53 protein-coding genes and 1 riboswitch (1 of these 54 running past the window's edge) are annotated in these 57671 nt (G+C 41.2%); of the genes, 8 read left to right on the top strand and 45 right to left on the bottom strand.

What is annotated here, in order from left to right:
* From AC1DM9_RS22790 to AC1DM9_RS22775, 4 genes are all read right to left on the bottom strand, one after another.
* A protein-coding gene (locus AC1DM9_RS22790) for an S-layer homology domain-containing protein (protein WP_477582537.1) crosses the window boundary here: on the bottom strand, positions 1–647 show its 5' portion. The gene continues 592 nt to the left of window position 1, outside the view; the window shows 647 of its 1239 coding nt (coding positions 1–647); the start codon lies at positions 645–647; the stop codon falls past the left edge of the window.
* Positions 648–759: 112 nt separating this feature from the next.
* Entirely contained in the window at positions 760–2178 is a 1419-nt protein-coding gene (locus AC1DM9_RS22785; RefSeq protein WP_477582377.1) for a DEAD/DEAH box helicase, read from the bottom strand.
* A 25-nt stretch (positions 2179–2203) separates the two neighbouring features.
* Positions 2204–2977: an SDR family NAD(P)-dependent oxidoreductase gene (locus AC1DM9_RS22780; RefSeq protein ID WP_076267828.1), complete on the bottom strand. Its 774-nt coding sequence runs from the start codon at positions 2975–2977 to the stop codon at positions 2204–2206.
* A 77-nt stretch (positions 2978–3054) separates the two neighbouring features.
* Positions 3055–3516, bottom strand: a complete 462-nt coding sequence (locus AC1DM9_RS22775; protein WP_054028542.1) for a chemotaxis protein CheX — start codon at positions 3514–3516, stop codon at positions 3055–3057.
* A 167-nt stretch (positions 3517–3683) separates the two neighbouring features.
* Between AC1DM9_RS22775 and AC1DM9_RS22770 the strand changes: the two genes are divergently transcribed.
* Entirely contained in the window at positions 3684–4694 is a 1011-nt protein-coding gene (locus AC1DM9_RS22770; RefSeq protein ID WP_477582375.1) for a zinc dependent phospholipase C family protein, read from the top strand.
* A gap of 43 nt (positions 4695–4737) precedes the next feature.
* Here AC1DM9_RS22770 and AC1DM9_RS22765 read toward each other — a convergent pair whose 3' ends face one another.
* Positions 4738–5736 carry an HRDC domain-containing protein gene (locus AC1DM9_RS22765; protein WP_477582373.1) on the bottom strand — a complete coding sequence of 333 codons (999 nt, stop codon included), beginning with the start codon at positions 5734–5736 and terminating at the stop codon, positions 4738–4740.
* Between the two features lie 371 nt (positions 5737–6107).
* On the opposite strand from AC1DM9_RS22765, the gene AC1DM9_RS22760 reads away from it, so the two are divergent.
* The gene (locus AC1DM9_RS22760) at positions 6108–7259 is read left to right on the top strand and encodes a family 8 glycosyl hydrolase (protein WP_477582371.1); all 1152 of its coding nucleotides are present in this window, start codon (positions 6108–6110) and stop codon (positions 7257–7259) included.
* A gap of 72 nt (positions 7260–7331) precedes the next feature.
* Here AC1DM9_RS22760 and AC1DM9_RS22755 read toward each other — a convergent pair whose 3' ends face one another.
* The 7 genes from AC1DM9_RS22755 to AC1DM9_RS22725 all read right to left on the bottom strand — a co-directional run bounded on the left by AC1DM9_RS22755 (position 7332) and on the right by AC1DM9_RS22725 (position 16687).
* On the bottom strand, positions 7332–8918 hold the full coding sequence (locus AC1DM9_RS22755; protein WP_477582369.1) for an extracellular solute-binding protein: 1587 nt from the start codon (positions 8916–8918) through the stop codon (positions 7332–7334).
* A gap of 123 nt (positions 8919–9041) precedes the next feature.
* On the bottom strand, positions 9042–9914 hold the full coding sequence (locus tag AC1DM9_RS22750; RefSeq protein ID WP_477511026.1) for a carbohydrate ABC transporter permease: 873 nt from the start codon (positions 9912–9914) through the stop codon (positions 9042–9044).
* 10 nt (positions 9915–9924) lie between these two features.
* The gene (locus AC1DM9_RS22745) at positions 9925–10872 is read right to left on the bottom strand and encodes an ABC transporter permease (RefSeq protein ID WP_477511027.1); all 948 of its coding nucleotides are present in this window, start codon (positions 10870–10872) and stop codon (positions 9925–9927) included.
* A 208-nt stretch (positions 10873–11080) separates the two neighbouring features.
* Complete coding sequence (locus AC1DM9_RS22740; RefSeq protein WP_477582535.1) at positions 11081–13297, bottom strand: helix-turn-helix domain-containing protein; 2217 nt, start codon at positions 13295–13297, stop codon at positions 11081–11083.
* Between the two features lie 137 nt (positions 13298–13434).
* Entirely contained in the window at positions 13435–14676 is a 1242-nt protein-coding gene (locus tag AC1DM9_RS22735; RefSeq protein ID WP_477582366.1) for a DUF6807 domain-containing protein, read from the bottom strand.
* 13 nt (positions 14677–14689) lie between these two features.
* Complete coding sequence (locus AC1DM9_RS22730) at positions 14690–15844, bottom strand: Gfo/Idh/MocA family protein (protein ID WP_441878924.1); 1155 nt, start codon at positions 15842–15844, stop codon at positions 14690–14692.
* A 156-nt stretch (positions 15845–16000) separates the two neighbouring features.
* Positions 16001–16687, bottom strand: a complete 687-nt coding sequence (locus AC1DM9_RS22725; RefSeq protein ID WP_441878926.1) for a GntR family transcriptional regulator — start codon at positions 16685–16687, stop codon at positions 16001–16003.
* 125 nt (positions 16688–16812) lie between these two features.
* Between AC1DM9_RS22725 and AC1DM9_RS22720 the strand changes: the two genes are divergently transcribed.
* Together AC1DM9_RS22720 and AC1DM9_RS22715 are read left to right on the top strand one after the other, a co-directional pair.
* Positions 16813–17109, top strand: a complete 297-nt coding sequence (locus AC1DM9_RS22720) for a DUF3055 domain-containing protein (protein ID WP_179089790.1) — start codon at positions 16813–16815, stop codon at positions 17107–17109.
* Positions 17110–17159: 50 nt separating this feature from the next.
* A complete protein-coding gene (locus AC1DM9_RS22715) occupies positions 17160–17438 on the top strand; it encodes a hypothetical protein (RefSeq protein ID WP_339207766.1) in 279 nt (92 codons plus the stop codon).
* A 171-nt stretch (positions 17439–17609) separates the two neighbouring features.
* On the opposite strand, the gene AC1DM9_RS22710 is transcribed toward AC1DM9_RS22715, so the two are convergent.
* Both AC1DM9_RS22710 and AC1DM9_RS22705 read right to left on the bottom strand, forming a co-directional pair.
* On the bottom strand, positions 17610–18965 hold the full coding sequence (locus AC1DM9_RS22710; protein WP_076267838.1) for a dicarboxylate/amino acid:cation symporter: 1356 nt from the start codon (positions 18963–18965) through the stop codon (positions 17610–17612).
* Positions 18966–19274: 309 nt separating this feature from the next.
* Entirely contained in the window at positions 19275–20051 is a 777-nt protein-coding gene (locus AC1DM9_RS22705) for a phytanoyl-CoA dioxygenase family protein (protein WP_441878929.1), read from the bottom strand.
* A gap of 125 nt (positions 20052–20176) precedes the next feature.
* Here AC1DM9_RS22705 and AC1DM9_RS22700 point away from each other — a divergent pair, with 125 nt between their 5' ends.
* Positions 20177–21064: a helix-turn-helix domain-containing protein gene (locus AC1DM9_RS22700; RefSeq protein ID WP_441878931.1), complete on the top strand. Its 888-nt coding sequence runs from the start codon at positions 20177–20179 to the stop codon at positions 21062–21064.
* 20 nt (positions 21065–21084) lie between these two features.
* On the opposite strand, the gene AC1DM9_RS22695 is transcribed toward AC1DM9_RS22700, so the two are convergent.
* The 7 genes from AC1DM9_RS22695 to AC1DM9_RS22665 all read right to left on the bottom strand — a co-directional run bounded on the left by AC1DM9_RS22695 (position 21085) and on the right by AC1DM9_RS22665 (position 27686).
* On the bottom strand, positions 21085–21849 hold the full coding sequence (locus AC1DM9_RS22695; RefSeq protein ID WP_477511030.1) for a metallophosphoesterase: 765 nt from the start codon (positions 21847–21849) through the stop codon (positions 21085–21087).
* Between the two features lie 109 nt (positions 21850–21958).
* Positions 21959–23764 carry an ABC transporter ATP-binding protein gene (locus tag AC1DM9_RS22690; RefSeq protein ID WP_477511031.1) on the bottom strand — a complete coding sequence of 602 codons (1806 nt, stop codon included), beginning with the start codon at positions 23762–23764 and terminating at the stop codon, positions 21959–21961.
* A gap of 20 nt (positions 23765–23784) precedes the next feature.
* Positions 23785–24243 carry a lasso peptide biosynthesis B2 protein gene (locus AC1DM9_RS22685; protein WP_477582362.1) on the bottom strand — a complete coding sequence of 153 codons (459 nt, stop codon included), beginning with the start codon at positions 24241–24243 and terminating at the stop codon, positions 23785–23787.
* A 15-nt stretch (positions 24244–24258) separates the two neighbouring features.
* Entirely contained in the window at positions 24259–24567 is a 309-nt protein-coding gene (locus AC1DM9_RS22680; RefSeq protein WP_477511033.1) for a lasso peptide biosynthesis PqqD family chaperone, read from the bottom strand.
* A 3-nt stretch (positions 24568–24570) separates the two neighbouring features.
* Positions 24571–25503 carry an aldolase gene (locus tag AC1DM9_RS22675; RefSeq protein ID WP_477528720.1) on the bottom strand — a complete coding sequence of 311 codons (933 nt, stop codon included), beginning with the start codon at positions 25501–25503 and terminating at the stop codon, positions 24571–24573.
* A gap of 84 nt (positions 25504–25587) precedes the next feature.
* On the bottom strand, positions 25588–25731 hold the full coding sequence (locus AC1DM9_RS22670; RefSeq protein ID WP_477511035.1) for a paeninodin family lasso peptide: 144 nt from the start codon (positions 25729–25731) through the stop codon (positions 25588–25590).
* Between the two features lie 14 nt (positions 25732–25745).
* Positions 25746–27686 (bottom strand): lasso peptide isopeptide bond-forming cyclase, encoded by a 1941-nt coding sequence (locus tag AC1DM9_RS22665; protein ID WP_477511036.1) that lies wholly within the window; start codon positions 27684–27686, stop codon positions 25746–25748.
* A 405-nt stretch (positions 27687–28091) separates the two neighbouring features.
* On the opposite strand from AC1DM9_RS22665, the gene AC1DM9_RS22660 reads away from it, so the two are divergent.
* Positions 28092–28424: a helix-turn-helix domain-containing protein gene (locus AC1DM9_RS22660; protein ID WP_477511037.1), complete on the top strand. Its 333-nt coding sequence runs from the start codon at positions 28092–28094 to the stop codon at positions 28422–28424.
* Positions 28425–28438: 14 nt separating this feature from the next.
* Here AC1DM9_RS22660 and AC1DM9_RS22655 read toward each other — a convergent pair whose 3' ends face one another.
* The 11 genes from AC1DM9_RS22655 to AC1DM9_RS22605 form a co-directional block, all read right to left on the bottom strand.
* A complete protein-coding gene (locus AC1DM9_RS22655; RefSeq protein ID WP_144376746.1) occupies positions 28439–28600 on the bottom strand; it encodes an anti-repressor SinI family protein in 162 nt (53 codons plus the stop codon).
* Between the two features lie 16 nt (positions 28601–28616).
* A riboswitch (cyclic di-GMP riboswitch) is annotated at positions 28617–28700 on the bottom strand.
* A gap of 193 nt (positions 28701–28893) precedes the next feature.
* Positions 28894–29943 carry a UDP-glucose 4-epimerase GalE gene (gene galE, locus AC1DM9_RS22650; RefSeq protein ID WP_477511038.1) on the bottom strand — a complete coding sequence of 350 codons (1050 nt, stop codon included), beginning with the start codon at positions 29941–29943 and terminating at the stop codon, positions 28894–28896.
* Between the two features lie 123 nt (positions 29944–30066).
* The gene (locus AC1DM9_RS22645; protein WP_477582358.1) at positions 30067–32376 is read right to left on the bottom strand and encodes a right-handed parallel beta-helix repeat-containing protein; all 2310 of its coding nucleotides are present in this window, start codon (positions 32374–32376) and stop codon (positions 30067–30069) included.
* Between the two features lie 49 nt (positions 32377–32425).
* The gene (locus tag AC1DM9_RS22640) at positions 32426–34006 is read right to left on the bottom strand and encodes a lipopolysaccharide biosynthesis protein (protein WP_477511040.1); all 1581 of its coding nucleotides are present in this window, start codon (positions 34004–34006) and stop codon (positions 32426–32428) included.
* A 53-nt stretch (positions 34007–34059) separates the two neighbouring features.
* Positions 34060–35238 carry a glycoside hydrolase family 88 protein gene (locus AC1DM9_RS22635; RefSeq protein WP_477511041.1) on the bottom strand — a complete coding sequence of 393 codons (1179 nt, stop codon included), beginning with the start codon at positions 35236–35238 and terminating at the stop codon, positions 34060–34062.
* Between the two features lie 23 nt (positions 35239–35261).
* On the bottom strand, positions 35262–36443 hold the full coding sequence (locus tag AC1DM9_RS22630) for a glycosyltransferase (RefSeq protein WP_477582355.1): 1182 nt from the start codon (positions 36441–36443) through the stop codon (positions 35262–35264).
* 11 nt (positions 36444–36454) lie between these two features.
* On the bottom strand, positions 36455–37648 hold the full coding sequence (locus AC1DM9_RS22625) for a glycosyltransferase (RefSeq protein WP_477511043.1): 1194 nt from the start codon (positions 37646–37648) through the stop codon (positions 36455–36457).
* 7 nt (positions 37649–37655) lie between these two features.
* Entirely contained in the window at positions 37656–38813 is a 1158-nt protein-coding gene (locus tag AC1DM9_RS22620) for a polysaccharide pyruvyl transferase family protein (RefSeq protein WP_477511044.1), read from the bottom strand.
* Complete coding sequence (locus tag AC1DM9_RS22615) at positions 38810–39862, bottom strand: glycosyltransferase (protein WP_477582352.1); 1053 nt, start codon at positions 39860–39862, stop codon at positions 38810–38812. Before AC1DM9_RS22615 ends, AC1DM9_RS22620 begins: the two co-directional genes overlap by 4 nt.
* The gene (locus AC1DM9_RS22610; RefSeq protein WP_477511046.1) at positions 39859–41079 is read right to left on the bottom strand and encodes a glycosyltransferase; all 1221 of its coding nucleotides are present in this window, start codon (positions 41077–41079) and stop codon (positions 39859–39861) included. The genes AC1DM9_RS22615 and AC1DM9_RS22610 overlap by 4 nt, the downstream gene beginning before the upstream one ends.
* Positions 41080–41108: 29 nt before the next feature.
* A complete protein-coding gene (locus tag AC1DM9_RS22605) occupies positions 41109–42299 on the bottom strand; it encodes a nucleotidyltransferase domain-containing protein (RefSeq protein ID WP_477582350.1) in 1191 nt (396 codons plus the stop codon).
* 208 nt (positions 42300–42507) lie between these two features.
* Between AC1DM9_RS22605 and AC1DM9_RS22600 the strand changes: the two genes are divergently transcribed.
* On the top strand, positions 42508–43164 hold the full coding sequence (locus AC1DM9_RS22600; protein WP_477511048.1) for an acetyltransferase: 657 nt from the start codon (positions 42508–42510) through the stop codon (positions 43162–43164).
* Positions 43165–43172: 8 nt separating this feature from the next.
* Here AC1DM9_RS22600 and AC1DM9_RS22595 read toward each other — a convergent pair whose 3' ends face one another.
* From AC1DM9_RS22595 to AC1DM9_RS22535, 13 genes are all read right to left on the bottom strand, one after another.
* Positions 43173–44309, bottom strand: coding sequence for an aminotransferase class I/II-fold pyridoxal phosphate-dependent enzyme (locus AC1DM9_RS22595; RefSeq protein ID WP_477582533.1), 1137 nt, complete (start codon positions 44307–44309; stop codon positions 43173–43175).
* A 119-nt stretch (positions 44310–44428) separates the two neighbouring features.
* A complete protein-coding gene (locus tag AC1DM9_RS22590) occupies positions 44429–45037 on the bottom strand; it encodes a sugar transferase (RefSeq protein WP_477511049.1) in 609 nt (202 codons plus the stop codon).
* A gap of 35 nt (positions 45038–45072) precedes the next feature.
* Positions 45073–45813 carry a glycosyltransferase family 32 protein gene (locus AC1DM9_RS22585; RefSeq protein ID WP_477511050.1) on the bottom strand — a complete coding sequence of 247 codons (741 nt, stop codon included), beginning with the start codon at positions 45811–45813 and terminating at the stop codon, positions 45073–45075.
* 11 nt (positions 45814–45824) lie between these two features.
* Entirely contained in the window at positions 45825–46898 is a 1074-nt protein-coding gene (locus tag AC1DM9_RS22580) for an EpsG family protein (protein ID WP_477582346.1), read from the bottom strand.
* A gap of 38 nt (positions 46899–46936) precedes the next feature.
* The gene (locus AC1DM9_RS22575) at positions 46937–47848 is read right to left on the bottom strand and encodes a glycosyltransferase family 2 protein (RefSeq protein ID WP_477509337.1); all 912 of its coding nucleotides are present in this window, start codon (positions 47846–47848) and stop codon (positions 46937–46939) included.
* Positions 47849–47864: 16 nt separating this feature from the next.
* Entirely contained in the window at positions 47865–48902 is a 1038-nt protein-coding gene (locus tag AC1DM9_RS22570) for a glycosyltransferase family 1 protein (RefSeq protein WP_477582344.1), read from the bottom strand.
* Positions 48877–50064, bottom strand: a complete 1188-nt coding sequence (locus AC1DM9_RS22565; protein WP_477509339.1) for a glycosyltransferase — start codon at positions 50062–50064, stop codon at positions 48877–48879. Before AC1DM9_RS22565 ends, AC1DM9_RS22570 begins: the two co-directional genes overlap by 26 nt.
* Positions 50027–51193 (bottom strand): glycosyltransferase family 4 protein, encoded by a 1167-nt coding sequence (locus AC1DM9_RS22560; protein ID WP_430057627.1) that lies wholly within the window; start codon positions 51191–51193, stop codon positions 50027–50029. The genes AC1DM9_RS22565 and AC1DM9_RS22560 overlap by 38 nt, the downstream gene beginning before the upstream one ends.
* Positions 51194–51216: 23 nt before the next feature.
* On the bottom strand, positions 51217–52098 hold the full coding sequence (galU, locus tag AC1DM9_RS22555; protein ID WP_076267867.1) for a UTP--glucose-1-phosphate uridylyltransferase GalU: 882 nt from the start codon (positions 52096–52098) through the stop codon (positions 51217–51219).
* Between the two features lie 25 nt (positions 52099–52123).
* Complete coding sequence (locus tag AC1DM9_RS22550) at positions 52124–53950, bottom strand: polysaccharide biosynthesis protein (RefSeq protein ID WP_339207721.1); 1827 nt, start codon at positions 53948–53950, stop codon at positions 52124–52126.
* A 353-nt stretch (positions 53951–54303) separates the two neighbouring features.
* Positions 54304–54960, bottom strand: coding sequence for a CpsD/CapB family tyrosine-protein kinase (locus AC1DM9_RS22545; RefSeq protein ID WP_477509340.1), 657 nt, complete (start codon positions 54958–54960; stop codon positions 54304–54306).
* On the bottom strand, positions 54950–55702 hold the full coding sequence (locus AC1DM9_RS22540) for a YveK family protein (RefSeq protein WP_477582340.1): 753 nt from the start codon (positions 55700–55702) through the stop codon (positions 54950–54952). The genes AC1DM9_RS22545 and AC1DM9_RS22540 overlap by 11 nt, the downstream gene beginning before the upstream one ends.
* 100 nt (positions 55703–55802) lie before the next feature.
* Positions 55803–56213 carry a helix-turn-helix domain-containing protein gene (locus tag AC1DM9_RS22535; RefSeq protein WP_076267870.1) on the bottom strand — a complete coding sequence of 137 codons (411 nt, stop codon included), beginning with the start codon at positions 56211–56213 and terminating at the stop codon, positions 55803–55805.
* A 270-nt stretch (positions 56214–56483) separates the two neighbouring features.
* On the opposite strand from AC1DM9_RS22535, the gene AC1DM9_RS22530 reads away from it, so the two are divergent.
* Positions 56484–57305, top strand: a complete 822-nt coding sequence (locus AC1DM9_RS22530; RefSeq protein ID WP_477582338.1) for a phosphotransferase enzyme family protein — start codon at positions 56484–56486, stop codon at positions 57303–57305.
* Positions 57306–57671 lie beyond the last annotated feature (366 nt).

The following is a 57671-nucleotide window of genomic DNA, read 5'->3' as shown; positions in this document are numbered from 1 at the left end:
GCAACATAACCTACAGATCCAGCAGGGATCTCTTTTGCATCCTTAAAGTCAAGCTTCGTATTATTGAGCGCCTTCGCTTCGTCTTCCAGTTTAAGCGCTTTTACGAGAAGAATCGTAGACCATAGTCTTGTCGCGTTTGCTTCCGGTTTCACTTCCGATTCAGTCTCAGAGAATAGATCGTTCTCCAGCGCTACTGCAACGTAACCAACAGCCCAAGGGTATTTTTTTGCGATTTTATCCCCGTCATTAAATTGCAAGTCCGTTTTCATTTTATCTGCTGATTCCGCTTGTGAGCGAAGACCCATCAATCTGACAGCAGCAGTCAACGTTTCAATACGGTTGATTTTCTGATTAGGCTTAAATGTACCATCCTCATAGCCAGTAAATACGCCCTTCGACGCTAACCGCATAATGTATTCCATAGCCCACTTCAGATCGTCCTCATCTTGAAATTGCCATGTTACTTTATGTTTATCGTCCTTGTCATACTTGTCATCCTTGTCCTCATGACGGCCTTTATCATCATTACGATCGCCATCATGCCCTTTGCCTTTACCGCCATCTGCAAAAGCTGACGTCGCACCGCCTGCAAGCATTAGCAGCGCAAGCGAAGAAATTGCTGTCTTTTTCCACATGGTTTGTTTCATCAAGAAAGCCACACTCCTTTTTCGATTGCGGGTTTTGCCGCATTTTTTACCTTCGCCCATACGTTTCGGGAGAGGCAGATCGATTTAAGAGGGTGGCTTTCAAAATAAATTTTTATGATTGTTCCTTATCGGCCTCGCGTTTAGCTTTCAACCACTTAGGAGCACCTTTGTTTTTGCCTTCGCGCTTTCGCTCCACTTTCTTAGGAGCAGGCTTCGCTGCTGGCTTTGGTTTCGGCGGAGCAGTTACTGCTTTCGTCTCTACAAGCTTCGTTTGTTTCGGAGCAGCAGCTGCACTTTTATTCTCTGCAGCTCGCTTCGTTTGCAACGCTTCTGAGCGATCTGCAAGCTTCGCTTCATGGCGAGCCGCAAACGGTTTTGTTGCTTCTCGCAGCTCTTCCTCGCTAAGAAGCTTTCCTCTGAACATTGTCCGTTCTGTCAATTCGATGCCCAGCTGCTTGCGGAATTTCTCCATAATAAACAGCTCCTGCGGCGTAACAATGGAAACGACTGTACCAGGACGTCCCATACGGCCCGTTCGTCCTGCACGATGCACATAATGATCCGCATCCGATGCAGGATCAAGCTGAATGACGAGCGGCAGACCTTCAATATCAAGGCCTCTAGCCGCAACATCCGTAGCTAGCAGCAGTTGGCAGCGACCCTCGCGAAAACGTGTCAATGTTGCTGCACGGCGCTGTTTATCCGCATCCCCATACAAAGCCTCAACAGTAAAGCCTTCATAGCTTAGCTTCGATTCCCAGTTGGAAATGTTGTCGGTATCATTTAGGAAAAGCAGCGCAGAGGTTGGGTTCAGCAAGCGAACAAGTCTTCTTACCGTATCGGTTTTATCACGCTTGTCGCTAACGATAAAGTAATTATCGATCGTTTGTGATACGGTATGCTCCGGCGTAACCTGAATGCGTTCCGGGTTTTTCATCCAGCGTCCTTCAAAACGAGCCATTTGATCCGGATATGTCGCGGAGAAAAAAGCAATTTGGTGCTCTTTACCGACACTATGCAAAATGATCTCTACCTCTTTTGTCGAGCCGAGCTGAAATACTTGATCCGCTTCATCAACTACAACATTTTTCACATCATTCAGCTTGAGCTTGCGCAGCTTAAGCAATTCGTGAATTCGCCCTGGTGTTCCAATAACCAGCTGCGGGCGCAGCTTCAATTTCTCTACCTGCCGCTTTAATGCAGCTCCGCCAATCAATTGCTGTACGCGAATGTTCAGCGGCTCCGCGTACACTTCTGCTACACGAACAATTTGCATCGCAAGCTCCTGTGTTGGAGCCAAAATAATCGCTTGAATCGCGCTTGAATGCGAATTCAGCTTCTGAAGAAGCGGCAACAAATACGCAAGCGTTTTACCTGTGCCCGTCTGCGACCTCGCTGAAACGTCGCTTCCTCCAAGCAGTATTGGAATCGTATTTGCCTGTACATCGGTTGGTTCAATAATTCCATTTGCTGTGAGCTTATCCGACAGCAGTTCATTAATTCCTATTTCATACCATGTGTGCTTACTCATTTTTAATCCTCTCTCATTTAAACCTTTATTTTCGATTTAACATACCGCCGAATAGCCGATCAATGGTTCGCGGCAGCAATTGATATAGTTTAATACCAAAAGCTGCGGTTTTCGGCAGGTCAAGCTCGGCTTTTCTCCGCTCGATTAAACGAATGATTTTTTTGACTACATATTCTGGCTTCATCATAAACCAATTGACATTTTTAACGTAAGAGCCGGAAGGATCAGCCAGCGAGAAAAAAGGCGTATCAATTGGACCTGGATTAACCGCTGATACCTGAATTCCCTGCTCCCGAAGCTCCATGCGAAGCGCATTAGTAAAGCCAAGCACAGCATGCTTTGTGGCTGTGTAGCTGGTTGATTTGGCAGTGCCTATTTTGCCTGCTAAAGATGCTATGTTTACAATATGTCCGCTTCCTTGCTTCACCATATGAGGAACAACTGCCTTCGTGCAGCGTACGATGCCTAGGTAGTTCGTGTCCATCATTTGCTCAAAGCTTTCCACATTCATGCTCATAAAATTCTCGAATTTGCCGTAGCCAGCGTTGTTCAGCAATACATCTATTTTACCATATTCCGCAATGACAGCTTCAACTGTTCGCTTCACCTGTTCATTATCGGTCACGTCCATCTGATAGAACGAGCTTTTCCCCTTTATTGCAGCGGAAATCTCCTTTAGCTTCGAGATGTTGCGTCCAGTCAAAACTGGGATCGCCCCCCGCTCAGCCAGCATTTTAGCCATTAACGCTCCGATTCCGCTTGATGCACCGGAGATGAAAATCACTTTGCCTCTTAACATCCATCATCACCCATTTACAATTTTACTTGATTGGTATTGCAGACGCAAAAAAAGCTCCCTAAGGAGCCATTTCTATGCTAAGATGCGATTAAAACTTGGATGTCGAGTTCTCCAATGCCTTCCATTATCAGTGGAATCGTCAACGCTTTTTGTGCGGTGAAGCCAGCTGATTGAGCAGACTGGATAACCTTCGGCGGTGTAATATCTACTCTCACCCCTTGATTAAACAGCATCGTACTCGCATTTCCGCTAATCATATTGCCAAGCTCAGAAATAGCACTCTTCACGATTTCGTCGATTTCAGAAATTACGTATCCGCCCATCATCGCAGAAACCATTTTCATAGCTACCTCTTCGCTAAGCCCGAATACAATGTCACCGTTCATCTGTCCGTTGAGCCCAATTTGAATCCAAATATAGTTCTCTACAAACTTGATATCCTTGAGACCTAGTTCTCCAGTCGCTGGACGTATTTGAACGACTTGCTCAATCACGATTTTTGCAGATTCAAGAAACGGGTTAATGTACTCTGCCTTCATAATGAAGATACGCTCCTTTTCGACAAAATTCGCGCTTTGTCTTGTTTAATTTATATTATACTTAATTCACTAGGACAAGTATACTATAAATAAAATATATGTATCTTTAGAACTATATTTTTAAAACGAAATCTGTAGAATATTGATAGGAATGGAGGTCCTCTTCTATGCCTAACGTATGGGCTCACTTCATTTTTGGACAACTTGTATTCGAGCGGCTTACCGAATGCGCACTAATTGAATCAGATGAGAAAAAAAATATATTTAACATGGGATGCCAAGGACCTGACTTTTTGTTCTATCATCGTTTTTTCCCTTGGCAGCGCAGCATAGCCTTAAATCGTTTAGGAACGGAAATGCATAACCGCAATTGCGGACCGGTACTTGTCGAAATGCTGGATAGTGTCGTCGGCAGACCCGCCTGCCCTAAACGTCCTGATTCTTCTATCCTATACACACTAGGATTCGTATTGCATCACATTCTCGATCGTAATCTTCATCCTTATGTATTTAGCAAATCAGGCTTTCGCAAATGGGATCATCAACGTTTTGAAATTATGATGGATACGATAATAGCGCGTGAGCTTTGGGGAATTGAAACGTGGAAAACTCCAGTCTGGAAGCATATCGATACGAAGGGAGCATTTCCTGCACCAATAGTGGACGCTTTCGAGTCGATTGCTGCCCTTTATTATGAAGAGCTGGCCCCGCTCATTAAACGTGAGGATTGGAACCAAGCGAATCGTGATTTCACTGCCGCGCAGCGTTTATTCCATGATCCGACTGGCATACGAAAAATACTAACATTTGGGCAAATCGAGCCTTTTACTTATAAAAGAGGGGCTATGCCCTTTGACGTATTAAATGTAGAAGAGCAGCCTTGGCTTGATCCAGTGGACGGCGCCACCTATCACAATGAGAGCGTTTGGCAGCTATGGAATCAAGCGTTAGATGATGCGGTTGAGGTTGTAAGCGCTATCCTCATTTGGCTAAGAGCCTATGAGCAGCCGCAGTTTACAAAAGAGGAGCGTTATCGTGTACGTCTCCTGCGAGAAGACGCCATCGCCCTTATAGACAATCGTTCCTATGAAACTGGACTTCATTGCGACTTTAATACTACGATCCGTTTTGCAGACACGGTTTGGACTGACCAAATCGGAATTATGAAGGCTCCTTGAGTAATGAAGGAGCCTTCTCTTGTCTTTCTTTTCCCCAAAAAAACTATACAGCCTTACTTGTCAGGCTTCTTCTAAAACGCAGCCTTATGAGCCTCAAGCGCTCATAAAGGACATCAACAGGCTTATTCAATTGCGAAGCTTCCAAAGTGCCATATACTTGCTGCAATACCGGCTTCAAATATTTATCGCCGACCAGCGAGAGAGCATCCCAGACCAGCTGCTGCTCATCATCTGGCATCTCTACGAGCTCCCGCGTAATCAGTGATTCCATATCGTAACCCTCTTGTTCTAATTGCTCGATTCGATCCATTAATTCGCGCCTTGACAGCTCTAGCTCCACGCCAAGCTGTTCAAGCGATCCACCCTGCTGTACCGCCGTCAAAATATGTTTTTTTGCCTGTTGGCGATCCATCTGAGATTTATATTTTGTTTCCTTTTGTTTATAAAGCCATTGTGTATAGGCGATTGAGTCTAATTTGTCACTTACCCATTGCAGTGGAAACTCAGTATCACGGTTAGCTTCACTTGTAATCTCCAGCACTTCTAATCCATAGGATGCATGCTTGGCGCTTCCCCAACCGGGAATTTGTGCTAATTCATCTGCCGTCTTCGGAACGAAGGCGCTGATCATCCACAACATGCGATTAGTAGCGACAAGATAAGCCGAACGCTTCTCAGCAATTGCTTTCGTACGCCGCCATTCACGAAGCTTCTGAAAAAGTTCTTGATTGGCATGAAGCTCGCCGTAGCATTGAAGCATAGTTACAAAGCTGCCAGTTGTAGAACGGCGATCGTCCAGCATGCCATCGATAATAGGCGCGTACCCTTCACCCATGACCCTTGCAATTCCATGACGGAATGCCACAATCATTTCCTCCCATGACGTTCCTTCAAACCAAGTGATCGGATCTTCGCTCTCCTCATTCAGCTCCACCCACAGCACTGCCCAAATGCCTTGATTCTCACAGATAGATAGCTGCGCGCTATCAACGCGCTGGCCTTCTCCAAGCTTCTCGAACGTGTTCAAAAATACGATTTGCATGTTTCTCATTCCTCCAATAAATAGATGTGGTCGCGAATCGGTTGAAGGCAAGGAAAGCGTCCGAACAATTAGGGAGAATGTCGGAAAACAACAAAAAGCACCTCCTCTGCCTGCGGCAAAGGAGGTGCTTCCTCACGTTTAATGATTCGATTGCTTTCATGCTATCATATTGATTTCTTTATTACAAGCATTTTGTTGCTGCAAAATCATGCTCTCAAACTTCCTTAATATGACCAAACCTTTAATAATTACAGTACTCTATAAACTTTATAGGGTAGGAACTCTGAACGATACAAGGTAAAGTTTTGGTGAAGTCAATTTCTCAGACATTTCCATGCAGTGAAAATTTAATATAAGGGGAGTAATACAAGATGTCGACGAAGCTGGGAACGGGTGCTTTTTTCACAGGAAACTACCGAAATTTGTTTAAGCTGTACGGTTACAGCCAAGAAGAAATTGAGAGACGTGTCGAGGATACTTGGGACAACCTGTTCGGCGGTAATGAAGATACGCGAATCTATTACGAGGCTGGCAGCGATATGGGGTATCTGTTAGATACCGGAAATATCGATGTTCGCACCGAAGGCATGTCCTATGGCATGATGATGGCTGTGCAGATGAACCGCAAAGATATCTTTGACCGCATATGGAAATGGACGATGACTTACATGTATATGAGCGAAGGTGAGAATGCCGGTTATTTCGCTTGGTCATGCAATACCGATGGCACCAAAAGATCATACGGTCCGGCGCCCGATGGCGAGGAATATTTTGCGCTTGCTCTCTTCTTCGCATCACACCGATGGGGCGATGGCTCTGTTCCTTTTAATTACGGAGCGCAAGCTCGGAACCTGCTTCACAGCTGTGTGCATAAGGGTGAAAATAACGACGGTTACCCGATGTGGGAGCCTGCCAATAAATTAATCAAATTTATTCCAAATTGCGACTATTCCGATCCATCCTACCATTTGCCGCACTTTTATGAGCTGTTTGCGCTGTGGGCTAATCCAGAAGACTGCAAGTTCTGGAAAGAAGCTGCAGCTGCGAGCAGAGATTATTTGAAGCTGTCATGCCATCCGGTTACTGGACTAGCACCCGAGTACGCCTATTACGACGGAACACCAAACAACGAGCGCGGATATGGTCATTTTTACAGCGACTCGTACCGTGTGGCCGCCAATATCGGCCTTGACACGGAATGGTTCGGCGTCGATCCATGGCAGTATGATGAGGCGAACCGGATTCAATCGTTTTTCTCAGGTATTGATCCGTCTGATTATAGACGTTATACGATAGCTGGCGAACCATTTGAGGAAAAATCACTTCATCCCGTCGGGCTGCTTGCCACAAACGCGATGGCTTCGCTTGCCGGTTTCGAAGGACCGCACGCCAAAGCTTGCGTTGATTTATTTTGGAACACGCCGCTTCGCACAGGTGACCGCCGCTATTACGACAACTGCCTCTATCTGTTTGCCATGCTAGCGCTTAGCGGCAGCTTTAAAATTTATATGCCAGCTGTATAACGTTTTGTCTCATCGTAATTGAAAAAGAACGGCCACCACTCCTTAATGGAGGGTAGCCGTTCTTTTTTCTCCTTACGGATTCTCAGCTTTAAACGCTGCTCGCTTCTCTTCCATTACTTCCTTGCCGCCAATTTTCATATAATCCGCTACTTCCTTATCGTAAACCTTGTCAAAATCCGCTGGTTTCGCAGTTAACACTTTAACAAATATTTCGTCGTCCTTTTCCTTCAGCGTTGTAGCATACTTGATCTCCGATTGAATCGGCGTCACCACACGAGGTTTAATGATTCCATCCTTCGATCCAGTCGCGATGCTTTCCACCGTAAAATCCTTGAAATTCGGATCGGACGCATTTGCTGTAATGTTCAGCAGCTCATCTGTTGTACTGACATATTTTCCGTTAAGAATGATACAGTAATCAAAATAGTTATATAAAGTCTGCTTCGCCTGATCGTTATCAAGCGTGATTGGCACGCCATCCTTCATCTCATATGTTACGCCTTCCGTACCGTTCTGAAGGGCAATAATATTGTCCGTTTCAGCCATCCAATTCAAATATTTAATGGCCGCTTCAGCATTTTTACTTGCTTTTGGTACCATGATGTATATGCCATTAGGCGAATAAATAGGTTTTGGTGTCTTGCCATCCGCGCTTGTGAACGGGTCGATTAACGCCAGCTTTGCATTCGGATCATTCTTTTGCAGCTCAGCATAATAGCCCATATAGACCGGCTCGTTGGTATTTGTTGTTGCCGAACCAATATACCCGTTCAGCAGGTTCTTCTGAAACTGCTGTGTATCCTTGCCCATATGGAGCGGAAAATCCGGATCCATAAGTCCCTCGTTGTACATCTTATTCAAGAAGCGGTACGCTTCCTTATTGCCCGGAATGAGCCACTCAGCTGATGCATAAAGATCCTCATCTGCGATTTTGTCCCATTCCCAGAACGAATATTGAATCGGATGCATATGGAAATAGTCGATCTGCCCATACGGAATCGCTTTATCACCGGATTTGCCAGGCTTTTTCTCTTTAAAAGCCTTCATCGTCTCATAGAACTGCTCCGTTGTTTTCGGCAGCGGCAACCCGAGCTCATCCAACCAATCCTGCCGGATAAAAGTCGAGCTCTGAGGCTGCAGAACGCGCTTAGCTGGAATTGTATACTGCTTGCCATCGAATACACCGTAGCTGAGCAGCTCCTCACCCAATACTTCCTTCAACTTTTGTCCATGCGCATCCAGCAGCGGACCAAGATCTGTCAGACCGCCGTTTTTTACGTATTGCTGTACCGTCGGCTGGTCATAAGTAAATACGATGTCAGGAGCCTGATTCGCAGCCATAAGCACGTTCAGCTTGTCTACCTCCTCTGAGCGAGGAACCGTAACGAATTCGACAGTAATATTATTTGGTTCACCAAAATTTTTCTGGATGTATTTTGTCATGTCGTTGTCGGTAATTTTCGGAGCTCCTGCCGGTGTATTGTTTCGGTCAAACAGCTCGATTCGAAGCTTAATTGGATCTCCCTTCGGTTTCTCGGTTGCTTCAGAGCCAGAATTGCTCGGTTTATTGCTTGCAGCATCCTTTTCTTTGACAGGCTCCTTATTTCCGTTTCCGCTGCTGCACGCAGACAACATGGATGTAATCAACAGCACTGCCATAAAGATTATCGTGAATTTACGCCTTGCTCTCCTCAACGCATTCAACTCCCTTTTATCATTTTTTAATCTATAGCAACTCCATGAAACGGGAGCTTTCGGCTCCAGCCTGTCCGAGAGTGACTATCAACCTTTGACGGCACCGATCATCATACCCGAAATAAAGTAACGCTGAAGCGCCGGATATACGAGCAAAATGGGAATGGTTGCGAACATGATCGAGGCAGCTTTAAGACTTTCCGGTATCGGTACCGAGGCATTAAGCCCCTCTGCTATCGCCATATCGTTAACTTGGCTGTTGATGACCATTTCGTACAGCTTTAATTGAAGTGGATAAAGCTCCGATTTGGTAATGTACAACAAGGCATCCATAAATCCGTTCCACCTGCCCACTGCGTAAAACAAGCTAAGTGTGGCCATGACCGGAAGCGACAGCGGCAGGATGACATGCCACAAAATTTTAAAATGGTTGGCTCCGTCCATCCGCGCCGACTCTTCCAGCTCTACTGGAATGGAGGAGAAAAAGGTCTTGATGATGAGCAAATAAAAGGCATTAACCATCCCCGGCAAAATGAGCGCCCAGATCGAATCAAGCAAATGCAAGTTTTTTACGAGTAAATATTCCGGTATCATTCCTCCGCTGAAAAACATCGTCAGGACGATAAGGAGAAGAAAAAAGTTTCTTCCCTTTAGGTTAGGCTTCGTCAAGGGATAGGCTGCCATAATCGTCATCAGCATCGATATAGCCGTGAACAAAACAACTAGTCCAATAGTAAAAAGTAAGGAATGGATCATCGCTGCATTGCCGAAAACAGCCTCGTAAGCGGAAAAATCGATTTCTACGGGTAGTATCGTAACTTTTCCTGATAGAATCGGCCCGTTGGCGCTTAACGATAAGGCGAAAATATGAAGCAGCGGCAGCAGGCAGAAGAGCCCCGCCGTTATGATTACGACCATGATCATTGCATCTACGATTTTGTCATTTCCATACGCTCTCATATCTGCCCTCCTACCAAATGCCTTGATCATTAACTTTTCTGGAAATATAATCGGCCGACAGCAGGAAAATAAGACCTACAACCGCTTGGAACAGACCGATAGCCGTTGCTATTGTATATCGTGCGGATTGAATTCCGATTTTGTATACATACGTGCTGATAACCTCAGACACATCGGTGACGAGAGGATTGCTAAGTACAAACGGCCGATCAAATCCAATGCTGGCCATATGTCCAATATTAATAATGAGTAGAATGATAATTGTCGGCTTGATCCCCGGCAGCGTGATATGCCAGATTTTACGCATTCGGCTTGCACCATCTACATCTGCCGCTTCGTAAAGATCCTTGTTAATTCCCGTTAACGCAGCGAGATAAATGATCGTTCCCCACCCAGCGCTCTGCCAAATACCTATGCCTAAATATGTAAGCACCCAGTAAACAGGCTCCGTAAGGAATGGAATGACCTTCATCCCTAAAGACTTCAGCAGATTGTTGACAATACCGTTATTGGTCGCCAGCAGCTGAATAGCCATCCCGCCGATGATGACCCATGATATAAAATGAGGCAAATAAAGAATCGTCTGTGCGCCTTTTTTGAACCATTTTATACGAAGCTCATTTAACAGTATCGCTAGTGCGATTGGAATCGGAAAACTTACGACAAGATCCAAGAAATTGAGTAGAAAGGTGTTGCGGAGCGCATTGTAAAAACCATCCATCTGAAATACTTCCCGGAACGTTTCGAAACCGACCCAGGGGCTTGCTAAAATGCCTTGAAACATGTTGTAGTCCTTAAATGCAATGACGACGCCCAGCATTGGTGTGTACTTAAAAATAATAAAATACGCCAAGGGCAGAAGCAGCAGCAGGTATAACTGCCAATCCCTGTACAGCGCTTTCATACGAACGCGCGGCACGGCCTTGACCTTCCTCTGGCGTTCCGTTGCAATCTGCATGGATGACCTCCTGACTCTTATTGGAAGCAAATATTTCGGCTTGGTTCCAAATGTAACACGCGATTAAGAAATCGGATATTAACAAGAATCAGAGGCTTAACATAATCGGAAATCCCGCTATTCACGCGGACTTTACCATTTTCCGACGATTAACCTTTACGGAAGTAAAAAGAAAATCTGCCGATTAATTCGGCAGATTTGTTGCCATTCATTCGTTTAACCGATAAATGGTTCGATATTCACCTGGCGGTAGATTAAACAATTTTTTGAAAGCGCGGTGGAAGGAAATGACGTGTGTGTAGCCCACCTGTTCAGCAATCCATTGGATAGGCTCATCTGTTTCAAGCAGCATGTTCTTCGCATGTGCGAATCTTACCTTTAGCAAATAATCGATAAAATTTTCACCAAGCTCCTCTTTAAACAAATGACTAACGCTTCTCGCGCTTAGACCAAGCTTCTCGCTGACTTGAATGAGAGACAAGCTCGGATCAGTGTAATGCTGGTCGATGTATTCCTTCGTTTGGAGGGCGATCGTATGATTTTTGCCATTCAGCCTTTTCTTATCCCTATCGCCCGCAAGTTCAGTCAAAACAGCCGCAAGCTGAATCTCAAGCTCGTCGATCGTCTCAGCATGCTGCGCGATTTGCCTGAACCTGCTTCGGTATTCGCTGCTCCATATCGTCTCGATATCACTTGGCAATGCTTCCATATCTTTCTCAAGCTGGCGGATTAGATTATGAATGAACGCTTCAATATCCGCGCGCGAGATTAACATGCCTTTCAACTTAAGAAAAATTCGGCTCAGCTTAATTTCCCATTGCCCGTCGTCCATCCGGCAAGAGCGTGACAGCTCCAATATGGATTGAAAGCACAGAAGTGTCTCTCCTGTTTGTTTTGTACATCTTAACCGGTTATCAATTACGCTGTTTGTGCCAAAAACAGCTTTATAGGATACATTCTCAGCAGCGCTGCGGTAAGCGGCAGCAATATCATGAATCGAATGGACGAAGTCTCCAATTCCGCAAGATACGGTTAACTCCAAATGCTCGTTCATCCACTTGCGGAATTCCTCGCATACTTGTACCAGCCTATCTTGAATGGACTCTGAGCTTTGCTGTAAAAGGACAACAAAAGCCATTCGCTGAGGCTCTGTCCATACGTGTTGGATCTGCAATTCCTTCTGCTGCATAAGCTCTCGAAAAGCGGATTCAATAAGAAATTTCAGCAGGTTTTGATCACTGGCTTTATATTTATCGGTAAATGCGGCAAAATGGTCAATTTCTAGAGCAATGACGCCAAGGTATTCATATGAATGCGGCAAGCCAAGTGCCGATGCCTGCTTTTTCCATTCCTGATCGGTCAGCATGGATCGTCCAACAAGCAGCTCCTGAAGGAGATTCCGTTGACGGAGCAGCAAATCCTCTTTATGCAGATGCTCATAATCAATCGATTTTTTCAATAAATGATCAATGGCGGTTTCGATGAATTTAAACTCGTTTCGGGGCATCTTAATGCCAAGCTCTTGGCTTTTGCGAGCCGCATATCCGTCGATTTTACCCATGATGGTCTGGATCGGCTTGTAAGAGACATGCGTAATAAAAGTAAACCATACTAAGGCAAGTATGATGATGATAAATACGATAATAAACCACATGTTGGAAAACAATGAGAGGGCGGAAAATTCGTTGGCATGCACGCTGTCTGCATAGTATTGCCAACCGGTGTATGGGGAGCTGGCATAAATACCGCCTTCCTTGGCAGAAGGCAGAGTGGACTCAAACGGCTTCTTCTCCCAATCGAGAAGTTGAATCGTGCCGCCGTATCCATTGAATTGATTCATAAAATCGATGATGGAGCTTACGTTAAGATTGACGACCACCGCTCCCTGCTTATCAGACGCGAATGGGTAAGCCTTTACCAGTGAAACAACCTTGCGAGTGGAATCATCAAGGATAGATTGACTATACTCTCTTGGGCTCGTCCAGCCCATTGCAGCCGATCTTGATTGATGCGAATCGAAAAAAGGTTTGTCCTTAAACGCCTCGAGCTTGACCATCCCTGCTTCGGATAATACTTTTCCAATATGATCACTGTAAATATAAATGGAATTAACGAACGGCAAAGATGAGGATATTTCAACTAACTTTTTTTGAATTACGAAGTAATCATACAGTGACTTGGGCTTTTCATTAAAAAAGGCTTGCAGCGTTTTGTCCGTCTGCATTTCCCTTACCACATTGCGCTCAATCAGTTGCAAGTTGGCGTCCACATTTTGCATCGTCTGCTCCACGATCGCTTGATTCGTTTCTAAATACTTCTTCTCCGACGAATGATTTAACGTTGAAAAAAACAAAAAGATAACTGATGAAATAACAAAGAAAAATATCGGTGTATACGACAGCATCATCCGGTAATACCAGTTCATCTTCAAATGAACCAACCTCCCGTCCATTTATGAAGCGCTTACAATTAGAGAGATGTTTCTATTTTCTGCTTCTAGCCAACCTCTACCTGCAAAGGAAAGAAACCGCGAATACGCGGCCTCCTCCATGCAGTTGTTGATTATGCCTTAGACCATGAAGCTAGCTGCCGGTCATGTTCGGCGTATTCACTGTATCTGTCCTTTACTCCGCCTTTTTCTGTGTTCCCCTCATGAATGTAAATACGGTGCTTCATCGTTATTGCATCTCCACCTGGCAAAAGCTTACCGCCGCAGAAATGGAAATTCGCAGGTGTGAAAGGGCCATAATCACGAACAAACCATTGAGAAGCAAAAGTTTCATTTTCCGGATGGGAGAAAACCGCAATACCTGCCTCGGTGTACTGCTTGACCACTTCATCTCCGTCTCGCTGCATGCTGAGAAACAGTTCACCGCTGTAGTCGACCCATTCCGTCACAGAACCAAAAATGTCCGCCTCACCTTTTTTCCCTTCGGCAGACGTGAGGCCACCTCGATGGTGTCCGCTAATTTGCTCGTTAACGCGAATAAATGGAAATCCGCCTTCTTTGGTATCTCCGAACCGGACATCGCCGTTCACGGCATACAACTGTGTTGTTAGATCCATATATCTCGATTCTGGAGGCAGATTATAAATGCGGACACTTCGAGCTTCCGTTAGAAGAAGGCGTCCATTCTCATCCAACCAGTCGATCAGTGCCGTCATTTGCCCAAAAACAGGACCGCTTGCAAGCACAACAAATGTCCGGTGCACCTGCCTGCCTTCACCGCGAAACTCGTGATACAGCTTATGACTGTTCACATCATCGTGTCCCCACCATAACCCGTGATGATGAAGATGATCGTCCGGCCCATCATGGATCAGTGTCTTTCCATGCGGTCCGATTAAGGGGTAAAAGTAAGGTTTCGCACTCGTAGCCGCATATAGGTACCGAGTAAAAAGTTTACCCTCAATGCTTACGACAACTCTCGCATTATCTTCCTGATGATCGAGATACACCCCAGGCAGCTCGCTCCAAGGATTATGCTTCAGGTCTGCTGGAGCAGCAGTTGAAGCAGCTTTTAATTCAAATAACAAATGGGTCTCCAGCGGCAATGAAACGTCCTGTACCAGTATATAAAGCGCACATTCAGCAATTGCACCTTGCGGCCCTGCTGACATGGCATACGGGCTTAACTGACATGCAAACGAAAGACCTGCCGAATGATTAACTGCGAATAGATTACAATTTCCTGACCATTCCAAAAGCCGCTTAAACATTGTTTCTTCCATTTCTACTCGAACAACGGCTGGCAGCGGAGTGCCTGCATGAATGGAAAGCTCCAGCGATTCGTCGAACGTCATATCGGATCCCCTCCTATTTGCTTTCTCCGCTTACCGTAATTTGATTGCTGCTGAACGCTGCAACGGAGTTTTTCTTCTCATAGAAGTGAGTCGCTGACGCCATAATCCCTTCCCGTGTATAAAAAGGGCTGTCTGGTCGAATAGGCAGCTCAACAGTTGTCCCTGTGCTGGAAGCTTGATAAATAGCAGTAATAAGCTCAAGCGTTTTTCTTCCTTCCACTCCCGTTACGAGTACTTCACCGCTGCCGTTTTCTATCGCGGTTATAACATTATCCAGCTGACCTTTGTGCCCTACATAGGTTAAGGAAGCTGTACCATCTGCAACAGCTGCAATTTGCCGCTCCAATTCCGGGTTTTCAATAGGAAAACCGTTTTCCTGTGCAGATGAAGCGGTCACCTGCCATGGCATCGATACACGCGCTTTCTCACCTTGGAAAATAAGCTTTTGCTCTTGTCCGTGATGAACGACGGAGCTTGTGATTTGAGCAATCGCTCGCGGATAGGACAAAATCGCTACCGACAAATCCTCAACTTCCGCATTATCATGGGAAGTATTAGCCATAATGGCCGTCACTTTATCAGGCATACCCATCATCCATTGGAACATATCGATGTGATGTACGGCATGGTTGAGCGTACAGCCTCCGCCTTCCTTCTCCCAAGTTCCGCGCCACCACAAATCGTAATATGTATATCCTCGCCACCAAAAGGAATCAACCTGCGCATGCACGATTCGTCCTGCAAGCCCAGAATCAAGCACGCTCTTAAGCTTCATGACCGCATCGCCAAATCGATTCTGGCTTATGACAGAAAGAATTTTTCCTGATGCGGCAGCGGCTTCGTTCATTCTATCGCATTCAGCCAGTGAAGATGCCATTGGCTTCTCGACAATGACATGTTTTCCTGCTTGCAGGAAGTCTACGGAAAGATCAGCGTGTGTATAGGGCGGCGTGCAAATCGAAACCAAATCGATATCATCACGCGACAGCAAATTTTTGTAATCGTTTACAATTTCACAATTCAATTGAAACTTCTTTTTTTTGTCCTGCGCGCTTGCATCATTAATATCGTATAAAGCAACAATACTGCAGCGGTTCCCAAGTGCCAGATAAGCTTCGATATGAGCAGACGATATTGAGCCGGTTCCAATAATCGCAACACGAATCATATAATTCCATCTCCTTAGTCATTTTCTTAACTGATAATACTAGTATACAATTAATTCAGACAAGTGCATATGCCTTTTTTATATGAATATATATAGCAAAATCAAAAAAACAGCCGACACCTCCTATGAGGATGCCTGCCGTTTCATTGTACATGATTACTTAAAATACGCGGGGTGTTTCTCTTTCAGCTCATCCTTCTCCAGTTGAAAACGATTCAAATGCTCATGCATCACTTTTTCCGCCGCATCTGCGTCCTTGTCCTTAATTGCCGTTACGATTGCACGGTGCTGGCTCAAAATGATGTGCCAATCATCGTTTGCAGCAAGGCGCAGCATCCTCACCCTCTGGTAATGGGCGCTAAGCTCTTGAAGCAGCTTCCATGTGCGGAGCTTCCCACATCCGATGATAATCGTTTTGTGAAACTCATCGTCGAGCTCAAACAATCGCTTATAGTTTTTTTCTTCGATACAGAGCTCTTGCAGGGCAATCAAATTTAGCAGCTGCAGCACTTGTTCAGCCTTAAGCTGCTCGCATGCCAGCCTGACGATTGTACTTTCCAGCGTTTCCCGCACGAAGCGTGACTCTTCCACCATATCCAGATCAATAAGAGAAATAAATGAACCTCGCTGGGGTATCGTTTCAATAAGTCCCTCTTGCGAAAGCTTAACGAATGCCTCTCTAATGGGTGTTCTGCTCACCTTCAGCATCTCGATTATATCTTTTTCTGAAATAAAACGGCCCGGCTCCAGTTTCAAATCCAATATATCTGATTTCAGCTTATCGTATACATAGTCACGAATAGATCCTTTTGCATCACGCGACGATTCGGAATTGTAGTTCATATCATTGTATCCCTCCTGATGGCACTGCTATTACTAATGTACCATAGCTTGTATAAACTGCAATAAGCCAAAGCAGAACATAATATTGTATAATGATTGTATTAATGAATTGGAGGCTATACTTTATGCTGTTGCCTGATTTTGATTTTATGTCCGATTCCACGGAAGAAACGTCTACAAGATACGTCACTTTTATTGGACCTAGCTTGAAGCGATTCGACCTTGCTATTACTTCCACTAGCCGTTTTTACGGCAAAAAACTAATTACTGACCTTCAGTTTGGCAAAACAGCGATTATCGGTCCTGATGACCTTGAAGAGGAAGGTTATCTTGAACATACGTTTAAGCTGACAGAAGAAGAAGCGGCTGAGCTCGCTCAATTCTTATACTTTGTTGTTGGAACGGTGCATTTTACCGATTAATCAGGGTACACTGAAATGGTAAACTAATACCATTTGAGAGGAGTCTGCTGATGGATCGATTTGTTCCTGAAAATCGCCAGCCCTATACAGATGTATCAACAGTAGAATCGCAGCGCAACGATCTCATTCCGGAGGAGTTTCCGGATGGACCGTATGGCTCTGATCTGCTGATGGAATCGCTAGGAAAAAGTACGCCTTGGAGAGTGGATCAGCGACCATCCAATCGCTTCGCTTATGAGAATCGAGCGCTTCATGCAGGAATGCCTCGTGACTATCCAGGTGAAGATGAATACGACCATGATTTTCCTGAAGTACATGATGAACCTTAAACCAAGCAAAAACGCCTTCGGCGTCCTTAGACGCTGAAGTAGCTTTGACGGTGAAATATAAGATAAGTATGAGAAAATTATATACTTTCTTATATTTAAACAAAGCCCTTGGATAACACGTGATATCACGTGTTTCCAAGGGCTTTTTTCCAAGCTTATTTATACGTTTGTTTATGCAGGATTAAGCTCTAGGTCATCTTCGTCACCGCGATTGAATGCTTCACGATCGAATTCGCCTTCGGAATCTGCTACAAGCAATGCAGTAACCGTAGTACCCGTAGCATTAACAGCCGTACGACCCATATCAATTAGAGATTCAACAGCAACAACGAGTGCAATACCTTCTAGCGGTAAGCCAACTGCTGTCAATACAACTGTTGTCGAAATGGAAGCTGGACCTGGTACGCCTGCTACACCGATTGAAGAGATTACACTAACAAGTACGATAAGTACATAATCTGTTGCAGTAAGCGATACACCGTAAACTTGTGAGATGAATACTGCTACAACAGCCGGCCAAACACCGCCGCAGCCGTTAAAGTTCATTGTAGCGCCAAGCGGTGCTACAAAGCTCGCGATTTTTGGTGAAATGCGAAGGCGCTTCGTAATAACTTCAAGATTGACCGGAAGCGTTGCAAAGCTGCTGCGTGTTGTGAACGCTACCGCTACCGTAGGATATGCTTTTTTGAAAAATTTCAAAGGATTAACCTTAGCGACAAAAGATACAAGGCCGCCAAAGACGAATACAAAATGCAAGAGCAATGCGATATAAGTTACAAGAATTAACATGGCAAGCGGTTCGAGTGTTTCCCAACCATATCTAGCAGCCATAACTGCAATCAAGGCATACACACCATACGGTGTAAAGCGAAGAACGAACTTAACAACCTGGTGCATAATCACTGTTGCCGATTGAATGAACGCTTTGAACGGTTGAACAGAATCCGGATTTTTTGCTCCTACCTTAACGATTGCGATAGCAATGAATAGTGCGAAAATAAGAATTGGCACTACTTTACCCTCTGCAGCATCGTTAATCGGATTCGAAGGCACTTGATCCAATATCACTTTGAAAAAGCTTGGAACTTCACGCGCTTCAAAATTTTCAGGTGTTTTAAGCTCGAAGCCTGCACCCGGATTAATAGCAGATGCTACTAGAAGTCCGATAATTGCGGCTACACCTGTCGTTGCAAGAAACCAACTGATCGTCTTAACGCTAAGCTTGCGTAGAAACTCAAGATTCGTAATCGAGATAATACTGTTAATAACGAGAACAAATACGAGCGGAATAACGATCATCTTAATTAAATTAATGTAGATGGAGCCGATCGTACCTACGCCCTCAGTATCTAGTTTAAAGTTGTTAAAAATGATACCTGCCACAAGGCCAAGGCCAAGTGCGACCAATACCCTCGTTCCGAAGCTTACACGTTTTTTGGCCATAAAATAAAGACCGCCAAGTATTATTGCTGATACAACTAAACTGATCCAGTTTGTTTCAATTGCTGTCAATAAATTATTTTCCATAATACAACAATCATCCTTTCTGTCTACACATTATGATTAATAGCAAAAATTAACTCTTAAAATCAATTTCGTTTTAATTCCGATAAGAATACTCTACTTTGCAGAAACAAATATATCATCGTTCTCAAACTTATGTCAATATGATTTTTCCACAGCTTCCAGAGAAATATTCGTTTAGCTTTTTGAAGTTTCGATACTATAAATATGTAGAGCTCTTTCAAGTATTACTTCGCACAAAAAAGAGACGTATAACAACCTTTTGCATCCGGTTGTATACGTCTCTTAGTGGCGTAACTTCAGTATAATTAGTTACTCCGTAATTTCAAATTTTGGTTTAACATTGTTGAAATCAAGATTTTCTCCACTAACCATAAGGCCCATGCCCCAATCAAAATGAGTATTTACAGAAGGCTTGTCGGCTGCATCACGATATTGGAACAAAACGTTTCTTCTCGTTCTGTCACTGCGGTTAACATCCGATCCATGAATCGTCAAATAGTTGAAGAACAGCACATCCCCTGCTTTCGCCGGGCAAAGCGTTCCAGATGAAATTGGATATTCCTTATGGTTGAGATAATGTCTTCCCACATGATTCAGCGGTCCTTCCAAATGAGAACCTGGGATAACCGCTAAGCAGCCATTTTCTGAATCGGCATCATCAAGATGAACGCTTGCAGCAAGCATCGAATGGTCGTTATGAGGGAAATATGGATAATCTTGATGCATAGGAAATGCTGCTCCATTCGCAGGCGGCTTCACAAGCATTTTGGAGTGATGAAGCTGTACATTGGGACCGATGATTCCATTCAGTACGGATACCATATTCGGATGAATGACTGCCTTAGTAAAGGAGGCATCATGATAATGCACATCATGGAAGCCTTTCAGAACGAGCTTCTTAAGCTGCTCTGGCGGGAGGAAATCTCCTTGCCATGCGTGGTTATGATCTGCCTGAGCAAGCGCCGCTCGTTGAATAACCCGCTCAACAGCCGCTCTCATCTCTACTACTTCTTCATTGTTAAACACGCCTCTAACAAGCAAGTAACCATTTTCTTTATAAAATTGCACATCTTCATTAGTGATCATGTTCATTCCCCTTATCGTATAATTAATGTGAATATGGTTTAATTATAGATAGGATATAGTGCAATCGTATTTACCTGTTAACGACATAATTTTGCATTATTACGCCATAGGAGCTGATCGTTCATATGTACGTTTGGTCAAAAAGCGAGGAACGCTTAAATAGATATGCAAGATTGCTGCAAGGTGAGAGCTTGACCATCCATGTTTATTATTGGGGAGCGGTACCAAAGCTTGTTGCAAATGCTGTTCATAAGCATTCTTTTTTTGAGGTTTGTTACGTGGCTGGAGGTACCGGTATTTATGAGGAAGGCGGAACGGCTTATCCTCTGCATGAAGGCGTGCTTTTTTGCTCGCGGCCAAATATCCGTCATCAAATAAGAGATGTAGATCAATTGGATTTATTATATGTTGCCTACGAGCTCGATGAGAAGCTTTCTAAGCCGGATGAATTCGAATATTACAATCAGTCTTTAAACAGCGGCACGATTTGGATTGAAAACCAGCAGCATTCTCCAACAGCTCAAATTTGGAAATCGCTGCTCATTCCAAGCGAAGAAATGTTCGCTGTGCCAATCGCCTTGCTGAATCAGCTGGCACATGCCTTGATCCTAACGTTTCCTACAATTGTAGGTGGGAGGAACAAAAATACAGAAATCATTTTGCCCGCATCCAATGCAGCTATCCTCATTAGCCGCGCAAAGCTGTACATACGCGATAATTTAGGCGCTAATTTGAGCTTATCGGAGGTTGCCCGCTACATTAATGTGTCGGAGCGCCATCTATCTAGGCTTTTTTCTCAAAGCGTTCATGAATCGTTCTCCATGCTTGTTAGACATGAGCGAGTCCGCGTGGCGGAGCAGCTGCTATCACAAACAGCAACGCCGATTAAAACCATCGCTGAGCGCTGCGGCTTCTCATCCGTACATTATTTCTCCCGAACGTTTGCCGAAGCAAAAGGCATTCCTCCAGCTGCCTTTCGCGAGGCAAGCCGCAGAAATACCGATGATGACTAGATGCATCTCTGATTCATTGATTATAGGTCATGAATCGTAATCTCGCTTCTGACCATAAACCTTGCGTTAACGCCTGCTTGACCGATGCCTTTGGAAATGTAAAAGGAGCCATCCTTATTGTGATGAAGGCCTTTGTAGATCCCTTTCACGGACAACGGGCCCTTTGGCTTTAATGCAAAAAAGAACGGCACGTTCAGCTGCTTCCCATGCAGATGACCGGCCATTAAATATTGAAAAGGGCGATTAATTTTTAGAACGACATTAGGATCATGCGTCATAATGACGACAGGCTTGCTATCATCCATACCTCTAAATGAAGGTAAGATTCGGCTATGATGAGAGCAGTCATCGTCGATTCCGACAAGCTGAAAATCATCGAGCATGACATTCTCGTTACGCAGCACCTTAATCCCATAAACGCCAAATAGATCGAGCAATTTCTTTAAACGCGGAAGCTCATAATCATGGTTTCCGAGCACTGCATAGACAGGTATTCCGCTGTCTGCTATAGCTTTAAAGTAATAGCCTACCCGCGTCAAATAGTGTTCTTTATACGTATAATCGCCGGTCAGAAAAATGTAGTCAGGCTGCACGGAGGCAATGACATGCTGAATTCGCTTTGCGCTTATGCGCAGCCTGTCTACATGCAAATCGCTTATTTGCAATATGCGTTTGTTAATGCCAATGGGATGTGTAATTTTTTCGATTTTCAACCACTGGGTTGGGAGGATAAAGAGCAGGTACAAGAGAAGCACGGTTATTCCGAGCGTTAGTATAATAGCCAAATGTGTCCTCCTAATCATTGAAACCAATTCTGAGTTAATCTATCCAAAGGAGTAAATGCCTGTCCCTGTCATGAACTTTACTACTCTAATTAGTATAGTAAAGTTACGACTATAAAGCTACTTGCAGCTGGTTGCCTAACAAACGGCTGAACAGTCCTTTTTTATCCTCAGCGAGCATGATAAAATGGCCCGTTTGCACGATTTTCCCATTTTCCAACACGATAACCTGATCTGCATTCCGAATGGTCGATAAGCGATGAGCAACGACGATAACGGTCATTTTTCCCTTAAGCCGCTCTATGGCTTCTTGAATTTTTGTCTCGTTCAAGCTGTCTAGTGCACTTGTAGCCTCATCCAAAATAAGGATAGATGGCTTTCTTAATATTGCTCTAGCCAAAACGAGTCTCTGACGCTCCCCGCCTGATAAACGTATTCCACGATCACCAATAATCGTATCGATGCCATCCGGAAGCTTGCGAACAAATTCAGCCGCAGAAGAGAACTCCATCGCTTCCCATATTTGATCTTCCGTCGCATTCGGATCGATTAATATTAAGTTATCTCTAATCGTCCCATGGAACAGAAACGGCTCCTGCGGGACATAACTGATTGATCTTCTTAACGACAACAGATCCTCATCTGTAAGCGTCTTGCCGTCAATGAGCACATGACCAAGTTCTGGCTTCATAAGTCCCATCATTAGATCAATTAATGTGCTTTTTCCCGCGCCTGACTGTCCAACAATGGCGGTCATGCCATTAGCAGGGATGCTCAGATTAATAGCTTCCAGCGTATACTCCGGCTGCTCCTCGTCATACCGAAAATAGACATGGCGGCATTCGAGCTGGTGTTGGAGTGTCAGAGGTAAAATATGCTCTCCGCCTAAACTACCTACATCCTCTAATTCTCTGGCCTTTATGCACTCCTCTTGCAGTTCCATCAAAACTTGAAAAGCAGGCAAAGAGGAAGCAATCTGTTCCATGCTGGCTTGAATACCAGTAAAACGTGGCCATAAACGTGAGAAGATGACCAAGATGAGTACTAAATATCCGCCTTGGCTCTGAAACAGCATCACTGAAATGAAAACAAAAAAAGCAATCATTATAGCTGAAAACAGCTTGTAAAAGAGCTGCGAATTACTTCGCACCTTTGAATTTTCATACCGTTCCCGTGAGATATCACTCGACCAATTTAACAACCAACGATATCGAGATGATTCAAGCAGGTTACTTTTAATATCTTTCATCCCATTAAAATGATCCGTAATACCGGCTAAATAACTTTGAGCCAGCTCAATCGTCGTGCTCCCAATCATTCTTGATTGCTTAATAAATCTTCTGGAGAGAAATGCTATAACAAGCCCACAACATAAAACGAATAAAGTCATTTTTATGGATATGAACAAGGCAATTCCAATTTGAATAACCGTAAAGGCTATAGATGTTATCATCTGCAAAAATAGAAAAGCACCATTCGTCACACGTGAAAGTTCACCAGTAAGAGAATTAATAAGGTCTGTTTTCCTTTTTCTTATAAAAAATCCCCAATTCGCTTGCAACAGCGCTAGATAAAGCTCTAAACGTATTTGATTAACAAAACCAGTGTGTATTCTTATTTCTCTTAAGCTTAAATTACGACCAATTACTGCTTGAAGAGCGACAATCAAAATATATATCGTTAAAATAATAAATAAGGCCCTTTCTTTGGGAAGCTCCTGTAACGAAGCTAATAAAGATAAACCTGGTAATGATGCAAGTGGAATGTTCACTATTCCAATCACACTAAGTAAAGGGGCTAGCAACAGCATGCTCGCGCCATCAAGAAGTCCAACAAGCATCATGCCTATGAGATTCAAGTATAGAATCTTGCCTCCGTATGCATGCAGCTTTTTGGAAAAATACATTAGATGATTCATCGCTTCATCACTTTCCGTCTTTAGGAATAGGTTACATTAGCAAACATACCGGTGACCGTAAATCGATGCATTTCTTCTGAACCTGTAATATAAAGGGCTCCGCTTCGCAGCCAGGCATGAGCAATCAACTTGCCGGCTTCATCTTTTGTTGTACCTAAATAAAGTGTACTGCTTATTTTACGTCTCTCCAGCATTTGCATGCCAGCTATTGCTCGAGCTAAACATTTACTATCCCAAGGCGTATTTCTGCTTGCAACTTGAAGAACATAACGGATTTGCACTAATGTTTTTCTATGCTCTGCTTCAGCATCACTCTCCGTTTCTTTCATGTATTGCCCAAGAGTAGGAGCGATTTTAGAAAACGGCTGATTTAGAATCCGTATACGAGCGTATCCTAGTAATAATGTTGCCTCTATTAATAGAAATAGTGTTTTGAAATCCAATGAAAACAATGCTTTTAATTTCATCAACTTCCCCATGACATCACCATATATTTAATCTTTTATATAAACGAGTCGTTCTTCAAGTAGATGAGACAAAAAAGAAAGCACTTGCTCTTCACACACTTCTCTAGCAACATCAAATTCTTGAAGTAAAGCTTCAACTACTTCTGATACCGTTGCAGGCTGTTTAATCAGATTCCATATTTGGCTGCCCATTACACCCAAATTATAATATTTACCATTCTCAATACTCAAAATCACCTTTTCTCCGCCCATATCACTTACAATATTGTTGCTATCTTGCATAATCAGCTGCTGTAACTCTAATGTTTGAATCGTAATTGCTTGGCTCTTTGTCATCTTCTAATCCCCCGTAGATATGGTTTGTAAAACGAGTTCGACAAGCTCAGGAGCGGTAAACCTTGCGATAGGTCTTTGCACCTGATAAATAGGCAATTCCTCAGCGAGTAAGGCAGATTTAGTGAAATGCCACCGCGTTAGTCCTAGCTTTTGCACTAAAAATTGTCGATATGTATGTTGAAATAAGAGGTCTAGGCGAGCAAGTTTATGAACAGGAACAATTGACACCTGATCTGATTCCGTTATTACAAGCTCGAATATCCCTCCAAGCGGCAATACATTAGAACAAAAGTCTGCCTCGATTGGAAGACAAAATTTATTCTCTCTTCCATAAATAGATCGAAGTTCTTCGTTGTTTACACCAAATGCGTCTAAGCTTTGCTGCCATAGCTTTTGCTGCGGGTAAGCTGGGATAACTAATGGCATTTGATCTAAGGAATCCCGTGTCACAGCAATAATATCATCACTCAAGAGCGAATAACCCCGTCTAATAAAAGCTGAAGCTAAAGTCGATTTCCCAGCACCGGAATGACCAACGAATGCATAAGCTTTACCATTGATGGCAATTGCACTTCCATGCAACGGGTACATGCTGCGTTGAAATAGCAGTGCACCAATACAGGTACCGAGAACATAAATTCTAATCAGATCATCATCTGCACCTTTATTAGGTGATATGATGATCTGATTACCATTTTGGATCCGAAAAACTCCCGCGTCCGGCATATTTACTGTTACAACGTTTTTCTCAACAACAAAATCATAAGGCTCCAGTTCAATCATTTCTGTAAAAGAGCTATCGATTAGAATTGTTATGTCTATTGGCTTACGGTCTCCTAAAATAGGAGTCAATTCCGGCAATGGAATTTCGCTCTCGATCGTTAGTCCAAACGCACTATACACCTTTTTCGTTCCCGTCAGCTGCAAGGTCCTCACTCCATCAATTTCCTTAGTAATAATTAGAAGGTCCTTATACTACTTAAGTATAAGGACCTTCTTCTTCATAACACACATAATTCCTTAGCTAGTAAAACGTGGGTTTTCAGACCATTTACCTGGTATATAAGCCTCATCAGTAAGTGGACCGTTTTTAGTAGAAGCCGCAGTCATATGTACATGAAGGACCTCTAATTCAGGTTTATTCCATTGTTTTTTCGTTTGCATTTTGTCACCTCCCTTCAATTCAATTTTATAAGAAAGCGATAAACGATTAGGCTGCGCATCAATAATCTGTAATTCGGATCAAGCGCAAGCTTAGATTGAGCACCTTGCTCAATTTGTGCTAGCGCTGATTGGATCACATTGCAATCAACAAATTGCATGAATTCTCGATCTTGGCTCATTTTTCTCAGCTCATCTGTGAATGCTTGCCATTTGGGACGCATACGATGAACCCAATCCGCTCCCTGCACTCCTCTTGTGCGCTGATTCAACCTTACACTGTCGGGCAATAAATTATGAGTTGCACGTCTTATCAGGGCTCGATCCATTCCATTCTGAACGTACTGATCCTCTGGTAGTGACAAGCAAAAACGAATGACTCGTATATCATTAGTGGGGTCTCGCTTCCATAATGAGTGTCTTAATGAAAGTTTTGTCGAAAGCGTATTGCCTGCATTCCAATGATAGACTTCATCAAAATGGCTTCTTCTTTCATCGTACACATTTTTGGCTGCAAACCATCCAGAAGCATCAATTCCATATTCACTAAGCCGATTAAATACATCGGTCCTTTTGGCGAAATCGGGATGAATAATCATAGGATAATGATAATTTTCTCCAATGGGGCGCAATTGATCTATAAAGGGGAAAGCAGTACGGCTTACATTTGAAAATACATGAGCACGACCAGAACCGATATTCAGACTATACTGACGCATTTCTCGAAGCAGCTTGATCCATCTCATTTTTTTCAACAATGTGGCGTAATAAGGAATGGCATCTCCCCACGAGATTGACAAATTGCCTCTGCCACCATTAAGCAGCACACCAACTCCTTGCTCCTCTGCTTTCTCAAACATTCCTTTCATCCAGAAAGAATTCTCGAAAAACTTATAAGGCATTTCCATAATATTTAGAAACCCGTCGATTTCGGAGTAAGAATCTCTCCCTTGAAAATCTAGGTAGTGCTCTTCAATACCTCCCACATGCCCAACAGTCGATTCAATAAGTGGTCTTTCATTAGTCAGCATTGATTTGGGTGTATAATCAACAAAGTCGCTTGTAGGTACGTAGCTGAACGTGTGCAGACTTTTATTTTGCGGTCGCAATGCCTTTGAAGCAAAGCCAACAATAGAGCCTGAATCCAAACCGCCGCTAAGCTGTGCTCCGACATTACGATGTGTCCGCAGCCTTGAAGTAACAGCTTGTTGAAACACATCCTGAAATGCCTCAACATACTCATCATTTGATTTAAAGCGTACGACTTCATCTGGTCTCAGTTGGTGATATCTTGCAAGAGTAATTCGTCCTGCAGTTATCGTTATCGTATGAGATGGAGGGAGCTGCTCAATATTCCGATAAGCCGTCTTGGATGCATCCGCAACGTCAACCATGCCAGAAATAGCCAGAAACTCAGCAAGCCATTGTTCATTTAACAATCTCTCCTTACCCAGCAATGTAAGTAAGGGTTCAATTGTTGTACAAAAGGCAACACGCTCATTATTTCGATGATAATAGAGCGTGCGACCTCCGGAGAAGTCTCTAGCACCAAACAGCTTTTGTCTTCTACAATCCCAGATTAGGAAGGCGTAATCACCAGCTAAATAAATAGGTGTTCTATCCCCCCATTTATCATAAGCTAATAAAATTAGCTCGCTATCCGTCATATTTCTTCTTAATTGCTGCTCTACTCCGAGTCGGTTGAATAATTCTATGCGGTTATCAATAATTGCATCTGCAGTTATAACAAGCCCTCGTTCATCATCCAAAAAAGGATTACGTTCATTGATCGACTCAGGTGTAATCCATTGATTATGACAACCTAAAAATATATTATCGTCATGCCAAGCTTGAGCTGTATTACATGGAAACTGAGAAAGTGCCTCCATTAAAGCATCGCCCTGCTGCCATGCCAAACTTTCCTTGCCGGTATGAAAAACTCCTGCGATGGCGCTCATCGTGGCCTCCGGGTGGTCATCGAATTTGTTTTATTAACGTACTTGTTTCAAAAATTAGGCATTTGTTTTTAGTTCTTTATAAAGAACATATTTGAATATTACACCTGAAATAAACCTTTGTCAATGACTTTTCTACGATAAACTGCAAAAAATTCATAGTTTTTGTTCTTTATTAAAAACAAAATGTCGATTAGTTTTTCGCCTGAGTATTTTACAATAAAAACATTTTTTTCAACTCTACATAGTACTCTTATAAATAAAAAAATAACCACTCATTATTAAAATAAGTGGTTTTAATGTTTGAATAAAAAAATAAGTGCGTTATAGCTAACAACCTTTCGTAATTAAGAATAATTCGTTATAATAGAAATAGTCTACAACGATGTGATAACGGAGGAATTTGTTATGATTGGAGAACGCATTCAACTGCTGCGCAAGAGAAATGGCCTATCCCTTACAGAGTTATCCCAACGGGCGGGCGTCGCTAAATCTTATTTAAGCTCCATTGAACGAGGGCTCCAGCAAAATCCTTCGATTCAATTCCTCGAAAAGGTAGGCGCCGTATTGAATGTGACGGTTGAAGATTTTTTAAATACCGATGAAAAAAATGATCGCAAACCCGACAATTTAGACAACGAGTGGGCTGATTTAGTAAGAGAAGCTATGGCTTCCGGTGTGAGCAAAGATCAATTTAAAGAGTTTTTAGAATTTAATAAATGGAAAATTAAGCGCGAATAGCGCTTTTTCCACTTTTATACAGCCGTTACTTGCACATCATTATCCTTACTTTCTTCAAGACAAAGCAATACTTTCCTTACTTCGTCCTTGCTGAATCCCAAAGAACGTGCTTTCATGATTAATGTTACCCATTCCATATCCAATTCCTGAATATCTTCTGCTTTAGCTAGTACCATCTTCCCATGTCCCCCATTCATTTCAGGACGGTTGCACCACTGACTCCATGCGTTTAAGGTGCCCAGATACTAAACGCATTTCAACGTCTCCCATGCTTGTCATTCGTTTATAGATGTATTATAAATCACCACAAGTGCGCATACTGTCGCTTCATGTCTCACAAAAATGATAGATAATTACATTTTTTGTCGAATTTATTTAAGTAATGTTAAACGGAACGAGAAATAGGTAAGAGCTATCAACAGACATAGAAAACAGACCTAATTGTATTTAATTATTACTCAGCTTTTAATTATGATGTTAATTCTTTAATGGAATCTCTAGTGGTCTCTTCCTCATAACCATTTGGATTCAAATATTGCCAGCGCCATGAGTCAGCGCACATCTCCTCTATCCCAAGTGTCGCAACCCAATTCAACTCCGCGTTTGCAAGCATCGTATTTGCATAACAAATGGCAATATCTCCTGGTCTACGATCTGTAAATGAATATGGAATACTTCGTCCCGATACCTTCTCGAATGCATTAATCATCTCTAATACACTATACCCGCGCCCAGTTCCGAGATTAAATATATCCACACCTGATTTGTTCATGATTTTTTCCAGTGCACATAGATGTCCTCTCGCAAGATCCACGACATGAATATAATCCCTTACGCCTGTGCCGTCTATGGTTGGATAGTCATCTCCAAAAATATTAACTTTTTTAAGCCTGCCTACAGCTACCTGAGATATGTATGGCATAAGGTTATTTGGAATACCATTAGGATTCTCGCCAATTCTTCCACTTTTATGTGCACCAATTGGGTTAAAGTATCGTAAAATTGAAATCCCCCATTGCTCGTTAGACTCCGCTAAATCCTGTAAAATTTGTTCTAGCATGAGCTTTGTTCTTCCGTAAGGATTCGTTGCTCCAAGCGAAGAACTTTCTTCAATCGGCACATGTTCCGGTCGACCATATACCGTTGCAGAGGAGCTGAATACAAGCTTATGAACACCATACTTCTTCATAACCTCACACAGGATTAAGGTGCTAGTAATATTAGTGTGATAATAAGACAGTGGCAATTGCACAGATTCACCTACTGCCTTCAATCCTGCAAAGTGAATTACTGCATCAATTGTATGTCTGGTGAAAACACCTTCAAGTCCGATTTGATCCATTAGATCCATTTGATAAAATGTAAAGGCTTTGTTTGTAATTTCTGCAACTCTGTTTAATGAGATGTAGCTGCTATTTGACAAATTATCAACAATAACTACCTCATACCCTGCTTCAAGAAGTTCCACACATGTATGACTTCCAATATAACCTGCTCCACCCGTAATTAAGATAGCCATTTCATTGACCCCTCTCAGCCTTCATTATAAGAAACGTATTTATTCTTTATTAAGAACACTATATGGAATAAAATCCCTGCATCTTGAAAAACTACAGGGATATATTTTCTTCTTTCACTTACGCTATACAGTACTTCCCAAATCCGAGATATCATCTAGCCAGATATATGGCGCAGTACCTGTCACGGTTACTCCTCTAAATACAGATTTCGTAATAATTGCAGATTTATTTTGTCTCAACCAATTAAAGTTGATTTTACTATTATCAAAAAATGAATGAGAAATGACTGCTTTTTTGTTATTATCTGCTTTTCCAACTACAGCATTAATAAAAGTAGTTCCTGTTACAAGCGAATTTCCATCCATGACGAGTCCAAGATTTTGAAACAATCCATTTCTTAGTGTATTCTGTCTCATATATTTAGTATCACTTGAACCTAGCTGAATATCAGTACTACCTAAAAGAGGAGTCTTTGCACGAATAAATTCACTATTGCTGATATGGCAACCCTCAAACCTTGCAGAGCCTTCAATAAGAGTTAAGCCCTCTACAACTATTGGACGTCCTGCATAATCTTGCGGAACTAATATAGATACATCATAATTTTTCACTGTTACATCCTTGATAACAGCTCCGGCTGCTAATAAATTAAAGTTCGGAGTTAACGAATTATCAGAACGCCAATCTCGTTCAACGGTTATATTGGTTAGATAACATCTGCCATAATTATATCTACCCAAGTTAAATCCCGTAACACCCGCATCCTTAATAATGACTGGCACACCACCTTGCGATTCAGATACCTGAAACCCTAGTGAAGTAACATTTACGGTATAATACAGCTTATCTGTACTTATGCCTGTCGGAATCTTACCGGACCATTGCTCAAACGATACTTGTGCTCCGTTACCCATAAGATGAGGTGATTTAAATGTGAATGTGCCTGTAGCAACATCAACAGCAGGTGATCCAAAATAACCATACACGCTTGAACCATATACTAAGCCGTTTTTAACCTGACAATTTTGAACAACTGCTCCCCTTACATCCAGCAGTCTTAAATTTCCGTTTCGAATAACAGCTCCGTTAACAAAGTTATCTCCCTGTACCCATAACTCACACCCATCAAATGAATTATTAATGTATTTGACATTTGCGAAATTCGGATTTGAGCTAACACCTCCAATATTAACGCCTTCAAAGGTATTTCCCTCTATCAAGAGATTTGTACCATCGGCATTAACTAGATGTCCACGTGCATTATTATAAATATAATTATCTTGTATAAATATGCGATAATTAAGCTCAAACCCATTAGGACGATCTGCTGTTTTATACGGAATATTGGTTTCACTGTACATTGATTCGATATCGATTCCGAACATGGGCGGTGTACCGTTTCTAAAATTAGTTGTTACACCATCGTCATCATAGCCAATATGATGAATCTTATTTCTGTAAATATGAGTATCATTTGAAGCACAGATAGAAATTCCTTGTCTTCTGCAATGATGGATATGACAGTCATGAATAAGAACATTTTGACCCATCTGTTCCTGCGTATATAAGGTAGGATCAAGCTGATATTTCTCATAACCCGTTAAAATTCCATCGCCGGTACAATTTGAAATCTCCATATTGCTTATTTCTATATTATTGGATCCAAACGATCCGATCCCGTACCCGCTTTCATGCGTATAAAATGAATTATCAACCTTAGCCCGAATATCCGCAATTTGACTATCTGTTAGAGGAGCTGTAATGGGTATCGCAAAAATCATTTTATTATTTTTACTTAAATCCTTATCCTCATTAAGAAACCAGCCTCTTCCTCCTGAGCTGGCCGGTGCAAAAACACCGTTCGTTCGTGAGCCAGTAAGTGTTGTTTTAGATACGGTATCTTTATATTGATAGAATTGATAGCCTGTAGCATTTACACCCGCAATGCTCCATAGTCTAAAGCTTGCAAGAAGCCCGGGGTTTGCGTAACGGTCAATCACCTCGCTGCGAATCCAGTTGGGGTCATTGTTTAGCGTTCCGTCAGCGTTTATACCTCCCCTAACAAACTTCACAAAAATCTCATATACGTGGTTTTTCTTATCGCCTACTAGTTTACCACCTGATATCTTTGCATTATTAATTCCTCTCATTTCGACAATCGTATAACTTGGAGATGAATTCCCCTCCAGCATTATTACACAGCCTTGCTCAAGCTCTAAATGAATACCGCTCAACATGTTAATAGCTACGAGAGTACTTGGATCCATTCTTACAATATAATTTCCACTTGGTAGAATGACATGTACAAATCCTTGCGATTTAGCCCAACTAATAGCATCATTTATTCCTTTAGTAGTCTCAGCTGCATTTATGCCTAAGTTGCTAATAGCAAAACGGTCTAGTTCTATTCGGTAAGAGCCTTGTTGACTCATAGAACTCACCTTCCTTTTACACTATCTTATGTAGCTTATCCGTAAAAGGTTACTTATTTCCACCAGCTTCTATACCATGACGTCGCTTTTCTGCCCTTCTGAATATTGCACTTATGTTTGGTAGTTTGATTAATAGATTTTTAAAAATACCGAGTAAATATTTGAATTGCTCCGTTCTATGGAATACGATAATATAAATCCCATTTACTAGAATGAGGCAGATTATGCCTTTAAGCAGTAGCCATAGTACGTTGGATGTCGGAAGAAAATAATTGATTCCACCAACAATGATACATGCAACAATTCCAATAGCAGTGTAGAGCATGTAACTCATAAAATAGTGCACTACAGGCTGACGAAATACCTTACGATAAACAAGCAATGGCGTATACCAAAAAGGAACCGCTAATCCGCTAACTAATGTTCCAATGAATATACCGGCAATACCTAAATATTGTACAAGGATCAGTGATAAACCAAGATTGACCGCAGCCTGGAATAAAGGAGCAAATCGGTCCTCATGAAAAATACCGGCTGTCGTTTTCACTGCGCTTAAAGAGTTCCGCATGCCTCTTTCATAAAAGGATAGAACCAATATCAGCAGTACTACATTCGTCATTTTATACTCTTCGCCTATCCAAATGTCGATCAGCGGCTCAATTAATAAATATAAACCAATTGATAAGAGTGAATATAACCAAAAGTTAAGAAGATATGTAACCTTGAATATTCGATAAACAGCATCGGGACTTTCTTTCGCAACCAAATTACCCAAACTGTGATACATATTGGCAAATATCTGATTAAGGAATGTTCGACAAATATCAATAAGCATTTTGTAATTTGAATACAGACCTACCGCTGCGATACTGACAAAAGAAGAGATAAGAATACTGTCTACTCCAAAAATAAAGTAATTCCCGACATTTTGAAGAATGATCGCTTTCATATTTTTAATGAAATTGGCTTTCGTTTCGGGATCCAGCTTGCTCTTTACCTTTTCCTTTAAGTATGGATATAATTTATCTACAATTAAGACCAGAATAATGGATGTTATAATGGAAAGAGCGCTCTCTACTGCAAGATATAAAATATAGTTCTCCGTGTAGTATAAAATTGCTATTTTCATGCAGGTAGAGATAATCGCTGAAATTGAAAATACAGCTGTTACGATGTAGTTTTTCTGATTTACATTAAGAAAAGAGTGTTTGTAAACAAACAAATAGGGAGCAGCTGTATTGATAAGAAAAAGTATATATATCAAATTGAGGTTTTCAACACTCGTTTCTTTGATGAAGAGATCCAAGAAAGGCATAACCCCTAAACCGAGAACTAGTACTACTCCTGCTATGACCAGATATGCTTTTTTGTATAACTCCATTAAGGCTAATATTTTGGGCCTATCATTATCGGCAACAGGTTTATAGAGATTATATATAATACTTGAGCCGATTCCAGCCTCTGCCAATGTAAGCATGGCAAGAATACTAGTAAACAACCCATTAATCCCTAGGTATTCCATGCCTAAGCTGTTAATGAAAACCGTCCTGGATATAAAACTCAAAACCGTTATAATGAGCTGGTTACCTAGCCCGACTGAAATATTCAATAATGAACTTTTTACCCTCATGCGAAGCTCCTATCTGACAAATCCCATTGTTACTGTTCTCATTGCTCTTCAGTCTATATTACTCTCTTGTTATAATTTACAATTCGAATACAGAAACCTTGAGTAAAAGGCAAGATATTAAATAACATAGAGTACACTCCAATATCCTTTGTGTCCCCTTGTGAGAAATCAACTGCACCGTTTCTTCTTGTTACCTTCATTAAGTATTGGATTGCTCTCTCTGCTCCTGCTGAGCATTCTTCAGAAAGTTCTTCAATCTGAGATGCCTGAAGCAAAAACCAGCCTAATGTTGCTGTAGTAGATGAATCTGCTCTTGTTTCATTCCGTGTTACCGTCCAGTTCCAATTTCCTTCTGGCCTTTGAAAAACAAGAATGGCCCGCGCGAATTTTTTTACAAACCGTTCTAGTTTCGCCTTTGAATCATGTGCTTCCGGTAATTCACTCCAAGCATCACAAAGACCAATTGCTAGCCACCCTAGCCCGCGTCCCCAGCCAAATAAACCGAGTGGTAGTGCATTTCCCATGTGGTATGCATGACTTGGTATGAAATGATCGTCAAGCATACCGTACCTTTCATATTGCTCCAACTGCTTGACTGCTAACTGTACACATTCCTGTTTGTTGTACCTTATTCCATAGGTAACCAGAAACGGACAGATAAAACCTATCGTATCGACATATCGATAATTTTTCATAAATTTCCGATATTGAACCGTTCCATCTTCTCCGATATGTGACTGTATAAGCTCCCAAGTACTGTCAAAAGCCGGTTTGAATTTTTGGGTGTCTATACCTTCTAGCTTCATAACTCCGTAAGCAAGAATGGCAGAGTCGATGTAGGAAGGAAGTTCCCTCCATTGACCATTCTCGTCGAATTTTGTCTTAAGAAATTGTTTGATATTTGTTTCAAGCTCTTTATCTGTACCATTCTTCAAGCACTCGGATAATCCTAATAACAAAGATGCTTCCTGCCAATGCTGAATAACACTCTTAGAATAATTACCTTTCAGCATGTCGATTGCTACCAGTCTAACATTATCAGTTACTTTAATTTTTGGTGTATGATTAAGCCAATTAACGCCAATATGCGTAATGGATTGATTCCATTCTTGTTTATTTCTATATCTACCGATATGTATTCTGCTCAGCCAATCCCTGCTAATTGGCATAATATCAATAAATATTATAATACCGATTAGCCCCAATAAAATAACAGCTAGAATCTCTAGCATCTTATTCGCTCCTTCACAAACAATTATATCAACGCATATAGCTTTTCAATTTCCAGCTCTGTTCCGAAATTTTCCTTTGAAAGCTGGTTTGAGAAGAATTGTCTTAGACTTTCATTTTCTATCAGCTGCTGAATCCCTTCAGATAGCGATTCTGAATTCATGTCAACAATTAATCCATTTTGGTTATGTACAATTTGATCTTTTGCTGTACTGAAATTAGTAACAATAATTGGTTTATGCAAAATCTTTGCTTCGTCAATAGCTATGGATTTCCCCTCAAACCGTGATGGTTGAACGTAAATATCTGCCTCTTTGATATAAGGATATGGATTTTCTTTAATCCCTACTAAATGGAAGTGGTCAGTGAGCTGATGCATATCTATCAGTTGCTCCAACTTACCCCGTTCTTCCCCTTCCCCTATTACATACCAGTTTACGTTATACCCTTTAGCCACTAAAATCCTACATGCATCTATTGCCATTTCAAAACCTTTCTGGTAATTCAATCGTCCGATTGAAACTATAGAAATTCCTTTGTTCAGATTTAATTCGGTCATTTCCTCTGACATTTCATGAATCAGTGTAGGCGATACGATGTTATGAACGACTCTAATTTTTTCTATAAACTGTGGAAAGCGTTGTATCAATACTTCTCCACATCCTTCCGAGACCGTGATTAGATGATCTAATTGCTCAAAGTATGGGGCATCTAAAGACGGATCCATCCGCAGCTTGTCGTAATCATTATGAATAAATCCAATTTTTTTTGTTGCGTTTGCTTTCTCAATACTGAAATAAATAGGATCCTTCTCAAGAAAACCTATTGCAGCATCATACCTTTTATGGAGCACCGGCAGCGCTTTAGATAAATATTTCCAAACTCTTTGCTCAAGTTTTGCTGGATTCTTTTCTGTATAAAAAATGTATCCTGCTTTCAATCTTGCTAACGCTAACCCTATTTTTCCGTTCTTCAAACAATCTATGACTGCCAGTTTCATAGACATATCAAAATATCGGTACTGAACAGGCTCTTCTAACAATTTCACAGAGCTTGGAATCTTATTTAAAAATATTCCTTCGTGCTTGAACAAATAGAGATCCACATCAAATCTCGAATAATCGATTGTTTGTAATAACGAGAGAAGCGACTTCTCGGCACCGCCGCAATTTAAATTATTCATTACAAATAGAATTTTAATTTTCAAGGCATATCCACCTATTCGAGAATTTTATACAATTTATGAATTTCATCTTCCGTCCCTAAATGAAGACTCGATAAATATTTTGTCATCCTTGTACGAGTCTCTTGATCCTCTATCAACTTAGAAATCCCAACTGCTATGGCATCGACATCCAAATCAACGATTAATCCCTCAACGCCATCTTTAATTTGGTCCTTAGCTGTACTGAAATTAGTTATGACGATAGGTTTATTCAATATTTTCGCCTCATCGATTGCAATTGCTTTTCCTTCAAACCATGAGGTTTGTACATATATATCCGCCTGTTTAATATAAGGGTATGGGTTTACCTTCAGACCAAGCAGTTTAATATTTTTATCCAATCCTTCACTTGTAATAAGGGCGGATAGTTTTTCCCTTTCTTCACCTTCGCCGATTATATTCCACTGGAATTTATAACCCTTGTCCAATAGAATTCTGCAGGCTTTAATCGACAACTCAAATCCTTTCTGAGCATGCAAACGACCAATAGATAAAATAACTAGCTCATCACTCTTACGATCATAAACATCCTTCTCAACCAAATCAGCGAGCTGATTAATGATCTTCGGAGAGACAATATTATGAATAACTTCAATTTTTGAATGTTGATCGGGAAATCTTTGTTTTAAAATATGGCCGCATTCTTCAGAAACGGTTACAATATGATCCATCTTTGCGAAATACCCCTGATCAAAATAAGGATTCATCCCCAGCTTGTCGTAATCATTATGGACCCATCCTATCTTTTTGGCGGCATTAACCTTCTCCGCACAAAAATAAATAGAGGTTTTTTCTAAAAACCCAATAGCTACATCATATTTCTTCTCTACTAAATCAATGGAACGAGCAATATACTTCCATCCTTCTTGCTCGTTAATACTAACGCTTTTAGACATCCTACTTTTGTAACTGAACATGAATCGACTATAGGCCAGCTTTGCATTTCTCCTAACCAAAAACTGGGATACCGAAGGGAAAAGAGGCTTAATAAAACGATAATAACTTTCAGACATCGGCAGAATGTGAACATTCTCAGGCACTAAATCCATAAATATGCCTTTATGACTAAACAAAAATAAATCGACGTTATATTGATTGAAGTCAATTTGAGTAATTAAATTAATTAAGCTTCGTTCCGCACCACCAGCTGAAAGACTTGGAATGACAAACAATATATTTTTTTTCATACCCACCTCATGTTAGACCACATAAATAATCCACCGCTTTATAAGACATTTTCTGAATGTTTGGAATTACCTGCTTGAGCTTCTGTATCAGCTCTGCCTCTTCTTGGACCATTTCATCGAATTTCTCAATTAATAGGACACTATTTGATAATTCTTCGATACCAAGTACCAGCTTTTCTTCGCCAAAAATATCTCTTGCTATTCCTTTGGACTTCACACTGTATCCAAGTACCATCGTCGGAACGTAGTTGGAGTAAGCAGCAATAGTAGCATGTGTACGTGCACCAACAAAAAATCTCATTCTAGCGATATAACCTTTATATTGAATCGCTGTTAAATGATCCGGCAAAAGAATAATTCTACCTGTATGCTTGTAAGTTTCATAATAGCCTTTTAACACCTCATAATCATTGTTCCCATTTATAATAACGTGCGGAGTTAAGGCAATCGTCATATCCGTTTTACTCAATATATGCCGTATCAGCTCGTCGATCGCAGCCTGCGATTGTTTATTCCGTTTCCATACCAACGGACTAAAATTAATTCCAACTGTGTTTCCTTCCTGCCACCCTTTTGGCAAATCCAACTCTTCTTTTTCCATAGTGAATGCAGGATCTGCACAAAGCTTTACGTTCTTAAGGCCTTTACCGATAAGCATATTGTAGGTCAATGACTCACGAGATAAGATTAGATCAAAGAGCTTTAAATCCTCCAGCTTTCTTTCCGACATATCTTCTTCTCCGATCGAACATCCCCACAATACAAGTTTTTTCCCTTGTTGTTTTACTCTCCTGTCAATTTCATACCATCCTGGCTGCTCTCCATAGCAATAATTGTCTCCGCCTATAGACATGCAAACATCCATATTTTCAATATTTTTTATAATATTGTTATGGATTTTCCCGAGCGCATAAGATTCATCCTGATAAAGTTTTACCTTTAGTGAAGATAGGAACCAATCATACGAGTATTTTTTTATTTCAAGTTTAGAACCATCATAAATACCATCCAACTTGGCTATAATTTGATCGGTTTCCGGATTATTAGATGCTAGATACACCTTAGCGTCCTTTATCCTCTCCTTTAAAATAGCTGTTGAAGATCGTACGATAGCTTCACATCCTCGATTAAGACTGCCATCATGAGCAAACATCATTATCTTCATATTGTTATCCCCCTTACTTTTCTATTTCGGTATCTGCTGTACGCCGTTATCAAATAAATGCCTAGCAATGACTTTTGATCAATAAGATACAATAATGCTTTTTGATATTTCCCTAATTCTTCGCTCATTTCTTTGGAGTAGATCGGCAAAGCTTCCCTGACATCATGGTGCAATATCATTCTTTTAACATAATGTGTCTTGTCTTTAAATAGCATATTCGCCGAGGGTTCAAGATAAATATGTATGTAGGCCAATACGCTATGGATTAGTTTAATGGCTTTAAATTGTTGAATATTTACTTCACTAATTAAATTCGAATAACATAAAGGAAGCTCAGATTTATATACCTCAATAGCACGCTGAAAATAATCCTTTTTGGATACATTTCTAGTTGCACTCTCTTTTGTCTCACGATAATGGTATCCGGTGTAATCAATATATTTCAGTTTCTTTGCATGACTAAAGAAAAAAATATTAAACATTCCGTCCTCTCCAAGAGCAACGTTGGCAGGGAAAACAATTTCATGCTCCTGAATGAGAAATTTTCGATAAATTTTGTTGCATGCTGTATTTAATTGATCACTCTTCAAGAAGAAGGGTAATATTTGTTTTTGAATCTCGCCCTCGGTTAGGACAACTTCACTAGGGAAAGGATACCTCGTAATAATATAATGACCATCAAGCTCACTTTCATAGTTTGAAATTACAACATCACAATCCCCTGATACTGCTGCTGCATAGAGAATCTGATACATTTCCGGCTCAACATCATCGTCTGCATCAACAAAACCAACATACTCCCCTACTGCAGCAGCTAGCCCTTCATTCCTAGCAATGCTGACACCCTTATTATCCTGATTAATAAGAATAATCTGTCGATTATGTTTCTGATACTCTTCAATGATTTCCTTGCTATTATCCGTAGAGCCATCATTTACAAAAATAAGCTCATAATCTTGTATAGTCTGGTTTAAAAGAGACTCCATGCAGCGTTTAATATAAGGCTCAGCATTATAGACTGGAATGATCACACTTAGCTTTATACTCACCTCGCGATACTCCTCTCTTTCGGTTGAAACAAGCTATAAAGCTTATCAAGCTCATGACGATTTCCATAGTCGACTTCTGCACATTTCTTTGACAAGCGCTCCCTGAGCTCTTGATCTCGATAAAGTCTTAGTATTCCATTCGCAATCCCATCGACGGATAATTCGGAAATAACTCCATCAACCTCATGGCTTACTTGGCTGTTTGCAGTAGCGTAATTCGTTATGATGATTGGTTTTCCCAATATCTTTGCTTCCGTAACTGTGACTGCTTTCCCTTCGTATCTGGAAGGCTGAACATATATGTCGCAAGCTTCGATAAAAGGATATGGATTTATTTGCTTACCTAGCAGAATAAAACGATCTTCCAGTTTATATTCCGCTATCAAGTTTTGAATAATCACTTCATCTCCGCCGTAGCCAACAATATACCAAACAATATCATCATATCCTTGGTCGGTAAGAAGCTTGAAGGCTTTAACTGCATTATCAATTCCTTTGGCGTGAGACAATCTGCCTACTGTGAGAAGCTTAAATCGTTTATCCGAAATCATTGGATTACTTGGCAGTCTCTCTAATGCCATGCTTCTGATGAATTCAGGCGACATGATATTCTCGATAACTATCGTTTTATTTTTTAAAGTAGGGTACTTCTCTAAAAATGAATCTCTGCACGCATCGGAAACTGCGATAATGTGGTCAAATTTATTCCACATTTTCAAATCCATATTGCTTATGGTATGGACAGTAGAAAAATCAGTATGTATCCATGCAAATTTTCTGTTGGCTTTAACTTTTTCTGCTACAAAATAGTGCGGCCATAAATAGCTAATCGCTATATCATATTCAGGTGTCAGCTTAGGAAGAAACGGCAGGGCATACTTCCACATTAGCTGTTGCTGAATATATCCCGATTCGGGTATTCCCTTTAAACTTCCAATTATGCGCGCATGAATTTTTGATAGGAGGCGAGCAATTCCTAAATGCAGCTGTTTCGATTTCAATAGGCTTCCAATACCTTTTCGGAAAGAAGCATATTGCGGAATCTCTTCAAGAAGATTTGCTCTATCATTTAGAAGCGACATAAAATCTCCTTTATGCCGATACAGCATCAACTCGACATTAAAATAGTCATATTGAAACTCATCCAGCATACCGGCAAGGCTTCGTTCTACCCCCCCAACCTCCATATCATAGGAAGCAATTAGCACGTTTTTCATCGTTATCCCCTAACTTAAAAAATCACATTTTATACGTTGTAGATTTTTTTTTTGGTTTTCCTCCATATCCACAAAAAAGGACGAAGAGGAAAGTACAAGAAATGAAGTTTCTTAGGAAGAGGTAACGTCTCGACGTCTTCCGGATAAGGAAATAGAAAACTTGCAATAAACTGTATTTTTTGCGGAATTGTCAGTAAGGCAAAAAGATATCGTTCATGATAGCTTCTAATTTCTTCTGGAATCGGCGGGGAATGTAGATTAACCAGCCGATTAATATAAAACATAGCATCCTCCGCGAGCCAATATGCCTTCCTTCCTGCAAGAAGCGGCTTCATTTCATCGCGAAGAGGAGAAGATAATAAACGTGCTGCGAGTAATATCGCCTGCCCACCAATATGGGAATAGTTATGCTTGGAAAGCAGCCGGTTCAACTTTGGCCAATCAAGCTTCTGATTAACTAGCTGTTTAATATCCAGCAGCCAGCGAAGTCTAGACCAACCATGACGTGCACCATGAGAAACAAGAAACATAAATAGGTCTTCTCTTCCTAAATAATAAATCGGACGGCTAATTAAAGCGCTTTTTCGCTTACGGCTCCATAGATCATTAAAACTTGGCTCCTTAGAAGGAGCTGGGTTCAATCTCCAGTGCAATTCTACCTTTATACCTTTTTCGGGATGCACGAAAGTAGTATGATGATGTCTCCATTTCCAATCATTTAGCACCGAAACAATATATTCATCCTTCTCATACCCAAGGAACACCAGAAGTGCTTCCGCCTGATCAAGTTCTTTGAGGGGTATAAGGAGATCGAGGTCACAAGAGGTACGCAGCGATACGTCTCCATATAAATCCGCAGCAATAACCGGCCCCTTTAAAAACAGCGAACGTAGGCCACGTTCAGAAAATTCCTTTGCGAGTTGTTCCATCTCTCCACTGAGCGTAAGCATCTGCAAGGTATTCCGATAATAGTCACGCTGAAACATTTGGGTAACAAACACCGGGATTTCTGCTGATTTCAGTTGCTGAAGCTTGCGATTGATAGTTGGAAACACCCGATGATGCCTAACAAGCTCGATAAACCGGTCCCAATCCGCATTTTGCAGCAGCTCCTGATAATCGAAGGACTGATCCGCTTCATCGTCTGACGAAAGAAAAGCGAGCATTAATCGTAATTCGTCAGACAGTTCTTCATTATGGAGAGTAACGTTGTTATTCATGAATATCTCCTTCTAACTGATTAGCCAATAACGAACAATAACTTAAATATTGTTCTATAAAACGAACATAGATACAGATTATCACCTAGCCTAATATCTGTCAATAAACATTCCATACATTCACTATTCTTTTAGAAAATAACGACTTAATCTGCTAGAATGGAAGAGTTAAATGTTTGGACTTAACAAATAGGGAGGTTGAAAGCTCGTGCAAAATATTATCGTGTATGGTGCTGGCGGTCATGCAAAAGCCGTAATCGATACAATTGAGAGAGAAGGTCTGTATCAAATTGTTGGCTTACTGGATGGATTCAAGCCAGTTGGTTCAATTGTTTACGGTTATGAAGTTTTAGGAGATGAAAACTGGCTAGCAGCAAACCTTGATATCATAAGCTGTGGTTTCGTTGCTATTGGAGATAGTTGGCTGCGTTCTACTATTGCAAAAAACATCTCACATATTCATCCTCAATTTAAATTTATTAAAGCTATTCACCCGGCTGCCTCTATTGCAAGAGGCGTTAAGATTGGAGATGGAACAATCGTTATGGCTGGCTGCGTTGTTAATAGCGATACAACAATAGGAGAACATTGCGTATTATATTCTCAATCGTCGGTAGACCATGATTCAACTCTCGGCAACTGCGTGACCTTAGCCCCTAAAGCAGGTACTGGTGGAAATGTAAACATTGGCGATTACTCCGTCATTTCTTTAGGTGCAAATATTGTGCATAGTATTACGATCGGTGAGCATACCGTTATTGGAGCCGGGTCGACCGTATTAACCGATATCCCCTCCTATAAGGTCGCATACGGAACGCCTGCCAAATCGATCCGATCAAGAGAAACTGGTGAACGTTATCTTTAATTATTTGTTTAAGCCGATTGAATGCTCTTTTCCTCCGCTCTATCGAAAACATCATTCATGCAATCAATTACTCTTACTTGATCAATTAGTGTCATGCTCGAACCGGAGGGCAAACAAATACCACGCATAAATAACTGTTCACAAATAGATTCATCGCCTGCGTGAGCATAAAATCGGCAGTTTTCAAACAGCGGTTGCAAATGCAGAGGTTTCCATAGCGGACGCGCTTCTATATTAGCTGCTGTAAGTGCATACAGAAGCTCAGAAATTGTCGTGTTTGTCTCCATTTCATCCAGTACTAAAGTAGTAAGCCAGCGATTGGATTTGGTATTCATTAATTCAGGCATAAAGCTGATGCCGCTACGGTCCGAGAATGCACCCAAATAGTTCTCGAATACCGTTCTTCTCGCTGCTACTCGATCATCCAGTACCTCTAATTGAGCTCTGCCTACACCTGCCAATAAATTACTCATTCGATAGTTAAAACCCATGCTGCTATGTTGATAATGTGCGGCAGTATCCCTTGCTTGCGTAGCTAGAAAACGAGCCTTTTTTAAAAGCTCCACATCGTCTGATACGAGCATGCCGCCGCCCGATGTCGTTATAATTTTATTTCCATTAAATGAATAGATGCCAAACTTTCCAAAGGAGCCGCTTTGCTTGCCTTTATATGTGGAGCCTAGCGATTCCGCAGCGTCCTCAATTAGAGGAACTTCATACTGTTCACATAATGAAATAATCTCATCCATCTTTGATACTTGACCGTATAAGTGAACAACAATAACTGCTTTCGGCAGCTTACCTTTACGATTTGCATCTTTAAATGCATATTCCAACGCTACTGGTGACATGTTCCAAGTATCTGGCTCAGAATCAATGAATATGGGCTCAGCTCCGCAATAACGAATCGGATTAGCACTTGCGACAAACGTGAAACTTGAACAAAATACAAAGTCTCCTGCACCTACTCCAAGTAGTTGTAATGATAGATGTATTGCCGCCGTGCCTGAACTCACTGCTACCGCGTCTGCAGTACCTGCGTAAGCTGCTATCTGCTTCTCAAAAGCATCAATATTGGGGCCAAGTGGAGCAATCCAATTCGACTCAAATGCATCGTCGATATAACTTTTCTCCTTACCACTCATATGAGGAGGGGATAAATAAATCTTTTTCAATTCATTCGCTGACACGTTGCCACACATCCTTTTTTAGTATTTCAAAATAAAAAACCACCTCTCGAGTGTATAAAGCTTGAGAAATGGTTTTATCCTTCACTATTTGTTGTCGTTCCTTGAAAAACAGGCATGGTCACATAATTACCATTTGATACACCTTCAGATTTAATAACCTTCTTAACTGTAAGCAGCAGTATCTTTAAGTCTAATTTTAAACTTTGGTTTTCCACATACCACACATCATACTCAAATCTCTCTTCCCACGAGACCGCATTTCTACCATGAATTTGAGCCCAGCCTGTAATTCCAGGCCTGACAAGATGGCGCTTAGCTTGCTTTTCGTTATATAGAGGCAAGTACTCCATAAGCAGCGGACGCGGCCCAATCAAGCTCAAATCTCCTTTGATTACATTAATAAGCTGCAGAAGCTCGTCAAGACTAAACTTGCGCATAAAAACCCCAAAAGCCGTCAGCCTTAAATGATCAGGCAACAGCTGGCCTAAACTGTCTTTCTCCGATGTCATTGTTCGAAATTTATATACTAAAAAAGGAACGCCATGCAGACCTGGACGCTGCTGCTTGAATAAAATTGGTGAACCAAGCTTAAATCGTACCAACACCGCAGTTATAGCAATAATAGGCGATAAAGCAATTAATAAAAGACAAGAAATAATTAAATCAAACAATCGTTTTGGCATATGTATGGACTCCTGTATTTCATTCTAAATACTCGTTACCGCGATGATAGCAGCTGTCTCATTTTTGAAATCATTTTTGGGCCAACAAATCGGCTCACAATTCTTTTAACTTCTCCTCTCATACGAACATGAGCAGGAAGCCATGATTGTGCAAAGTGATGGATGGTATGACTGTCATTTGTTATGTAATTCCCACCGTTAATATAATCATACGGGCTAAAGTATGTACGCGGATAAAAGGTAACGCCGTTGCTCAACACCTGATACTCACCATTTAACTTCAAATCATGCTTTCTGCAAATTTCAGAAATGACTGCTGTATTGGTAGTCAAATCTAACGAACCATCTGGAAGCAAAAAGCTTCGACTATCGTAATTTTTCAGCAACTCATGAATCCAAATATGTCCTTTCTCAGCACCCATCGTACCGGATTGTAGAAATTTCTCATCTTCGAATCCAGAGAAGGCCTCGTGATACAGAAAAGTATTTAAGGGTTTTATAACTTCCACATCCGTATCCAAGTAAATGCCGCCGTACTTATGAAGAGCATACAGGCGAACATAGTCACTTACAAAAGCATATTTTTTTGCCTCGTAAGCTTCCTTTACATATCGATTAGTAGAAATATCAAAATTGTCTTCATTCCATTCCATCACTTGATAATCAGCTAAATGTTTCTGCCAGCTTCTCATGCACTTTACAATCTTCTTTGGTTTCTCTCCTCGCCCGAACCAGCAATAATGGACAATTCGTGGTATCTTAATTCTTTCGTTCATTTAATTCCCTCCTAAAGCGGCCATTTCAAATAGTCACTTTTGTAAACCAAATCCAGCGCAATAACACATTCATAAAAATAAAATAAAAAATAAAAAACTAAAATAACAATATATATAAGCTTTTGATCCTTCTCACGAAAAACTTTAATTAACCAAGGAATTAGAATGAGCTGATATAAATTAAAATAAATCGCCAATCTTGCAAAAAGCCAGTTTTGGGTAGAAATAATCATTAAAACAACGCCAACTAGTGAGATATTAACCAAAATATCTGATTTAGGAAATAAGTATTTTAATTTTTCTCTTCCAAAAAAAGCGATAACAAGTGGAATAATCCATACGATTGCTCTAAGTACATTAGCTCCACCCTCTTTGAAACTATCATAATGACCATACTGGGTATCTTTAATCGCCGAAAATAATAGCTCAGAGAAAGCATTAAAGCCTACAACGATAAGAACAGCTACAGATAAAAGCAAGAAGGTTGTTTTTGTCCATGCTTTTCTACGCACAATAAAATACATCGGGATCATTATTAGAGCACTTTGATGAAAGAAAGAGGCGAATATTACAATCGAAATATAAGGCTTCCATTTGCCTTCTAGTAAATATTTAGTTGCAGCAAAAACGATAGCAGCTGCAAAGAACTGCCTTATTCCGTTCATAGAAATTGTAAACGTACCTGTCGTTATATATAGATATACGCTTAACTCAAATAATCTCGTATATTTATACAAGACGATTACTATCAGTACGTTTGTTAGCACTCCGGTCGTTAAAACAAGAATTTGCGGATCATCCGATATTTGCTTTAGCAGCATTTGGAATATATTAAAACCTTTGTCTTGGCTTCGGACAACAGTGTTCCAACTAAAATCACCTATTGAATAGCTATGCATATAAAGAAATGTATCACCAATGTTTATCCGCAAACCCGATACCGTAGCAAGTGCAAGTGCTGCTATTACAGCTAAAAATTTATTTGGTTTAATTAGAGCAGGGGCTAGCCCTGCTTGAACCGAAAAATATCTAGCTGTAAGAGCAACTGTGAATACAATAACCAGGGTGAACCACAGTATCGTCATATTATTTAATCCCTCCTTTACAATCATTTTCGCACTTGCTAACCGTGACTTTTCTTAACAGCAACCGTTGTTTTACTCGTATTCTGAATATAAATGTAAAGTAACACCCCTAACGGAATTGCTAACATTGTAATTCCTTTACGAGGTGACTCTTTAAGAAAGTTTTTATTTCGAATAATGATACTGCTGGAAACATAATGAATTGCCTCGCGAATTCTCTCTTTCAAGGATGGAGCATATAACATAGCAACCTTTCGGAAGAATGAGAACCCATGTGGATTTTTCTTATACTGATTAATGATATTTAAGCTAGATCCGTCTTGCATATATTCAACTACACACAGTACCTCATTCATGATTAGTAATTGATAATCCTGATCGATCAAAATGTATTTGTATGATAAGGGACAATATTTCTCACCTGCGAATAAAGGGTATGGCGGATATTTTTTCATAATATCAGTACGATATACCAGCTTTTTATCACCTTTTACTGAATGCAAAGCATATAAGTCGCTAAGAGTTGATTGTTTCACATGTTCAGGAAGCCTAGTACCAATTATCTCGTTATCCTGAGAGACGTCTAAGCCTACTATACCCGCGTATTGTTTGCTGCCAGATGTCTTCCAAAATTCAGTTATTTTCTCCACAGCATCATCTGCTAAATAATCATCCGAATCTATACAAACATTAAGCTCTGTTTCAATACGTTCATAAGCAGCATTGTGTGCGCCATGCATGCCTTGGTTATTCTGATAATGATATTGAATCGGTATTTGATTATCCTGAACCCAACTCTCGATTAGTTCCTTCGTATTATCCGTAGATCCATCATCAACAATGAGCCATATAAAATCTTTGCAGCTTTGACGTTTCAGACTCTCATAACAAAGATGCAGTGTATATGCCCGGTTATAGGTAGGTGTAAAAACAGTCAACATCGGTTTCAATACACTATCCCCCCTCTTACCTTAAAACAGCCATGGGCATCTGATTCATATAATAGTCAGATAACCATTTTGCCATAGTAGAAGTATCGTATCCTTTTTCTCTCAGAGAGTCCGATGTGTCCACATGCCCAGGGGAAGTATTAATAATTTGCTCAGCCCAATAATCTGCAGTTTGCTTTAAGCTAATAAATTGAAGCCTGCCTGTTACATCTGTCTCCGTAGTAATCGTATCTGAGATAATACTTTGTATCCCTGAAGCTTGTGCTTCTACTAGAACAACGGGCAATCCTTCAAATAAAGAAGGGAACAAAAAGATATCCATTCCCTGCAAGAGATTGGAGATATCCTTTCGTACACCGAGTATTTTCACACAATTTGTTAAACCTAATTTCTCTATTTTTTTCTCAATCGCATTTCTCAAATGACCCTCACCAACTAATACCAACATTGAATTAGGTTTTTTGTCATGAACAGCTTTAAAGACATCTATCAAAAAATCATGGTTTTTTTGTTCAGTGAACCTTCCAATATGACCAATAACTAATCGATCTCCCGCCGAGAGCTCCTCTCTTATTTCATCACGAATAGTTTGATTAAATGAAAACTGGCTTACATCAACAGCGTTATTTAATACAACTACTTTACCGGAATCAGCTATTTTTTTTCCGAAAAGCCATTTACCTGCTTTTTGTGAGCATGCAAAGTAGCTGCTAGGATTATCCTTCATCGTTAGTCTTGCATACAGACGGAATGGCAGCTTAATATCTATACCTAGATCACTTAAATGACTATGAGTGATTCGACAAGGAACTCCCGCCTTTTTTGCTGCTTTTAGAATAAAACTACTATTCTCATTAATATGAGCATGAACGACCTTATAGTAAGGATGATCTATAAAGAATTGATCAAGGCTTTTAAAGTATTGAGAATAATTTCCCGGCCTAATCTGAGGCATTCGGTAAATTTTACCACCTAATGCTAGGATCTCTTGATCGTAGTGTCCTTCAGCTTGTCGATGAACGATAAAGTCAAACTGAATTTTGCTTCGATCCATCTGACGGTAATAGTTTATTAGCATCGTTTCTAAACCGCCACGATTCATGATCATTACCACTTGCAAGATTCTTACTGGTTGCAACTTTAGCCCTCCCCACATTTTTTATACGCATCCAATTCACAGCCGTAAGCATCAAATAAATACCTAAAGAAAACTTATTTTTTGCACATAAAAAAAACACCCTCCACACTAAAGGGCAATACGCTTCATCAAATTGCATGAAAGAGTTTCTTATCCGATTCCCATTCAACATCATTTGCAAAGCTTTTACCTTTGTAAGCATCGAGGATGATTTTTTATTACTCATGATGTTAAGACCAAGTCCTATTACATTCATACAAATCCGATTGTGAAAAGCTATTTTATATTCAATCTGAAGCTGCTTTGCCTCTATAAAAGACTCAATTGAACAGTAGAGCTTTTCGAACTTCTCAGCGAGCATCGGGTTATAAGTGGATGTAATTGAAGTAGTATTTGCCCGCCAATAATGATAAAAAGGACGATTCAGAAACAAAAAAGATTCAGCATTATAAAAGACATGAATGTTGAAGAGTGTATCCTCATTACTGCCTATGATGCTGAGATCTTTAAATTTCACCTTATTGTCTTTCAGCAATGATGTACGATAAAGTTTTGACCATACCGTCCCCCAAGCATCCAGATATTCGGGATTCGCTACCTCTTCCTTTAATGGACCAACAAGCCGCCTTAGCATAGTCGTTTGTACCTCATCCATAAGATACAATTGCTTGTCAGGCATGTTGAAGCGCTTTTCCTTCGAATGTGTCCCAAACTCCCGAATATACGTACACATCACAATATCAACGTTTTGTTCCACAGCGCACTCGTACATTTCTTCATACATTTTTAAATTCACCCAATCATCTGGATCAACGAATCCGATGTACTCCCCATTTGCTGCCAGCACACCATCGTTTCGTGCAGCGGACACACCTTCATTTTCTTTATTAATAACAATGATTCGTGAATCCCGTTCCGTATATTCCTGAAGAATGCTTAAGCTGGAATCCGTAGATCCATCGTTTACTGCAATAATCTCTATGTCAGATAAGCTTTGCTCTAGCAAGCTATTCAAGCATCTATCCAAATACAGCTCCATATTAAATATAGGCACGATGATACTGACTTTGGGATTCATTTTGTTCCCCCAACATAAAGGACTTGTATATTTCATTAAGCTCTAGCTTCACCTGAAGCAAACCATATTTCTGTACCATTTGAAGGCTAAACGCCCCCATCCGCTGCCTCAGCTCCAGCGATTCACTCAGCTTCCTTAACCGGTCAGCAAATAATTCCATATCGGTTGGCTCCAGCACGAATCCATTCTCGCCATCTATAACGAGCTCTGAATGGCCTCTATTCCGCGTGGCAACAATGGGCAGCCCGCAGGCCATGGCCTCCATTAAATTGACGGGCAATCCCTCACGCAGGCTGGATGCTACTGCGACGTCGCACATGGGCAGCAGCCGGTCGATATCTGTCCGATAGCCAAGAAAATGGACCATCGATCCAACTCCTAATCGCTCTGCCAGAGCCTGACTTTCCTCAAGCAAAGGCCCTTTACCAGCCAGCAGCAGCCGGCCATGCGGTACCGCCTCTTTAATAGCGGCCAACGCGTGAATGAGCAGTTGATGGTTTTTGTTTCGGTTAAATTCAGCAGCATAAAACATAAGGAAGTCGTCCGTGCGATAATCGAGTTCCTGACGCAATCGCCATTTATCAAGCTTTTGCAAAGGCTTAAAATGTGTTGTATTTACGCCAACACCATGAACATGAGCGATCCGCTTTGCTTTAAATTTTTTGGTGACAGCGAGCTGATAGTCCTCTGTATTGATTGTAATTAAACAGTCCGTCATGCTGGATAGTCTCTTCTCAATTGGATAATAAAGCATCCAGTTCAGGAGCGAGCCACCTTTGCAGAAATGAAAACCATGCGCGGTATAAATAACTTTTGTTCCTTGTTTTCTCGCCGGCTGTGCCGCGAGTCTTGCTAACACGCCGCCCATTGGCGTATGGCAATGAATGATATTATAATCCTGCTGCTGAATAATTGCCTTCAGCTCTCGGTATGCTTTGACATTGTTGGAATGGAACGGTGAGCGCTCAATGGAAATATTAAACTTCCGGTCAACAAAAGGGAGCTCCAGCTCGCCCTTTGCGGCGATATGGACCTCCCACCCTTGCTGCTTAAACCATTCGAGAACAGGCATATGAAATGCCTTGAAATGATAATCAACCGTTGCGCAAAATAAAATTTTATTTGGCATGCTTCTACCATCCTATACTAGAATTATTTTCTAGCAGATTCTCTTTCAACCATTTGCGATAAATAGTTTAATAGCTCATAACGCAAATCCTCACGCTGAAGAGCAAATTCAATCGTCGTCTGGATAAAGCCCATTTTCTCACCCACATCATGACGCTTGCCTTCGAATTCATAAGCGTATACGGCTTCCATTAAGTTTAAAGCAGCAATCGCATCGGTCAGTTGTATTTCTCCGCCCGCTCCAGGCGATTGATTTCCGAGAATGTCGAAGATCGCCGGGTTCAAAATATACCTGCCCATAATCGCCATATTCGATGGCGCCAGCTCCTTGGATGGCTTCTCGACCAAATGTCTAACCCGGTGGAAGGATTCTTCCATAAGAGTGCCATCTACAATTCCGTAGCGAGATACGGCTTCATCCGCCACACGCTGCACGCCGATAATCGAAGTATGATACTCATCATATTTTTCGATCATCTGCTTGATACAAGGCTTCTCCGCTGAGATAATATCATCCCCAAGCAGTACGGCAAACGGCTCATCGCCAATAAATTTGCGAGCGCACCATATGGCGTGCCCAAGCCCCTTCGGCTCCTTTTGGCGGATATAATGAATATCTACCATATCCGCTGATTTGCGCACTTCACTTAATAAATCGTATTTATGTTTGGCAGTCAAAATTTGCTCCAGCTCAAGTGAGTTATCAAAATGATCCTCGATTGCCCGTTTTCCTTTACCCGTTACAATAATAATGTCCTCGATGCCTGATTCAATCGCTTCTTCCACAATATATTGAATAGTTGGCTTATCGACGATTGGCAGCATTTCTTTTGGCATCGCTTTTGTTGCTGGGAGAAACCTTGTACCCAGACCAGCAGCTGGTATTATCGCTTTTCTAACCTTCATAACTTTTATGCAACTCCTTCTTTTTTTAACCTGTTACAGATGCAAATCCAGGAAGCTCTACGACATTATTCGCTAGATCCAGCAGCCTTGTACGCAATTCTGCTTTGCTCATTCCCCCGTGCAGGGCAATAATTTCTTCAATATGTTCAAAATAAATCTCGGATGATTTGCCTATGTAGATTTTTGGATAAACCTGCTTTTCATTGATTTCATCATCCTTAAGCATTTCTTCGAATAGCTTCTCGCCTGGGCGAATTCCTGTGTACTCAATGCCGATTTCCTCGACCGAGTAGCCCGACATCCGGATGACATTTTGTGCAAGATCGGTAATGTTAACCGGATCACCCATATCGAGGACAAAGATTTCACCGCCTCTGGCAAGTGCACCAGCTTGAATGACTAACCTTGAAGCTTCAGGAATGGTCATAAAATAGCGAACCATGTCCGGATGTGTAACCGTTACGGGTCCCCCCTTCTCTATTTGCTTCTTGAACAGCGGAATAACGCTGCCGCGGCTGCCCAAAACATTGCCGAATCTTACCGCTACAAATTTGGTATTGCTGAACCGGTCCATATGCTGAATGACCATCTCTGCAATCCTTTTTGTCGCGCCCATAACGCTGGTTGGATTAACCGCCTTATCGGTCGATACCATGACAAACGTATCCACGCGAGCTTGGCTGGCTGCTCTTGCCGCATTCAAGGTTCCCATTACGTTATTTTTGAACGCTTCCTCTGGATTTCTCTCCATCAGTGGAACATGCTTATGTGCTGCTGCATGATAAACGACCTGCGGACGATGAGCTTGCATAACGGCCAGCATTTTATTTGCGTCTTGCATATCGGCGATTTCTGTCACAAATTCTATTTTTGTATGTCCGTAAAGCTCTTTCAGCTCCATCTCAATGGAGTAGATGCTGTTCTCTCCATGTCCAAGCAAAATAAGCTTCTCCGGTAAAAACCTCGAAACCTGCCTGCACACCTCAGATCCAATCGAGCCCCCAGCGCCTGTTACCATAACGACCTTCTGAGTGACGTAACCTGAAATACTCTCAATATCGAGCTCTACAGGCTCACGCCCTAATAAATCCTCAACCTGAACATCACGAAATTGACTAACCGACACTCTGCCGGTAGCCAAATCCTCAAGCATAGGAATGATTTGTGTTTTTGCTTTCGTTTTAGCGCATTCGCTAAAAATCGTGTTGAGCTGTTTTTTGCTCAGTGAGGGTATCGCAATAACGATATTGTTAATCTCATAATCAAGCGCTACCTTCGCAATGCTTTCAACTCCGCCCAACACCGGAATGCCCATAATATCTAGATTATGTTTGTTTACATCGTCATCTATGAACGCAGTTGGCAATAGCTCCATATCATTGTTGCTAAGGAGCTGACGGGCAAGCATCGTACCCGCAGAGCCAGCACCAACAATTAACGTGCTTTTACGCAATCCAGCATTTTTCTGGTAGCTGCCACGGAAAATTCTCCAGCATAACCTCGATCCTCCGATTAACAGCATATGAATCATCCAGGTCACGGCCAGCAGCCTGAAAAACACATCCTGCATCACAATTTGCTGAATAATCGCTGCTGCAAAGATCGAGAAGGAAACGGCCTTTGTAATAATCAATAGCTCCCCTACACTCGCATATTCCCATGCCTTCTTATACAAATTGTAGTAGAAGGAAAAGAAATGATGGCTTAATAGCAAAGTAATTGAACTAATTACAATGGGTGCAGTCACCACATCAAGTGAAGCACTTAGCAACAACCTGCTAAAAAAAATGGCGGTAAAAACGATAATGGAGTCGATTAAAATCAATAAAGACAATCTTTGTCGATACGTCAAAGAACATTCACCCTTTCTTCAGATATAGAAAAACAAACGAAATTATTGGCTTAAAAAAATCAAGTTTCATATCTCTGCTACACTCTTAGAGTGTTTAACTAAAAGGCTTTATACCAAACCATTTAGTTAAAGACTCTAAAATAGAGTCCAGGGGCATCGAACCCCGCCTCACACCACACTCTTGACGACTCGCGTCTAAGGTTTTTTTGCAACCCACAGTATGGCCGAGTGCCTCCATTGATAACGGTGAGGAGACATTACCGAATGAAATTGCCTTTACAAACACTTAATGTGCTTTATAAAGAACAATAGTCCGTAAAAAAAGCGCTATCCGATTGATATCATCAAACGCTCTACTTATTTAGTATGACACCCAATATATTAGCTTTTGCAAACAACAATGCACGTTTCGCTTCCAGTGCAAGCTCCTGCTGTGTTTTCCCATGTTTTAAAAGCAAGAGTACGCCGTCACATTTACTTACCAGCGCATTCGTATCCGGAACGCCAAGAACCGGCGGGCAATCCAGCAGGACCATGTCATAATGCTCATCTGCAAATGCCATTACATCTACCATGAGCTGTGAATCGAGCAGTTCTGTCGAATTATAGAGGCGCTGCCCGCTTGGCAAAATATCGAGTCCTTCGACCTCCGTATTATAAATCGCTTCACGAATTTCGAGCTGCTGCCCTAAAACATTCGACAAGCCTGGCGAGGTTTGCACATTAAAGATTTTGTTTATGATTGGATTGCGAAAATTTGCGTCGATGATCAGCACTCTATCGCCACGTTGTGCCATACAGACTGCTAAGTTGACTGCCGCTGTCGATTTCCCTTCACCCTCTGAGGGCGAAGTAACCAGTAAAGAACGCACCTTGCCGCCGCTCGCTGCATAATGAATATTGTTTCGAATGGTTCGATATTGCTCCGAAACGATGCCATGCGGATTAATATAAGCGAGTAAGCTTTTGTTTACATAAGACTTTGACACCTTTTGCCGTTCACGAACCAATCGTCTCACCTCTTACAGAAATGCTTTTTTGTTTTTTAAAACGACTGCTAGCATAATCTTTTCGTTTAATTTTATTAACTTGACCAAGCATCGTTAGGCCGAGCAGCTCTTCCACTTCTCGTTCTGATTTGATAGAATCATCGAGTGAATCTAGCAGGAATACTAACCCTACGCTCAAAATCATGCCCAGCAAGAAGGCAATGTACACGATACGATTGCTTTTTTCATTAATTGGGAAAGGATTTTCTTCTGCCTTCGTCAACAATCTGATGCTCGTAATTCCAAGCACTTCCGATGCTACTTGCCTGTAGGTTTCCACTGCTGTATTTGCGATCTCAGCTGCAAGCCTTGGATCGGTATTCATAACAGAAACTACGGTAACAAGCGAGGCATCTACACTGTCTACTCTAATTTGGCTTCGTAATGCTGCTGCCGAAAGATTAAGACCGAGCTTTTCAATTACCTGATCCAAAACGATTGGCTCTCTGAACAATACCCTCACTGTGCCCATCATATCCGAGGAAGCAGCCACGATCATCCGCGTGTTTGATACATACATTGGCGTTTCAGGCTTTGAATTAAAGAAGCCTGCAGCGACTGTAAAGAGAATAGTAATGACCATGACTATCCACAGACGTTTTTTTACCGTGAGAAATAATGCTTTGAGATTTATTTCTTTAATCTTCACTCTGTCTTGATCATGATGCAATGCTTGTGAATCCTCCAGCCGTTTACCTTCCATTTGCACACCTGCTTACTATGTTTGTTATAAAGAACAATAACACAATATTAGTTCTTTATATAGAACATGTCAATACACTTTCCCGACTTTTTATTCCATGTCAGTTATCGATATGAAGAATAATAATATTTGATGATTTCTTTTTGTCAGCAGAGTAGACATTCGTCTCCGTTCTGCTTTCCTTCCACATATTTGAACGGATCAAGTCTTTTAGTGCTTGGAAATCACCCTTGCTCATACCTTCATCAACCGCATTTTTAATAATGACTCGCCATTCCTCATCCAACGTTTCATCCATATGAATCTTTGGTAAATGCTCTTCTCCGAGTAAATATTCAATGTTAGAGTCTAGTGGAGCTGCTATTTTTGCCATTACCTGAAGAGATGGGTTATTCTGCATATTGCGTTCAATGTAGCTCAAGTAGGACTTGGATACGCCCGCTAGGTCAGCAAGCTTCGTGATCGAGTAGCCCTTTTTTTCCCGTAGACTTTTAATCCGTTCCCCTATCATAATATTCTCCTTCGGCCAGATTAGATCTAAACGTAAAGCTGAACAAAAACAACACAAACTAACACTTTATAACAGACAATATGTATATTTTAGTTCTTTAATAAGAACAGGTCAATAGCATTCCATTTTTTTATATGCAAAGAAGCAGCAAAGATGTACAATTTTTGCAAAAGCAGAAGTTGTAAATATTTATTGAAAGGGAGATTATTTATGATATATTCGCTTAAATCGATAGACTGGATAGCGAAAAATGACCTTATCGATCATCTATTGCAACAAGAAGATAACTTAGCCATTTCTACAATGGATCAAGGTTTTGAAGCTGAGGTGGTAAAGGTCACTTTGGAGCAAACAAGCTATGTATTAAAAATATGGAACAAGGACTCCAGACCTGATGTTAGTTTCCAGTTTCATTTATTGAATGCACTCTTTGACCGTGGATTATCCGTGTCGAAGCCTATTGGCTGGGGGATGAACGCTAATGGCGAAAAGGTATTGTTCACATCGTTTGACGGAGCAGCCGTTAAGAAAGTAAATAAAAAGAAAATGTCCGATCTTGCGCTCCTACTAGCAAGTATCCATCAAACTCCAGTGGAAGAGCTCTTACATGTACAGCTTCCAAAGTATGACTTCATCGACTACTTTTATTCTGCCATAAAAGAACATCCCGATTTATTGCTCGCATTAACACATTTTTTGAGCATGACAGAGATGAATCAAGAACAAATGATACACGGTGATTTTCATTTAGCAAATATACTCGAAAATAATGGAAAGTATACCGTCATTGATTGGACCAATGGTCAGTTAGGTGACATAAGGTATGATTTTGCATGGTCGTTCGTTTTAAAGAGCATTTATGTGTCTGAACAGAATGCTTCTGCATTTCGTACTGCTTATCTAAAAACAAATCCAATTTCACAAAATGACGTTCAGCTTTTTGAAGCGATCGCATGCCTCAGATGGATATTGTACAGTAGGCATAAAAAAGTGCCAAAGGGGACAAATACCCGTGATACAATAATAAGCTTAATCACTAACAACACTTACTTGAAAGAGCTAGATTTATACGATTTTTCAAAAAAGATATAAAATTTAGTTGCACAAGCCTTCACAAAACACGCAAAACAAGGCTGAACAAGACGAAGCCATGTTCAACCTTTTTTGCTGCCCTTCTTGACTCGCACTTCCTACTGTACATGCACAAACTTTTTTATTTCATGTACTATTTATTCCTTCCTCGTTCATCCAACTATAATTACCCATTTTTATGAACGTCAATAAAAAAAGATCTCCTCACTACGGTGAAGTGCACCCCTTAGAATAGACATTGGAAAAACCCCTAGGTTATTCCGATGAAATTCTAGGGGGTGTATTTTTGTGGCGGTTAAAGGGCAAAAGTTTAAGCATTATGAAGATACAACGAAAGTGGAGGCAATCCGCTTACATGTTGATTGA

The sequence above is a fragment of the Paenibacillus sp. 01T431 genome, assembly GCF_056398625.1.
Note: the sequence above shows the minus strand (reverse complement) of the source record. Positions and strands in the feature narration are given on the sequence as shown.

What these genes read in the sequence shown, in the direction of transcription:
- AC1DM9_RS22785 (WP_477582377.1), bottom strand. Translation starts at nt 2,178, where the DNA reads ATGAGTAAGCACACATGGTATGAAATAGGAATTAATGAACTGCTGTCG.
- AC1DM9_RS22780 (WP_076267828.1), bottom strand. Translation starts at nt 2,977, where the DNA reads ATGTTAAGAGGCAAAGTGATTTTCATCTCCGGTGCATCAAGCGGAATC.
- AC1DM9_RS22775 (WP_054028542.1), bottom strand. Translation starts at nt 3,516, where the DNA reads ATGAAGGCAGAGTACATTAACCCGTTTCTTGAATCTGCAAAAATCGTG.
- AC1DM9_RS22770 (WP_477582375.1), top strand. Translation starts at nt 3,684, where the DNA reads ATGCCTAACGTATGGGCTCACTTCATTTTTGGACAACTTGTATTCGAG.
- AC1DM9_RS22765 (WP_477582373.1), bottom strand. Translation starts at nt 5,736, where the DNA reads ATGCAAATCGTATTTTTGAACACGTTCGAGAAGCTTGGAGAAGGCCAG.
- AC1DM9_RS22760 (WP_477582371.1), top strand. Translation starts at nt 6,108, where the DNA reads ATGTCGACGAAGCTGGGAACGGGTGCTTTTTTCACAGGAAACTACCGA.
- AC1DM9_RS22755 (WP_477582369.1), bottom strand. Translation starts at nt 8,918, where the DNA reads ATGGCAGTGCTGTTGATTACATCCATGTTGTCTGCGTGCAGCAGCGGA.
- AC1DM9_RS22750 (WP_477511026.1), bottom strand. Translation starts at nt 9,914, where the DNA reads ATGAGAGCGTATGGAAATGACAAAATCGTAGATGCAATGATCATGGTC.
- AC1DM9_RS22745 (WP_477511027.1), bottom strand. Translation starts at nt 10,872, where the DNA reads ATGCAGATTGCAACGGAACGCCAGAGGAAGGTCAAGGCCGTGCCGCGC.
- AC1DM9_RS22740 (WP_477582535.1), bottom strand. Translation starts at nt 13,297, where the DNA reads ATGAACTGGTATTACCGGATGATGCTGTCGTATACACCGATATTTTTC.
- AC1DM9_RS22735 (WP_477582366.1), bottom strand. Translation starts at nt 14,676, where the DNA reads ATGACGTTCGACGAATCGCTGGAGCTTTCCATTCATGCAGGCACTCCG.
- AC1DM9_RS22730 (WP_441878924.1), bottom strand. Translation starts at nt 15,844, where the DNA reads ATGATTCGTGTTGCGATTATTGGAACCGGCTCAATATCGTCTGCTCAT.
- AC1DM9_RS22725 (WP_441878926.1), bottom strand. Translation starts at nt 16,687, where the DNA reads ATGAACTACAATTCCGAATCGTCGCGTGATGCAAAAGGATCTATTCGT.
- AC1DM9_RS22720 (WP_179089790.1), top strand. Translation starts at nt 16,813, where the DNA reads ATGCTGTTGCCTGATTTTGATTTTATGTCCGATTCCACGGAAGAAACG.
- AC1DM9_RS22715 (WP_339207766.1), top strand. Translation starts at nt 17,160, where the DNA reads ATGGATCGATTTGTTCCTGAAAATCGCCAGCCCTATACAGATGTATCA.
- AC1DM9_RS22710 (WP_076267838.1), bottom strand. Translation starts at nt 18,965, where the DNA reads ATGGAAAATAATTTATTGACAGCAATTGAAACAAACTGGATCAGTTTA.
- AC1DM9_RS22705 (WP_441878929.1), bottom strand. Translation starts at nt 20,051, where the DNA reads ATGATCACTAATGAAGATGTGCAATTTTATAAAGAAAATGGTTACTTG.
- AC1DM9_RS22700 (WP_441878931.1), top strand. Translation starts at nt 20,177, where the DNA reads ATGTACGTTTGGTCAAAAAGCGAGGAACGCTTAAATAGATATGCAAGA.
- AC1DM9_RS22690 (WP_477511031.1), bottom strand. Translation starts at nt 23,764, where the DNA reads ATGAATCATCTAATGTATTTTTCCAAAAAGCTGCATGCATACGGAGGC.
- AC1DM9_RS22685 (WP_477582362.1), bottom strand. Translation starts at nt 24,243, where the DNA reads ATGGGGAAGTTGATGAAATTAAAAGCATTGTTTTCATTGGATTTCAAA.
- AC1DM9_RS22680 (WP_477511033.1), bottom strand. Translation starts at nt 24,567, where the DNA reads ATGACAAAGAGCCAAGCAATTACGATTCAAACATTAGAGTTACAGCAG.
- AC1DM9_RS22670 (WP_477511035.1), bottom strand. Translation starts at nt 25,731, where the DNA reads ATGCAAACGAAAAAACAATGGAATAAACCTGAATTAGAGGTCCTTCAT.
- AC1DM9_RS22665 (WP_477511036.1), bottom strand. Translation starts at nt 27,686, where the DNA reads ATGAGCGCCATCGCAGGAGTTTTTCATACCGGCAAGGAAAGTTTGGCA.
- AC1DM9_RS22660 (WP_477511037.1), top strand. Translation starts at nt 28,092, where the DNA reads ATGATTGGAGAACGCATTCAACTGCTGCGCAAGAGAAATGGCCTATCC.
- AC1DM9_RS22655 (WP_144376746.1), bottom strand. Translation starts at nt 28,600, where the DNA reads ATGGTACTAGCTAAAGCAGAAGATATTCAGGAATTGGATATGGAATGG.
- galE (WP_477511038.1), bottom strand. Translation starts at nt 29,943, where the DNA reads ATGGCTATCTTAATTACGGGTGGAGCAGGTTATATTGGAAGTCATACA.
- AC1DM9_RS22645 (WP_477582358.1), bottom strand. Translation starts at nt 32,376, where the DNA reads ATGAGTCAACAAGGCTCTTACCGAATAGAACTAGACCGTTTTGCTATT.
- AC1DM9_RS22640 (WP_477511040.1), bottom strand. Translation starts at nt 34,006, where the DNA reads ATGAGGGTAAAAAGTTCATTATTGAATATTTCAGTCGGGCTAGGTAAC.
- AC1DM9_RS22635 (WP_477511041.1), bottom strand. Translation starts at nt 35,238, where the DNA reads ATGCTAGAGATTCTAGCTGTTATTTTATTGGGGCTAATCGGTATTATA.
- AC1DM9_RS22625 (WP_477511043.1), bottom strand. Translation starts at nt 37,648, where the DNA reads ATGAAAAAAAATATATTGTTTGTCATTCCAAGTCTTTCAGCTGGTGGT.
- AC1DM9_RS22620 (WP_477511044.1), bottom strand. Translation starts at nt 38,813, where the DNA reads ATGAAGATAATGATGTTTGCTCATGATGGCAGTCTTAATCGAGGATGT.
- AC1DM9_RS22610 (WP_477511046.1), bottom strand. Translation starts at nt 41,079, where the DNA reads ATGAAAAACGTGCTAATTGCTTCCTATGATATGGAGGTTGGGGGGGTA.
- AC1DM9_RS22605 (WP_477582350.1), bottom strand. Translation starts at nt 42,299, where the DNA reads ATGAATAACAACGTTACTCTCCATAATGAAGAACTGTCTGACGAATTA.
- AC1DM9_RS22595 (WP_477582533.1), bottom strand. Translation starts at nt 44,309, where the DNA reads ATGAGTGGTAAGGAGAAAAGTTATATCGACGATGCATTTGAGTCGAAT.
- AC1DM9_RS22590 (WP_477511049.1), bottom strand. Translation starts at nt 45,037, where the DNA reads ATGCCAAAACGATTGTTTGATTTAATTATTTCTTGTCTTTTATTAATT.
- AC1DM9_RS22585 (WP_477511050.1), bottom strand. Translation starts at nt 45,813, where the DNA reads ATGAACGAAAGAATTAAGATACCACGAATTGTCCATTATTGCTGGTTC.
- AC1DM9_RS22580 (WP_477582346.1), bottom strand. Translation starts at nt 46,898, where the DNA reads ATGACGATACTGTGGTTCACCCTGGTTATTGTATTCACAGTTGCTCTT.
- AC1DM9_RS22570 (WP_477582344.1), bottom strand. Translation starts at nt 48,902, where the DNA reads ATGGATCGAAGCAAAATTCAGTTTGACTTTATCGTTCATCGACAAGCT.
- AC1DM9_RS22565 (WP_477509339.1), bottom strand. Translation starts at nt 50,064, where the DNA reads ATGAATCCCAAAGTCAGTATCATCGTGCCTATATTTAATATGGAGCTG.
- AC1DM9_RS22560 (WP_430057627.1), bottom strand. Translation starts at nt 51,193, where the DNA reads ATGCCAAATAAAATTTTATTTTGCGCAACGGTTGATTATCATTTCAAG.
- galU (WP_076267867.1), bottom strand. Translation starts at nt 52,098, where the DNA reads ATGAAGGTTAGAAAAGCGATAATACCAGCTGCTGGTCTGGGTACAAGG.
- AC1DM9_RS22540 (WP_477582340.1), bottom strand. Translation starts at nt 55,702, where the DNA reads ATGGAAGGTAAACGGCTGGAGGATTCACAAGCATTGCATCATGATCAA.
- AC1DM9_RS22535 (WP_076267870.1), bottom strand. Translation starts at nt 56,213, where the DNA reads ATGATAGGGGAACGGATTAAAAGTCTACGGGAAAAAAAGGGCTACTCG.